Here is a 56323-nt window from a genome sequence, read left to right on the forward strand (position 1 = left end):
ACAACTGTGTCACAAATATGGTGTGGTACCTGAATTGAATTGCACGCCCATGCGTTTGGATATCGACGATGTAGGTGTTCTCACAGCAATCACGCAGTACGATATGCCAATAACTATTGGTACGGATTCTCATGATACTGATGAGCTGGATAATATGGCGTTGGGAATCATTCAAGCTCAACGTGGATGGGCTGATCCAGACCATGTAATAAATACATGGCCTGCAAAAAAAGTGGAGGAATGGCTTAAAGGGAAAAATAAGCAATGAAGTGTTTCACAATTATTTAAAAAGAGCCATTATTAAGCGGTGCTATAAATAAAAAAGAGGTGAGAATGGATGTATAAAGTCGTTATGATAAGACACGGGGAAAGCGATTGGAACAAGCTAAACTTGTTCACCGGCTGGACAGATGTCGATCTTTCCGAACGAGGTGTGCAAGAAGCCATTGATGCTGGCAAGAAGCTAAAAGAAGAAGGTTACACATTCGATGTTGCATTCACATCTGTATTGAAGCGTGCTATCAAGACACTGAACATCGTGTTAGAGCAGATGGATCTTCAGTGGATTCCTGTTTATAAGCACTGGAGGCTCAATGAGCGTCACTATGGAGCTTTGCAGGGCTTGAACAAGGCTGAAACCGCAGAAAAATATGGTGAAGAGCAGGTTACACTATGGAGACGTTCTTATGATGTACCGCCGCCACAGTTAGAGAAGAGTGATCCACGTTGGCCTGGAAACGATCCGAGGTACGCTTTGGTTCCCGAAGATGAACTTCCACTTAGTGAATCTCTTAAAGAAACAGAAGCTCGTGCCATACCTTATTGGGCTGATGCTATAGCACCATCTATAAAAGAAGGCAAAAAGGTTCTGATAGTAGCTCACGGTAATAGCATGCGTGCCATCGTGAAATACTTGGATAAAATGTCCGGTGATGAAATAGCCAAGACAAATATTCCAACAGGTATACCGCTGGTTTATGAGCTGGATGATTCACTTAAACCTATTAAGCATTATTACTTGGCTGATGAGGAAGCAGTAAAAGCCAAGGAACAGGAAGTAGCAAACCAAATTCACAAGAAATAGACACTCTCCCCCTCCCATGTTTTTTGAAGATGGCTCCCTAAAGGGAGCTATCTTCATTTAGAAATTACGTTTATTATTTTTGCTGCGTTGTCCCATGCAATAGTTGCGCTTAAATTATCTACAATAAAACGTAAAGGTAAAAGTGTTCTGCCATTTGCTATAATTGGCACCACGTCTGCTTTGCTCTCATCAATAAGCTTGCGTTTACCGTTTACATAAGCATAGCGTGAACCAATCCATAACTCTATGGTGTTTATACTTTCTCCTTTTTTAAGAGTAATGGTCACTTTCTGCTTTGCACTATCCCAGGTTATGGTCCCACCCAAAGCTTTCACTACATCGCTTATAGGCAGCAGCGTGCGGCCACTTTTTATAATGGGAGGCATGTCCAAAAAGTGCGGTTTTCCGTTTATAAGGAATTTGTCATTCATGACCTGCAGCTCTACATTGGTGGCGGTAGAAAGTCCATTTTCTACAAATGGTCCGTTAAACTGTGTTAGTGCGTGTTTGCTGCCCCAAACACCGGCATCAGGCGGCAACCAAACGGTGTAGTTATTTGTCGACACGACGAAATAATAGTTATGTGTACCCGATTTCAGCGCAGTCTTGTACTGATATGTTCCGCTATAGGGCGTGCCATATGCAAGTATCATTTTATATGGTTTTCCGTCCACATATACAATAACTGTGGGCGTTACTTTTTCTGGAACAACCAATGGAAGTTCATAGGTGTATACGGTATCAGCAGAATAAACGCTGTAAAGTGGCTTTACATAGCTTTGAGTGGCGCTCATTTGAGGAGAATAAGGTACTTTTGCCGTAAAACCGTTATTAGGCCATGTGGGAATAAGCCCTCTGAAAGGCTGAGTAATTTCCAGCTGCTCAAATGTATAAACCATGCGTCCGTTCCATGGGTCGTTTACTAAATACTTGAATACACTTTGTGTGGCATCATAGCCATATATGACCATGTAATGTCCGCCACCTTTGTCGCTGTTTACCATTAGAGGATGCCCTGCGTTTATTTCTTGCATAACACGTTGTTGTACATAACTTTTTGATGGTCGCCAAATGATGGTGCCTAAAACATCGTTTCGAGCCAAAAAGGGCAACACATCACTGCTGGTCTTATCTGTGCCATTACGCCATATGAATCCCCATGCGCCCCAACCTTGAAGTCCGGGTCTTTGTTCTTGGTTCGCAAAGTAATTCCAGGTTACGTCATTGTAAACAGATTTATAGTGATAAGCTCGGCTGATGTACCAGCCGTAATCAGTAGGTGTTCCATCCATGCCCTTTATGGTGTATGGCGCCACGCGTCCGTAGTACCCCAAGACCATGGCGGCTGAGGTTACACCGCATGCTCGAGAGAAACTGAAACCGATAGGGATGTCGTCATATTGACTTAAGTAAGGAACCAGTAGCTCGGCCCTTTTCGGATAATTGGCCGCGCTCAAGGTGTTCAAGGGGAGCGCAGCCAATAACAGCATTAGCAGAGTGAAACATGCAACCAGAAGGACAATGTTTTTTCTTTGTTTCAATTTCTCGCCGTGAGCCTCCGAAGCACCATTTCTTGAGGCATAGCCTCCATGAGGTGGAACAAAGAAGGCCCAACAGATTTTCCACTTATGACTGCTCTAACAAAGGGAAAATAGTCCCGTGGTTTTATGCCTTTATCTTGAGCATACGCCCTTAGAACCTGCTCTATGTGCTCGGCATCCCATGGTTGTGCTTTCAACTCATCGGATAAACCATCAAGAGGCATGTTTTTTTCTAAAATGGTTTGCGCTTTTTCATCGATGGAAAAGTCGTCTGTAAAGATGTAATCAGCCATTTCTACAAAGTCTTTAAGAGTGTGCATGCGGTCTACCAAAAGGGGTATGAGCTTGATGTGGAATGGTTCCACCTTAAAACCTTTAGCTTCAGCGAACGGTTTTATGCGTTCCAACAATTCTTCAGGGGGGAGCATTTTCATATGCTCACGGTTTATGTAATTGAGTTTATCTGGATCAAAAACGGCAGCGTGCAATCCAATTTTTTTGGGATCAAAAAGGTCTATCAATTCTTGCTTTGTATAAACTTCCCTGTCTGGATCGTAAGAGGCGCCTAACAGCGCTAAGAAGTTAAACAATGCTTCAGGTAAATAACCCTCATCACGGTATGCTTCAACGCCTACAGCGCCATGCCTTTTAGAAAGCTTTGTTTTATCTTTACCCAAAATCATGGGCACATGACCGAATACAGGCGTTTCCCAACCAAGTGCTTCGTAAATAAGAATTTGCTTAGGAGTGTTGGGGATGTGATCTTCACCTCTTAATACATGCGTAACACCCATAGTGTAATCGTCTATGACCACGGCGAAGTTATATGTGGGTGTCCCGTCACTCCTTACCAATATGAAGTCATCTAATTCGCTACTGTTTATCTCGATGTGCCCCTTTACCATGTCGTCCCAGGCAATGATACCTCTATCTTGAGGCACTTTTAGCCTTATAGCATAAGGCATGCCTTTGTCCAATTTTTCTTTGATTTCTTCCTGTGTAAGCCGAGAGCAGCGTCCATCATAGCGTGTGGGTAACCCAGCTTTACGCTGCTGTTCACGCATTTCCTCCAGTTCTTCTTGCGTGCAGAAGCACCGATATGCTTTGCCTTCTTTGAGGAGCTGCTCAGTATAAGATTTGTAAATGTCCATGCGCTGGGATTGATGATAAGGTCCTTCGTCCCAATCGAGCCCAAGCCACTTCATGGAGATGAGTATCTGCTCCGAATACTCAGGCTTACTGCGTTCTGGATCGGTGTCTTCTATGCGTAATAGAAATGTTCCACCAAATTTTCTTGCGAATAGGTAATTGAACAGTGCAGTACGAGCTCCGCCCACATGGAGAAAACCTGTGGGGGAGGGCGCAAAACGTGTTTTTATCATGCCAAACCAAGCCTCCTTTTGCTCTCATAGACGGCTTGCTGAATTGCTACAGACAAACGGGATGCATCGCTACCGCCAGCCTGCACCAGTGTGGGCCTGCCGCCTCCTTTGCCGCCTATGTAGGAAGCGGCAATATTTATAACCTCTCTTAGGTTTACTTTAGGTGCAATATCTTGTGAAGCTGCCAATACCAGTATGGGTTTATCGTTTTGCAAAGTGCCCAAGGCCGCCACAAATGGTTTATTAAAACTCCTCATGGCATCTATGGCAGTTATAAGCGCGCCCGGGTCTCTGGGAGGGAATACGGCATTTATAAACTTGATACCGTCTATTTCTTCTGCTTTGTTGAACATTTCTTTGCCCTCGGCAGTATAAACCTGTTCCATAAGATGTTTTATTTGTTTATCTTTTTCCTTCATGTCTTCTGTGAGACGGTCTATTTTTGTTATGATCATATCTTTGGTTGTATCCAAGTGGTTAGCTACGTCCTTGACCAGTTTTTCCAACGTTTGAAGGTGTTCCCATGCACGCATTCCCGTTACCGCTTCTATTCTTCTGATTCCTTGGCTGCTAGCTGATTCACTTAATATGTGAAATAACCCGATATCGCCTGTACGCTTTACATGGGTACCGCCACAAAGTTCCATGGACCAATCTGGAACTTCTACAACTCTGACGCGTTGCCCATATTTTTCCCCAAACAACGCTGTGGCACCCATGGCTTTTGCTTCGTCAAGACTGGTTTCGAAAATGTGTAGTTCTTTATTAGCCATTATTTGTTCATTGACCAAGTGTTCTACTTCTGTAATTTGTTCCGCAGTCATGGCCTCAAAGTGGCTAAAGTCGAAGCGCAAGTAATCTGGGCCCACCTTTGAACCGCTTTGCCTTACATGGTCTCCTAAAACTTGCCTAAGGGCGGCATGAAGCAAATGCGTTGAGGTGTGCGCTCGCTGTATGGCATGGCGCCTCTCCACATCGATTTTCAAATGTGCTTCCTGACCTTGTGTTATGGTACCTGACTCTACCTTGCCGTAGTGCACGTATACATTTCCACCGATGACTTTTTGCACGTCGTCCACGCGGAATGATCCTGTTTCAGTGGTTATGACACCATGGTCTGCCTCTTGTCCACCGCTTTCTGCGTAGAAGGGTGTGCGCTCTACTATGATGGCACCTTCATCGCCCTCATGAAGTTCTGCTCGCTGATTGTCTTTCACTGTGGCAATTATGGTGGAGTGGTCTTGCACGCGTTCATAGCCAGTGAACTCCGTCTTTATTAACAGCTCGGCGTTCGCAGAAACACTGTTTTCCGATGACATGATAACTCTGGCAAATATGGTATCGGTTAGAACGGCTTCGCCGCCTTTCCATGAAGCTCTGGATTGTTCCTTGTATTGTTCTATGATTTGGTTTAGTTTTTCCTTATTCAGCTGGAGGCTATTCTCCTCCAAAACATCTTCAATGATGTCCAAAGGCAACCCGTAGGTGTCGTAAAGTCTGAACACTTCCTCAGCGGGCACCTCTTTTATGTTCTGCTTTTTTGCCTCCTGAACTACTTCGTCCAAGTAATGCTGGCTGCTTTTTAGGGTGCGCAAAAATGCTTCTTCTTCTTGCTGTATGAGTTTTTGCGTCAGGTTTTGCCCATTTACGAGCTCGGGATACCATTTACTGTAATGATCAACAACCACAGGTACAATCTTGTAGAGAAATGGGTCACTTTGGCCGAGTTGAAGACCGTATCTAACCGAACGGCGGGCAATACGTCTTATTACGTAACCTCTGCCTTCATTAGAAGGAACTGCTCCGTCGGTTATAGCAAATGTTAATGCTCTTACGTGGTCTGCTACAACTCTGAACGGTACAAGGTTTTCTTCATACTTCTTACCTGTTATGTCCTCTATGGCTCTTAATATGGGTTCAAAAAGATCTGTTTCAAAATTTGTTGGTTTGCCTTGTAGAATAGCTGCCATGCGCTCCAATCCCATGCCTGTGTCGATGTTTTTTCTGGGCAAATCTGACATGTTGCCATTTTCGTCTTGATAATACTGCGTGAAAACAAGGTTCCAAAACTCTCTGAAACGTTCTCCTTCTGCTGCGGGTCCTTTAGATGGATCATCGCATGGCCATTCTTCGCCCATGTCATAGTAAATTTCACTGCAAGGACCACAAGGGCCTGTTGGCCCAGGAGGGCCCCAGAAGTTGTCTTCTTTACCCATGCGGACAATTCTGTTTTCTGGAATTCCCACTACGTTATGCCATATTTCGAAAGATTCGTCATCATCCTGATAAATAGTTACCCAAAGCCTATCTGGAGGAAGTTGGAAACGCTCTGTGATCAACTCCCATGCCCATGTGATGGCTTCTTTTTTGAAATAATCTCCTACAGAGAAATTGCCGAGCATTTCAAAAAATGTGTGATGACGTGATGTGTGCCCAACGTTTTCCAAGTCACCTGTACGCAAGCATTTTTGTACGGTTGTCAGCCGTTTATTAGGTGGCTCGGCTTGGCCCAAAAAATATGGTTTAAACTGTACCATACCGGCACTGGTAAACATTAACGTTGGATCGTCCGGTAGTAATGATGATGAAGGAACTCTTAGATGACCTCTGTCTTCGAAAAAATTTAGATAAGTTGAGCGTATTTCATCTCCGGTCATATACATAAGGCTGTTACACCATCCTTTCTTAGAACGGAACAGTTATTAATTATTTTAAATCATGGCTTCTGTGACAATCTGCATTAACTTTTATGTTCATTTATGAATGATATGCATTGCGTTATATAATCCTCATGTTTTCTGTTGTTTTGTAGGACCTTTGTTTGCCTATGTCTGAATAACGCCCACTGTTTGTAAAGGCTTATCACTTCATCGTCGTTTTGAACCAACGCTGCTCTGACAGCCTTTTTGCCATGAGAGCACAGTGCCAATGCGGGATTAGAAAGTTCCATGTTGGAGAGTTCTTCGGCCGTTTTTACCAAAGAAGAGGGTAAGCCAAACAAACGCGGATTTAAATATGACTGGCATGCGGCAGTGCGAACCTCTACAATGGGAGGTAAATGCCTCTGTGGAAGTTTGAGCGGCAAAGCAAAAAACTCCGTTAGCACTTCCACTGCTTTTATCCAATTGGGGGATAAAATGAGCTTTAAGTATTCCTGAAATAACCTTCCTTCGCTAACGGTCGCCAATAAAGAGGGGTCAATCTTTTCACCTTCTGGTGCAAAGTTTAGTTCAGCACAAAGCTTTGCGCAGCGAAAAATTCTCACAGGGTCTTCCTGCAATCTTTCTTTTGTAAGGGTTATGCGCTTCATAAAGAGGTCTTCCATGCCCATTCTTGGATCTTTAACATTTCCATTGAAGTCTAAAGCTATGGCATTTATGGGAAAATCGCGCTTATCCAAATTAAGCTCGAAGCTTACATCTAAGGTTACCCCTCGGATTATATAGCGATATGTTTTTATATCTTTTCCTAAAACCGCTTTTGGAGGGAATGGGGGAAGTTCGCTTGTTATGATATCATAATCTTTAGGCAGTTTTGCCAAACATATATCTCGCAAACTGCCTCCGACTATGTAATCCATGCTATTATTTTATATTGGTATGGTCGGATAAAGAGCGTACTACATTTTTGTGTAAATAAAGTTGTAAGCGGAAGGAGGAAACACAGTGGATACGATAATGGCAAAACCAGGTCAGGTGGAAAAGCATTGGTACCTGGTGGATGCTACCGGAAAGCCTCTCGGTAGGCTTGCGGCTGGCATTGCGCGTCTGCTCATGGGAAAACATAAACCCATCTGGACACCTGGCGTGGATTGTGGCGATTTTGTTGTTGTGATTAATGCAGAAAAAGTGGCTTTAACGGGTTCTAAAGAGCTGAAAAAGGTGTACTATGATCACTCTGGATACCAGGGTGGGCAAAGGGTTACGCCGGCATGGTTGATGAGGCAAAGAAAGCCTGAACAGCTCATATATAGGGCTGTGAAGAACATGCTTCCGAAGAACAGTTTAGGGCGTAAACAGATTACGCACCTGAAGGTTTATGTAGGGCCAGAGCACCCTCATCAAGCTCAGCAACCCATAAAGATTGAACTGCCATAAGAACGAATAGAGAAGGAATTAGGAGGGACTTATGCAAGCACAAGCACCGGTAGTAGGTAGAAGAAAACGGGCAGTTGCGCGAGTCAGGATAATGCCTGGGACCGGTCGCATTCTTGTGAATGGGCATGATTACAAGGAGTACTTTCACAGGGTAACCTTGGAGAAAGTGGTTGAAAAAGCGTTTGAAGCCACCGGAACCATGGGACAGTACGATGTAATCGCCCGCGTCGAAGGCGGCGGCAAGAGCGGTCAGGCAGATGCCATAAGGCTTGGCATTGCCAGAGCATTAGTAGCAGTTAATCCTGAATGGCGTAAATCACTGCGCCAAACCAAATTGGTTTTCTCGTTACTTACGAGAGATCCAAGAGAGAAAGAAAGAAAGAAATACGGTTTACACAGGGCTCGTAGGGCTCGTCAGTACAGAAAGCGTTAAAAACGCTGTACAATTATATTGTTACATCTATAAGGTGCGCCTGTAGCTCAACTGGATAGAGTGACGGACTACGGATCCGTAGGCTGGGGGTTCGAATCCCCCTAGGCGCACCATATTGAGAGAAGCTCATCAGGGCTTCTCTTTTTTTTGTGTTATTTACGTACTGTTTCTTTGATATATTTGTCAAGGTTATGTTCTTAGTTTGGTCCTTTTTCGCTTGTAATAGGTTTTAAAACTTCGTATGCGTGGGTATTTGTAAAAATGAAGATACATTTGGCAAAGATTGAGGTTAAATCGTTGGAGGTGAAACAGTGACCTATTTACTTATCGTAATTGTCGGTTTAATTGCAGGCATAGTCACAGGGTTGATTGGCGCCAGTGGTGTTATGGTTATTGTTCCCGGTCTTGTGTTGCTTGGCTATTCTACGTTTGATGCCATAGGGGCAAGCTTATTTGCTGATACCATGGCGTCGCTTGTGGTAAGTTGGACGTATTATCAAGCGGGAAACTTAAACCTAAAACAAGGTTGGTGGATAGCTGTCGGCTCCATTTTGGGGGCACAAATTGGAAGCTTTATATCCCCGCACATATCTGAAGGCGGTTTAGGTGGTTCTTTTGGTATTTTTCTTCTTCTCACTGCAGTAGTTTTCATATTGCGCGGTTATAGAAGGCAACCTGTTCTTGAAGCGGGAGAAGAAGCAGGAGAACCCAATATTTTTGTGCGTATGCTGAGAAAGAATGTCGTAATTTCCAGCTTGCTATTAGGAACACTTGTTGGGATAATCAGCGGGCTAATCGGGGCTGGCGGCGGTGTCATGATTCTGCTGATTTTGGTCTTCTTGCTTCAATACAAGATGCACGAGGGCATAGGAACATCTACCTTTATTATGGCGTTTACCGCAGCATCCGGAGCCATTGGACATGCCATAACAGGCAATTTGCCACTATTGGTAGCCATTTTGAGTGCTTTAGGAACAGTTGTTGGAGGGCGTATAGCGGCTCGTTTCGCCAACAGGGTAAATGAAAAAGTTTTGAGTTATGCGGTAGGGATTGTTTTTGCGGTTTTGGGCATTGTCATGTTATTGAATCCCAAATCTGGAAAGGTAGGCTTTAGGCTGCTCAAGGGAGCTGTCGCTGTAGCATTAAGTGGTTAGTAATGCTTGCTGACAGAGAAAGGTGGTAATTGGACAGTTGTGCATACTCGCAAGAAAGATTGCTATCACAAAGTAGCGCAATGAACTTGTGATGCATAGAAGTCGTTCTCAGTTGAAGTAGTGATAAATTTTAAGAGTTTTTACAGGCGCTTTCTGTCTTTGAGAGAAAGCTGATGAACAAGATTCACAGCGCGAAATCCAAAGTTGACATTTATAATGTTGCAATTTACATGGATAATGCACACGTATACAATTAATCAACTTCTTTAAGGAAAGTGAAGGAGCGCCATAAAAAGTTCTTCTACCGAAGTTCTCATAGACCTACTGATGTTTAAGTTAAGCAGGCTTGACCAATTCTAAAAACCTGCGGTTACATATATGCACAAAAAGTGTTTCGAAACATTCTTGAGTAGACTATCTGCTATTATTGTTAATAGTAATTTAAAATGTTCGCGGAGGTATTTTTATGAAAGGCATTGTTCTGGCTGCTGGTTTGAACACGCGTCTTTACCCTGTTACCGTGGCAGTGAATAAACAGCTGCTGCCCGTCTATGATAAACCTATGATCTATTACCCGTTGTCCATACTTCTCATGGCTGGAATAAGGGACATACTGGTCATCGCAGATCCATACAATGTTAGTGCATTCCAAAGACTTTTGGGCAGTGGTGAGCAGTTAGGTGTCAAGTTCAGCTATGCTGTGCAATGGGTTCCCCGGGGCATCGCAGATGCATTCATAGTTGGAGAGTGGTTTGTAAACGGCAGTAGGTGTGCGCTGGTCCTTGGGGATAATGTGTTTTTTGGGCCCTCCTTGGAAAAGGCTGTGTCTGAAGCGGTAAATTTTGACGATGGTGCCATGGTTTTCGGCTATCCGGTGGAAGATCCGCGTTCTTTCGGTGTGGTGGAATTCGACCCCGAGGGCAACGTACTCTCCTTAGAGGAAAAACCTAAGCAGCCAAAGTCGAATTATGCCGTACCTGGCCTGTATTTCTACGATAATCATGTGGTTGAAATGACAAAGATGCTGAAACCATCTGATCGAGGGGAACTGGAGATAACAGATCTGAACAAAGCATACCTTTCGGAGAATAAACTAAAGGTAAAGCTCTTAGATGACGACCTGCAGTGGTTTGACACCGGTACGCACGATAGCCTTTTGCATGCCAGTAACGAGGTGGCACGATATCAAAGAGATACAGGCACATATGTGGGATGCTTGGAAGAAGTGGCATACAGGATGGGCTTTATCAGTAAAGAGCAGTTAAAAGTGCTGGGTAAAAGATACAAGAATACGGCTTATGGGCAGTATTTGCAGAAAGTCGCAGATGGAGGATAGCATTACATAGTTAGTAATGCTTGCTGAGAGGGGAGGCTGATAACTATGCTTTCGGGACATTTTGTTCGTTTGCGTGCTTATGAACGAGAAGATTTAGAAAAAGCCAGAGCCATATATAATGATCCAGAAGTAAACATGTACCTACGACCTGATATACCATTTCCGCTTAAAGCAGAAGACGAGATAAGGTGGTATGAAAGCCAGAATCCTTATGGTAGCGGTTCTTATTCTTTTGCCATAGAACGATTGGAGGACAGACAGTATTTAGGTTCTTGCGGTATTGATACGGTAGATTGGAAGAACTCTCACGCTTCTGTAGGGTTATTTCTCGACAAGCTTTATTGGAACAAGGGTTATGGAACGGATGCTTTATCTACGTTGGTAGATTTCTGCTTTCAGGAAATGAATTTGCACAAGGTATACCTTTATGTTTTCGCTTATAACCAGCGAGCTATCCATACTTATGAAAAGATCGGCTTTAAGATTGACGGTACTTTACGGGAGAATGTATTTAAGAATGGAAAGTACCAAGACGAACTGGTAATGTCCGTATTGCGTAATGAATGGACATTACCTTCTAATGATTAAATATGAGAGCATGCTAATAAAGTATGGTGCTGTTTCAAAGCCGCATCGTACAGGTGATTTTTCTCGGGGTTCATCTGTTCAAAAAAGTTGTGGAATTATGATCGCTTGCTTTAGCATTATAAATACTGTAAAACCATAGTGAACTGAACAGCTTTTCATCATTAGGAGGGGGAAGAATGAAAAAGTTTTTAACGTTTTTTGTGGCTTTTGTTATCGTCGCCTTTATTCATGAAGGAACTCACGCATTAATCGCTGCAGCTTATGGTGAGTTTGCTGATTTTCTTGTACATCCATACGGTTTTGAGGTTGTCTTCAGGACGCCTACTATTCAAAGGCATGGTATCCAGTGGGGTTTTATTTCAGGTAGCAGTAGTGTTCTAACAGTGCTTTTGGGCTATTTATTGATGTTTTTTGTAAAGCCTATGGCACATATGAGGAACACTTTTCTAAGCGCTGTAGGTTACTGGCTTATCATGATGCTGTTGCTGTTAGACCCACTAAACCTCTCTGTTGGCCCATTCTTGTATGGAGGGGATATAGGCGGCATTGTGGCTCAAGTCTTGCTCCCTGCTTACGGAATAAAAACGGATCATCCTTTATTTAAGCCATGGTTTCATTTTATTGGTTCTGAACAATGAGCAAAGGAGGAGGCAATGAAAAGGCATAACGGGGCTATGAGAAGTTCTATTGCTTTTCTACTTGTTTTCACAGCTCTTTTAACTTTTGGGTGCACTACAAAGAACAGTTCTTCGCAGCGAATAGGATTCACTGGGTCAAGTTATGGCAACCACATGGATTATAAATTTACCACCTTTACGGGAACAGAAAGCAATAGTTTTAAAGCGCAGAAAGGCGATATTGTTACACCAACATACAATATCACGCTTACAAAAGGGAAAATTACAATCCAGCTTATAAGTCCGACAGGCAAGATACTTTGGAAGCGAGATTTTACGAAAAGTGAACAAGGTCTGATCCAGTTTACTTTAGATGAAACAGGTTGGTACAAGTTTCTTGTTTCCGGTAACGCATCGGGCGGGTCGTTTGACCTTTCTTGGACTGTAGAATAAAAGGTAGCAGAACTTTCCTTTTTGGTAAAGTGGGGGGTTTGTTATCATTTTTAATGATGAACAGTCACTTTTTAGGCATGTGATTGTGTAACGCATTTTGTTTAAGGTTAGGCTCTTGAGCGATAACCTGTAGCAGTTTGACAAGAAGAAGAAGGATGGCTTGCAGTCATGTGAGCTGTTTTAGAAACAATTATGGCAGATGCGCTACAAAAATGCGGCTTATGGTTAGCATTTAGAAAGAATTGCTGACTATTTAGCTTAATTATGGTGATAGAAGATGTTAGAAACTGATACGTACTTCATGCACGAAGCACTAAAAGAGGCGTTAAAAGCTTATCGATCCGGCGATGTGCCTGTGGGGGCAGTTGTCGTTGTGGAAAACGCCGTTGTAGGTAGAGGCCACAACTTACGTGAGAGGGACAATGATCCTACCGCTCACGCGGAAATATATGCCCTTCGAGATGCTGGTGCCATTCTCGGTAGATGGAATTTGAGCGGTGCAACACTTTATGTGACGTTGGAACCATGCTTGATGTGTTGTTATGCTGCTGTGTTATCCAGGGTTGACCGGGTTGTTTTTGGTGCATATGACCCTAAAGCGGGTGCTCTGGTTAGTAATATGGATTTTCTATCTTTGCCTTTTCTCAACCATCGTTTTGATGTAGAAGGTGGCGTTATGGCAGAGCGCTGTGGCGCTCTTTTGCATTCGTTCTTCAAGACGTTACGTGATGAGGTATGAGTTCTTTAAAATAATGGTTTGCAGGCAAAAAGGGGTAGAACTGTTATAATCATAATATACGGAGAGGTGCCCGAGTGGCCGAAGGAACCCGACTGGAAATCGGGTAGGCGGTTAATACCCGCCTCGAGGGTTCAAATCCCTCCCTCTCCGCCAACCCGGTACGTGGAGCGAAGTACGGCTGTGAACCCCGCCAGGCCTGAGAGGGAGCAACGGTAAGCAGTTTAGTGCTTGTGCTCCACACCGGGCTTTAAAGAAACATCACCACAAAAAAGGAAAGTATTGGTAAATTATAGATATGGCTCTCTACAGAAAATATAGACCACAAACCTTTGACGAAGTCATAGGACAATCCCACGTTACAGAAATTTTAGTTAAAGCGCTAGATAATCAGAAGGTTTCACATGCATATTTGTTTGCAGGACCAAAAGGTTCTGGCAAGACGTCGTGCGCTCGCATATTTGCAAAAGGCCTGAATTGTGAGCAAGGCATAACGTCGAAACCTGATAACACGTGTGAGAGTTGCAAGCTCATAAATGAAGGGCACAGCCTTGACGTGATAGAAATTGATGCTGCATCTAACAGAGGAGTTGACGAAATTAGGGAACTTCGCGAGCGTGTTAAATACAGACCCGCACAAAGCCGCTATAAAGTTTACATTATCGATGAAGCACACATGCTTACCCGTGAGGCGTTCAACGCGCTTCTTAAGACGTTGGAAGAACCACCTGATTATGTGGTATTTATTTTGGCAACTACTGATCCGCAAAAAATTCCTCCAACGGTACTGAGTAGATGCCAGCGTTTTCGGTTCAAGAAACTTACCAGTGACGAAGTTTATCAAATACTTGTTAATGTGTGTAAAAAGGAAGGCTTTTCTTATGAAGAGGAAGCTCTTCAACTTATTGCAGAGGTGTCTGATGGAGCAGTACGTGACGCATTAAACTTGCTGGAACAGATTTCTGTTGTGGATGAAGGGAACGTGACAGCGAAAACTGCTCGTTTTCTACTCAATGTTGTGGATGACGATGTGGTCATAAATCTCTTTTCTGTGGCTTCCCAAGATATGAACGAGGCGGTTTCTCAAATGGCCAATTTGTTGGAATCTGGCATTGAACCCATGGAATTATTCCGCCCATTAAAGACACTGGTAAGAAGAAGTGTGTTCAAAAACAATCCTTGGCCACGAGAAAAGGCGCTGAAAATGTTCAAGGTACTGGAATCATTTAATTACACTATGGAGCACACAGAATTCCCAGCAGTAGCCCTGGTGGCCATCCTTAATGAATTAGGTCCCATCATTGCTGACCAAGATGAACCTTCTTCAACCGATGTGCCAGCGCCTAAACGTCAAAGAAGACATCAAGAGACGAATATAAACATGGATCCGCAGGAAATACAAGAAACACCTGAAAAACCAGCATTTGTTGAGGAAGTAGTGCCTAAAGAAGATATCGTAGAAAATGCTAAAAGCAGTTTTTCAGACGAGAACGAAACTTCAACATTGGGTTGGTTGAACGATGTAAAAAATGATTATTTGCCTCTATACGTGGTTCTAAAGGAAGGAAAAGCGCGTGTAGATGCAGACAAATTGATTCTATCTTTTCCAGGACTTAGACACATCTATGTGAAATTCATGAATCTGCCTAAAATACGAGCTGTGCTAAAGAAGTACGGAGATTTTAGTGTGGATGTGGAGGCAAAACCTGAACAAAAAGATGTGGGTGTTCTGGATCTATTTACAAAAGTGTTTCCCGGTACTCAGATAGAGGAGGTCAAGTAGTTTGAATTTGGAGGAACTTAGCAAACAGTTCCGAAGACTTCCCGGGGTTGGCCCAAGAACGGCTGAGAAAATGGCCTATTACTGGCTTACACTGGAAGATGAAGAAGCAGAGCAATTTGTACATACCTTGGAGAACTTCCGTCATGAAGTGGGTTTATGTGTGCGCTGCCATAACTTGGCAGTAGGCAGTGACCTATGTGAAATATGCAACGATAACAGAAGAGAAAAAAGCATTGTGATTGTGGAAACACCTCAGGATGTAGAAAACATTGAACAAGCTGGCATTTATCACGGATATTATCATGTGCTCAACGGCTTGATTTCACCTCGCAGAGGAATAACGCCAGATCAGTTATTCATATCTGATCTGAAAGAACGAATTATGAACGAAGGCATTAAGCAGATTATTATAGCAACGTCCTTTACATTAGAAGGGGATATAACAGCAGATTACTTAACCAAACAACTACACGGTTTGGGCGTACCTATTTATCGCCTTGGCGCTGGTTTGCCTGTAGGCGGAGAACTAAATTATGCCGACAAAGCAACGCTAAAGGCGGCATTTATGACGAAACATGAAGTGGGGGAAGAAGAGTAATAATGACGAAAAGAGTTGTTACCGATAATTTGGATGAAGTACTAAATATACTTCCTCCTTGGATTTCGGAAAGGCTCAGACAGAGCCCCATGTTGAGTGATTTGGTGGACATCGTTTTAGATTTGAAACGTCCGCCCGTTATACGGTTTAGCGCATCGCAGAACGTTTGGGACGATGTCTTGGTTAGTGAAGATGACATACAGTATGTAGTACAGCATATAGGTAGTTTTGGCAAAGATAATAGAGCGGGTTTGGAAGGGACACTACATCGTATATCTTGTATGAGGAATAGACAGGGGAAAATTATCGGGTTAACTATTAGAATTGGAAGAGCCATTTATGGCGTAGTAGACCCTTTGGAATCTTATTTTACGCAAGATAAGAGCATCCTTTTGATGGGACGGCCGGGTGTAGGAAAGACAACCCTTCTAAGGGAAGTCGCGCGCCTTTTGTCTGTGGATTACCAGAAGCGTGTGATAGTTGTGGACACATCAAATGAAATCGCTGGCGACGGCGATGTACCTCATCCAGCTATTGGATTAGCTCGCCGAATGCAGGTGCCTGAACCGAACATGCAGCACGATGTGATGATAGAAGCCGTAGAAAACCACATGCCAGAAGTTATCATCATCGACGAAATAGGCAGAAAAGAAGAAGTGGATGCAGCACGGACCATTGCTGAAAGAGGCGTTCAACTTATCGCTACAGCTCATGGAAACACATTAGAAAACATATTAGTAAACCCAACGTTGTCTGATTTAGTTGGTGGTGTTCAAGTGGTTACGCTTTCTGACGAAGAAGCTCATCGCCGAGGAACGCAAAAAACGATTTTGGAACGTAAAACGAGTCCCACATTTGACATACTCATAGAAATACGCTCGCGTGGTGTTTATGCTATTCATGAGGATGTGGCAAAAGCGGTGGATGGGCTTTTAAGAGGCATTCCACCTAACCCGCTGATATTAAAAGTGAATGAGGACGGTTCTGTAGAGCGCAGTTATGAGCAGACACTCCCACCTGTGTCGGTAGTAGAACAGCAGCAGATCGAAGGCAGACGCGAGAAAAAGGCGGAAAGGGGCTCTGAGATAAGGATACTGCCTCTGGGCATTTCTCGAAGTAAATTAGAGAAAGCTATAGCCAACCTAGGTGTACCTGCTGTGGTTGTAGATGACGTGAGCGATGCCGACATGGTCCTTACATTGAGGTCTCAGGTTAATAAGGGATACCAACGTCTTAGAGAAGCAAAGGTAAGAAATGTGCCCATAAAAACGATAAAGAGCAATACCATGAGCCAAATGGAAGACTTTCTTTCTGACTTTTTTGCTGTTTCTCCAAGAGAAATGGAAGCAGAAATAGCAGAAGCACTTCAAGAGGCTGAAGAGGCCGCTATGCTTACAACGCAGGATCAAAAGAGGCGAGAACTCAGGCCAGAGCCACATCGCATAAGACGTTTACAGCATGAGCTTATAGCAAAGTATGGTCTTCTTAGTTTTAGTGTGGGAGAAGAACCACATCGGCATGTTGTTGTCACATTTCCGGGAGCAGAGGAATAAATTGCTATGTTTATTGTCATCGATGGCATAGATGGATGCGGAAAAAGTACTGTGGCTTCACTTTTGTCTAAAGAAATAGCTAAATTCAGACCGGTGTTTCATACGTTTGAGCCGGGGCACGTCCGTGATGGTCTGTACAGAAAACTGATTATGGAAAACGTTGCTAATCCGTATGTAGTAGCAGCGCTGTTTACCGTGGATAGAGCAGAGCATGTGGCAAAAATGATAAGACCAGCATTAGACGAAGGGCAATGGGTAATATGCGAGCGATACGCTGACTCTACACTGGCTTATCAGGGTTATGGTATGGGCTTAGATAAAGACTTAATCAATCGCATGAACGATGAGGCGGTTAAGGGGCTTTGGCCAGACAAGATTTTCTATTTGGATATACAACCACGCTTGGCGTTGGCACGTTTAAGTAGTAAAGATAAAGATGCTCTTGAGCAGCAGGGTATAGAATTCTTAACAAGAGTGCGCGAGGGATATGAGGAAATAGCAAAGGAGAAGAATTACATTCGTATTGATGCGACGAAATCTCCTAATCATATAGTAAAGCAAATTTTGGAGGAGGTGCACATTTCATGAAATTGTTTATAACCATATTGCAAGAAGAAGACTACAGACCTCTTGCGGAGCGGCTTACCGAGAAAGGCATCTATCATACAAGACTTGCAGGAGAAGGTGGCTTTCTTGGAGGTAGAAAAGTAGTGCTTCTAAGTGCTGTGGAAGATGAAGAAGCGGATACCCTCCTTGGACTCATAAAAGAGTCTTGTAGTGAAAGGGAAGAAACCATATTAGCTGAAGCACCATCAGGGTTCATAGGCATGAGTATACCAATACCTATGAAGGTACATACCGGGGGTGCGGTGGTTATGATTCTTCCGTTGGAAAAAATATTGAAAGTATGAGCGAATGGGCCGCACGCCTTGAACAATTAGTGGGCAAAATCTCGGCACCTATCGCAGTTGTTGGCCCAGATTGGTCTGATGCCTACGTATGGGTTAAACAGCGCATAGGTAATGTGTCGCCACAGAATTTGTTGGAACTACAAGAAGAAACATTGGGCATAGATGCTGTACGCGAAGCTGAGGAATTTCTTAGCTTTGTCCCTGGCGCTGAATTGAAGTATTTGTTAGTGCCTGGTGCAGATAACTTAACACCGGAAGCCCAAAACGCTTTCTTAAAAACGTTGGAGGAGCCTCCAATCTATGCGAGGATATTTCTTTTTTGCCAACGTTGGAGCAGTTTGTTGCCTACCGTAAGGTCACGCGTGGTGAGTGTGACACTTGCTCCAAAGAGCAAGGAAGAGTTAGGTGTAACGAATCACTGGGAATACCTTATGTGCGGTGGGAGTAAAAAGCTCTTACAGGTTTTACGAGAAAACATTGACTGGGCAAAAGACGTAAAAGGAAAAAAGGTATTGTTCTGCAAGGATTTAGATAGTTATAAATTAGCTGCCTTCTTTTTACAGCTCATGAATGATAACGGGAAGAAAATAAATCTTTTGAATGATATGTTTGAAATGGAAAATGCGTTGCAATCTAATGTGAACAAAGAAATGGTGTTTGATAGGATGTTGATGACTGGAGTGACAAACAAATGATATATTTGGTTCGAACCATGTTTAGCCAAAAACCGGGTTTTATTGAAACGGACGAGCCATTAGAAAAAGGACATAACATAAGAGTAGTAAAAGAATATGGGCAAGTACCTGCTGTGGTAGTAGGGACGTGGAAATATGGTGCAAATGAACTTTGGGGTTATGGTGGCCCTTTAGGTGATGTGGATTTATCAGTGCTCGAACAAGATGTCAAAGAAGGATTAGGTTTTTTGCGCCATGAAGGTAAGAGCAATCTTGATATTGCCATATTTGCAGCTGAAGAGAGTGTGGACAGGCAAACAGTACAGGCATACTTCGTTGCAGAAGGACGTGTAGATTTTCGAGATTTGGTAAGGAGCTTTCAGCGCCGTTTTAGCAAGCGCCTCAGATTGTGGCAAGTTGGTGTTAGAGACCGCTCTCAAATGGTTGGTGGTATAGGCGTTTGTGGAAGTATGCTTTGTTGCCATGCGTTTTTGAAAGATTTTGAATCAGTGAGTGTAAATATGGCAAAGGAGCAGGGACTTCTTTTGAATCCAGACAAAATAACCGGTACGTGTGGGCGATTACTTTGCTGTTTGCGTTACGAACATGAGTGGTATTGTGAAGCATTTTCAAAAATGCCTGATCAAGGTAGCCGTGTGAAGGTTCATAAAGATGGTCAGCTCAAAGAAGTCCGCTTAGTCACTAGGAATGCTGTTCTTGGGACAGCTTATGTGGCTGATGATGAAGGTAATATGTTCTGGGTTGATTTTGAAGAGATAATCCGCACGTGCGATGTGGTTCAAAGGAGAGAGGAAAACACGTAAAACAAAAAACACGAAATATGTTCTTGGTGCGGAAGGGGGGATTTGAACCCCCAAGGGCGATTAACCCACTGGCTCCTGAGGCCAGCGCGTCTGCCAGTTCCGCCACTTCCGCATTACTTGCTTTAATATTATACTATAACAGTGTTGATCATATTTGGTTTTTGCTTTGAGTTATATAATAGTTTATGGGCTTTTCACCAGTGAACTAAATTGTTGCCCGGGAAGGGGTGTGAGTTCAATGGCCGAGGGCGGCTTTTGGAAAAGAGTTACAAGCTTCTTTACCGCGTCCGATGAGGATGAAGACATTGTAGAAGAGGATTATAGTGATGAAACCTTTGAAACGAATGAACCTACTACACTGTTGCCAGCGATATCTTCGCGTCCGGTAGCAGCGGGTTCTACTATTTGGGTTTATCAGCCAAGTTCATTTTCTTTTGATGTGGATTCAAGTTTCATAGGCGCTCGCATAAAAGATGGTTACATCATCATATTGAATCTTCAGGATCTTGATGATACAGCAGCTCAGCGCCTCATTGACTTTGTCAGTGGTGCGTTGTATTCAGTAGAAGGAAAATTGAAAGCCATATCTAGTAGTGTATTCCTGCTGATTCCAAAGAATGTGAGGGTCGAAACATTTGATGAAGGTTTTAGCGCAGAATAGAAAAGCTCATCATGATTACCAAATACTGGATACCTACGAAGCGGGAATTGCGCTTACGGGAGATGAAGTAAAATCTGCCAAGGCTGGAAATGTCCAGCTTCGTGATTCTTTCGTGCGCATAGAAAACGGTGAGGCTTGGGTTTACAATATGCACATTTCTCCTTATGAAAAAACCGGTGAACCATTCAGACGCGATGCAAAGAGGAAGAGAAAGCTTTTACTTCACAAGAGCGAAATCAATAAAATTATGGGTTTTCTAACACAGAAGGGCTTGACGGCTGTACCGTTGTCTATGTATGTTAATGACAAAGGCATAATAAAGCTGTCCATCGGCGTAGCGAAGGGTAAGAAAACGGTGGATAAGCGCGAAACAATAAAAGAGCGCGACATAGAGCGGGAAATTAGAAGAGAAGGTAAGATTAGTTACTAACAGTTTTGGGTAAAATATTAATGCGGGGGCGAAAAGGTTTCGACGGCGAGTCGGAGCTCGGAGCTGCAGGTGGGGTTGGCTGCCAGACCTTAAAAATGGTAGCAAGGCAAAAAATAAATGCCGAACCAGAATTAGCATTAGCTGCTTAGAATAAGCAGCCGCTCTTCGGACTGAGGCTGCATACGTTCGAAAGAGTGTCAAAGCATGCAGCAGCCCTTAAATAATCGCACCAGTTATTTAAGGGTACAAAGCAGGTGCTGGGCAACGTGATTGGGCTTCCTGGATCACGTTACCGAGACAAATCAGGAAAGCTAAGCCTGTAGTAGCAATGGGTGGCGGCTCGTCGGACGCGGGTTCGATTCCCGCCGCCTCCACCAAAATGTTAAATACATTAATCACTTTTGTGTCCTCTCAGTTGTGTTAGCATAATCCCAATTACATCTATTCAATTAGGCATTTTTCCTTTTTTAAGGAGGTTTTTATGGATACTCATGTAGTTGAGAAAAATGGAATGAGGATTGCTGTGGTAAAAAGCAATAACATGATAATCAGTGATGAGCAGTCGGTGGTGGATTTTATAGCAAAAGTACTTGAGGAAACCGGTTGCGACAGGATAATTGTTAGTAAGGACATTGTTCCTGAAGAATTCTTTGACCTAAGTACGAGGCTGGCGGGCAGTATTTTGCAGAAATTTGTGAATTACAACGTGAAAATAGCCTTTGTAGGCGATTTCTCTTCATACCCGAGCAAGAGTTTAAGAGATTTTATTTATGAAAGCAATAACGGCAACGATGTATTCTTTGTTCAGACTGAGGAGGAAGCATTCAATAAACTTAAAGCAGTTTAGCAACCTTGGAGGTAGGGAATGCGGCGGATTGATAGGGAAGTTACTGATCCAGCAAGGATTGACGAAATTATAAGAATATGTGATTGCTGTAGGCTTGGGATGGTAGACAAAGATAGCGTTTACATCGTCCCGCTGAATTTCGGTTTTAAAAATGAAAATGGGAAAAGAATCTTTTACTTCCACGGAGCAAAAGAAGGCAAAAAGATGGAGCTTGTAAAATTAAACCCTTTAGTCGGTTTTGAAATGGATACAAACCACCGGATAAGTGTGGGTAAAAATGCTTGCGATTATTCTTTTCTATATAGCAGTGTTATCGGAAAAGGCGTGGTAACGTTAGTCGAAGACGTGCAAGAAAAAAGGAATGCGCTAAATCTAATAATGCAACACTATTCAGGTAGAAATAACTGGACGTTTCATCCCGAAGCGTTAGAAAAGATCGCTGTTATGAAGCTTGAGGTAACGGAACTTTCTTGCAAGGAACATGTATGAACTGCTATGCTCTTATAAACAATCCTTAATGTGGAAACCACAAGGCTGATAATCTGGAACATTACTTTAGTTGATGTATCCAAGTTATTTGAGGGCCTTGGTGATCTGGTAGGTTTAATACGCGTGCGGCAAGGAGGAAGAATAAGTCAAGAGAGCAAACTTGTTATCGCCATTTGCCAAATGAAACAGGTTTTTCTAGGGACAGTGTTTTTTTTGCACCGCTTTGTTTGTAGTATGCTAAAAAGCATGAGTCCTCGTAGGAAGAAGTTTATGCTAACGTTTGTTTTGGTTGTTACGATAGGTGCGCTTTTGGTGGTTAGCTTATGGGAAGGACTAACCGTCAGACCCTACACGTTGAGTACCGGGAAGATTAGTACGAAGCTAACGATTGCAATTCTTTCTGATCTCCACAGTACAGTTTACGGGGAAAATCAGTCGGTACTTCTTAAGAAGGTCAAGGAGCAAAAACCGGATCTTGTGCTTTTAGCAGGTGACATCGTGGATGACAGGAGACCTGCAGAAGGCGCTATAGCGTTGCTAAAGTCAATTGCTACGGCGTATCCATGTTTTTACGTGACAGGCAACCACGAGTTCTGGTCTGGGCGAGCAGATGAGATAAAGGAGTCCATCCGTTCTTTAGGTATTACTGTGCTGGAAGGAAGGTGCACAGATATCACGCTGAAGGGCCAGCAATTGCAGATTTGTGGCGTGGATGACCCGGACGGTTTTACACATGAACGGTTCTACGGTGAGGAAATTTCTGCAAGATGGGATGAACAGTTTGAAAGGTGTAAGAAAGAACTGAAGAAAAACGTGTTTTCCATACTTCTATCGCATCGTCCAGAGCGTGTGGCGTATTACAAAGGGAGCGGTTTTGATCTTGTGGTGTCGGGTCATGCCCATGGTGGGCAAATAAGGATTCCTGGGCTAATCGATGGCTTGTATGCTCCAGATCAGGGGCTTTTACCTAAATACACTGGTGGTGTCTACGATTTGAGGGGGACGAGAATGGTTGTGAGTCGTGGACTCAGTAGAAGTTTCATTCCCAGGGTGTTTAACCCTCCTGAATTAGTCATCATGAATATAGAACCTTTACAGTGAACGTTTCTTCAAGAATGCGTTCGGAGCCAATCTTGTTTTTTCCTTTCGCTTAAAATCATCGGAGCTTAAGATGGCTGCGTCGGAAACATAGAGAAGATGAAATGAGAGAGTTGCAGGCTGTTCTGAAATTTGCTCAAAAGCGTATCGATGGTGCCTCAGGGAAAACAAAGGATAAAATTCAGCAGGTTATAGATTTTATCAGCAAACAAGTTGTTGCTATCCTGTTTGTGGGTTAGTGGCTGACAGATACGTTCCTACGATCATCAGCGATAGTGCTACGGGAAACAGCGAATTCGGTGGTGTTCCAAACAAGAAGAAAGAAAGAACAACGCCTATGAATGGTCCCACGGCATAGAAGGTGCTTGTGCGTGCCGCCCCTAAGTAACGCTGTGCAGAAACATAGAAAAAGATGCTGAGTCCATATGCAATAAAGCCGAGGAACAAAGCAGCGAAAACATGTGAAATGCTGGAGCTAATTTGTCCAAACGATGCTGCAATGCAAAGAGAACCAAAACCTGAGCAGAAACCTTTTATGACAACAACTTCCATGGGGTCTCTCATTGAGAGCATCCTGGTGCAGTTGTTTTCCAAACCCCAACAGGTAGTGGCTGCAAGTGCAAGAATAGAACCAATGGATAAAGTGTAGTTAGCATCAGCCTCTGTGGACAGAAGTATGCAGGAAATGGTAATAAAGAATATTGCAGTCCAGAGTCTTGTACTTATATGTTCTTTAAAGAGTATGGATGCGATGAAAGCTGTGGCAACGATTTCAAAGTTGCCCAATAGAGAAACGGTGGCTGCGTTGGACATGCTTAGTCCGTACATGAGCAGTATTGGAGCTGCCACGTCCAAAACGACCATTCCTATGACATATGGGAAATCGCTTCTTAAAATGTGTGTTTCACTTTTCCCCTTACCTAAGATGCTTCTGATTACCATAAGAACAAAAACGCCTATACCTGCACCAATGTAGAGAAGTGCTGCCATTAGAGTTGGGCTAATGTCACCAAGAAGGATTTTAGAAAATGGAGAACTCAAACTATAAAGTGCAGCGGCGAGAACTGCCAGAAAAGTCGCTCTTGTTTCTTGTGCGTTCATAAAATGGAGCCTTTCTTGTATGTTCTAAGCTTCATATGAAAATATTATAAGTGTGACAGTGGTTTCAAACAAAGGTGAATTATAATACACAATAGGGGTACAAGAAAGGTGATTTATCTGTTTTGAATTTAATAACCTCGGGTTTGGGTATAAGTCATGTAACTGAAATAAGGGGTGATTACATTGGCAGAAAAAGACAAATTGGATGAGGTTTTGGAGTACTTCCGTTTAAAATCATCTGAACTTAAGATGGCTGCGTCGGAAACATTGGAAGATGAAATAAAAGAGCTGCAGGATGTTCTGAAATTTGCTCAGAAGCGTATCGATGCTGCCACAGGGGAAACAAAGGATAAAATTCAGCAGGTTATAGATTTTACTCAACAAAAGATTGATGAATTAACGGTTCAGGCTGATTTAGGCACATCCCAAGCAAGGGACGTCGCTGTGTCTTTAGCTGATGAAATGGATGAACTTATAGATGATTTGCAGCGTTCAGATCTGACGAAGAAAGCTGGAGATGTGGCTAAAAGTGTGGGGAATCTGCTGGGCACTATTGGGAAGAGAGTTGGAAAAGGTGCATCAGATCTATCAAAAACAATAAGCATAAGAGCAGAACTTAGCAAATTGAATAATAGAAGAAAAGATTTGATAACACAAATAGGTGAAAGCGTTTACAAAGGGCTGCATGTCTCTGGAAGTTTGGTAGTAACGGATGACTTAGTTAAACTTGCTAAAGAAGTAGAATCTGTAGAAAACGATATAAATAACAAAAAAGCAGAGCTTGCAAAAGTAGGGAAAGAAGAAAACCTGTCTGATGAACAAATAAGCAAGATTATTGAGGACGTGGACAAGGAATAGGCGTTAATATTTTGATGTATTATAATAAAGCCATAAGGAGGGGATAAGGTATGCATGACATGACTAAGAAGTTTTTAGAGGATGCATTTGCTGGTGAATCACAGGCACACATGAGGTACACGATTTTTGCCGAGGATGCGGAACAAAAGGGTCTTAAGAAACTTGCTAATTTGTGGAGAGCTATTGCTTATGCAGAATTTGTACATGCCAAGAATCACTTTAAGGCGCTTGGAAGATTAGGAGACGTTCCGGCTAACTTGCAGATGTCTATTGATGGTGAAACATTCGAAGTTAATGAAATGTATCCTGTTTACAACAATGCTGCTCAGTTCCAGGGAGAAAATGATGCCGTTAGATCAACCCATTTTGCTTTAGAGGCAGAAAAAATTCACGCTGGAATGTATACAAAAGCGTTGGATTTGTCAAAACAGGGCAAAGACTTTGAGGCAGATAAGATATTCATATGCCCTGTGTGCGGCTACACAGTTGAAGGGGAACCACCTGAGAAGTGCCCCGTATGCGGTGCACCTAGGGATAAATTCAGGGAATTTAACGCTGACTAACCTTTTTATCGGAACCAGTGGCTACAGCTATAGCCATTGGAAGGGAGTGTTTTATCCTGAAAGCATAAAAGGGGAGTAAATGCTCCCCTTTTATGCTAAAAGTTTCAACACAGTTGAAATAAATAATACTTTTTATCATGTGCCCATTGAGAATACCGTAAAAAAATGGTTATCCAATTTACCTGTGGGCTTTGTCTTTTCCATAAAAGGTAACAGAAATATTACACATTTTAAGCGACTAACCGATGTAAGCGATTTAGTAAAACAGTTTTATAAATCTTTATCTCCTTTAGGCGAACATCTGGCAGTGGTTTTATGGCAACTTCCGCCTTCACTTAAGAAAGATATGAATGTGCTGAAATCGTTTCTGGATGTTTTGGACCATGAGCCAAAGGGTAAAGCGATAGAATTCAGGCACCAAAGCTGGGTCGATCCAGAGGTTATGGATGTTCTAAAAGTACATAATGTATCTTTTGTAGTCAGCCACGGAGATAATTATCCTTTAGTGATCAACGAGACCACAGCCAATTTTGTTTATGTAAGGTTGCATGGTTACCCTTTACTTTACAGGTCCGGATATTCACAAGAGCAGCTAATATGGTGGCGAGAATATATCCAAGGATGGCTAAGGCAAGGTAAAGACGTTTTTGTTTACTTTAATAACGATGCTGAGGGCTACGCTGTTGAAAACGCGCTTTTGTTAAAGCAAATCTGCGCATAAAGTATATACTTATAGCTCGCTTTAGAGCGTTTTTGTGCAACTTTCCCTGTTTCTCTGGCGTATTACTTATAAACGCCCTAAGGAGGTTCTCATCTCACGATGAACCATACAAAAAACACGTCTGTAGAAAAACTGCTCGTTGTACTAATATTCTTCGTGGCTTTTGCGTTAAGGTTAAAGATGCTATTCTCAATGAATTTGTTCCCCGGTACCGATGGTGCTTATTATCTAATTCAAACCCGAAGTATCTTAGAAACAGGTAGACTTGCGGGTGCTGACACGCCTCTTGTTTTTTATATAATGGCGGCTGCTTCGTGGATAGTAAGGTTGTTTTCCAGTTTGTCTACAGAACAAGCGGTTTTGGTAGGTGTAAAACTAATAACGGCGTTAGCTCCAGCATTGGCAGCTATTCCTGCTTATCTGTTAGTTAGATCTGTACAAAAAGAAAATGGCAGTATCCTGCTACCTGTAGCTGCTGCATGTATTGTTGCTACGCTTTCATCTGGGCCTATTAGTCTTTCCAGTGATTTCATAAAAAACTCTTTAGGCATGGTATTCTTCTTGTTCATGGCCTATTACGTTGTAAGGTCACTGAAAGATGGTAAGCCTAAAAACATTGTGATGGTCATGGTTTTCCTTGGTCTGTGCGGAGCAACACACATAGGTGTTTTTGCTTTGGCTCTGTTATTTGCGGCTGTAACAATGCTGGGTTGGATATTGTTTGTGGAAGGTTTAAGTAAGAGGGCGCTAAAAACGGTTGGTCTGGTAGTAATTCTTGTCACTGCTGTTTTTGCCGCTCTTTCGTTGGTAGGAATCAGCAAATCTGTTTCCGTACTGAATTATGTGAAAAGTGCATTGAGTTCTCTCGGTTCCATGGGAACAATGCAAAACAGGATGATTAGAGGGATGGGGCAGACGGAAGGTTCTGCAAGCTTGTTCATGTTGCTTTTGGGTGGTTTGTTTGTAGCGTTTCTTATACAGAAAGACAAACTTGAAAAATGGGAATTAGCCATTGGTTTAGGTTCTGCTTTAGCTACCTTATTTTGCCTCTATACACCATCCTTTGTTACATACAGTTCAAGATTCTTGAACATGGCGTTTGGTCCCGGCTTAATTGTTCTTGCTATCCTACTTAGGCAGATGGAATTAAAGCCTCAAGCGTTGCTGTCAGGTGCTGTACTTGCATTTGTGTTAGTTGGTATTCCTACCGATTTGCAATCAATGAACAACACGGCCATTAATGAAAACGTCTATGAGGAGCTTTCAATATTTAGGAATTCAATTACCGACAGTAGTCACACTCTTGTTATCGCGCAGCATGGGCTTGAATATTGGGCTGGTTGGATACTTCATACTAATTGTGCACAGACGGCAAATACTGTAGATACAACAAGATATTCTACTGTTCTTTATGTTCAAACGAGTGGTGGCAATGTCTTTGGCGATTTGACCAGAGGCAAGAATAATTCCTCACAGGTTTTTGGTTATGCGCCTTCTCCTACGGATGCTCTTGGCGATAATCCTATTCCTCAAAACATGGGTAGCTTGGGAGCTCCAGATTTTAGCGGCAATGCCCAAATACCAAACGAACCACCAAGCAACATGCAAAGTCCTGGAAATCAAGGGCTATCGACAAACACTGGTACTATTGTCTATCAGGGTGATTATGTCACCATCTATGAATTAAAAGGAAATTTGACGAGTACCACATCTAAAAATGGGGCTGGGAAATAGCCTATAAAAAAAGAGCGCAGAAATCTTACAGCAACGATGCCTGCTATAATCGTAACAATGAACACTTACTTAGTTTATGATTCTGGTACAGGTGGAGCATGGTTTTCTCTGCAACTTCTGGCTCTACGGAAAGCCACGCACGTTATCTTCTATGCTGATACGGCACACTTTCCATTGGGTTTAAAGAATGAAACAGAATTGTACGGTATCTTACGTGATTTTTTCACTTTTTCGAGTCCGTTAAAAGTAGACGGTATTTTCTTGGCATGCAATACCATCAGCAGTGTTTATTTGCGCTATTGGCCATTGTTTAAGAAGAATATGGAAACAAGTATTCCTATTTTTCATACGTACTCTTATCATGAAGGATTACCGAAATTACAAAAACCGCTTATCTTAGCGACACAATCCACTGTGGATGCTCGTATTTACACATACTTTACAGGCGGAAAGGGAGTAGAAGTAAGCGCGACTAAGCTTATAGATGCCGTTCAGCGGAATAACAGTGAGTTAGCCCAGGCTCTGGTCCATAACATATGCGAGTACGCCAAAAAGGAACGTTTTAGTGACATAGTTTTGGGATGCACGCATCTTAGCGAAGTGGCTGGGCTTTTTGCGGAAGAAGGTTTCCGCACTTATGACCCATTAGGTCGCATTTTGGAGAATTTAACAGCAGAATCTCCGTCTGATGGGGGCGATTTGAGTTTGACTTTGCATGCCACAGGTTCTTATGACGATGTGCTAAACTATGTTAGGAGAAAAGCTTCTTTCTTACCTGAGGAGGTCTTGCTAAATGCCGATAAATGACGTCTATGTTTTATATGGATTGTTTGGTTTGGCTGCCATTTTGGTTATTATTAACATCTGGCTGTTGGTTAGGTTAGCAAGAATCAAAGGGTACGAAAAGCTGAATGCTCAGGTTAGTGAAGCTTTGGCAGACCTTGACGAGGTTAAGAATAATTTGTCTTCATTGGAGGCTGATGAAGAGAGCGATTTTTCGTACAGTAAGGTCGTACGTTACGATGCTTTCCAGGATGCCAAGGGACGTCAAAGTGGCTCTATGTTAGTGCTGAATAGAAAAGGAACAGGATTTATAATTACAATCATAAATAGCCGAGACAGATCGGCAACCTTCTTAAAGGAAGTGGTAGAATACAAACCAGTGCAAGCCTTGTCACCAGAAGAGCAGGTGTTGCTGAATGAAGCAAGAAAAGGTTAGAGAAGATAAGGCCGTTTGTATACATCTGACATTTAATCAAAAGAAAATTGAACTTAATTGTGGAAGGCGCACTTATCGGTGGCTATGCCGGTCTGTGATGGTTTTATTCCTCATATTGGGGATAGTTTTTTTCAATATGCAACAAACTAAGGGTTTAACCGCGTTAGCTATGCAAAAGCAGGATGTTCAGCAAACAAAACAGTTGGTTGCACAGTATGAGTCGCAAATGGCACTTCTGGAAAAACAAAATCAGCTTTTGACAGAGTTTAAAGAGAAACAAGTACAGCAATTAGAAGCTAAGTTAAAGACGGTGGTGGACACTGCTGCAAATACACTTAAAAAACCCAGCCTGAAGAACTTAGTTGCTACCACATCTGTCGCAGCGGTTTATCGTGGTACAGATGATATTGACAAGCAAATTCAGAGCCTGCAAAGTCAAATGGATAAAGTAAAAAACACTATCACGAAATACGCAGATGCATTGAACGCATTTCCTGATAAATGGCCAGTATATGGCGATATAACAAGCACCTTTGGATGGCGTCACTGGAGCTCCGGGTGGTCGGATTTTCATACGGGGCTGGATATAGCGAATTCTTGCGGGACACCTGTATACGCTGCTGCAAAGGGTGTAGTAGTGTTTGCAGGGCGTGAGGGTGATTATGGTTTGAACATCATTATCAGCCATGGCAATGGCTATACCACCAGGTATGCTCATTTGAGTTATATTGATGTGAAAGAAGGGCAAACCGTTCTAAAAGGAGATTACATTGGCAATGTAGGTGAAACAGGTTTTGCAACGGGATGCCATCTGCATTTTGAAGTAAGACTAAATGGTACCTTAATAGATCCTTATAAAGTACTGGATTAGGCACACTTGGATACTAAAAGCAAAGAGGCCCATCTACACAGATGAGCCTCTTTGCTTTTATGCCTGCTGGCTATATGCCTAACAATGTTTTAGCCGTATTTTCTACGCTCAACGATAAGTTGTTAAACTCTTCAAATAGAGAAGATGCTTCTTCATACAATGGTGCTGTTTCTTTTTTTGTACTGTTTATTTTCACATTAGCAAAAGCTGAAAACATAGCAGCTTGAGCTAACTTTACACCGCTATATAAATCAGATGCTACCGCTGGAAGTATTTCTTGCGCAACAGGTTCGATGGTTTCTAAGGATTCCTTAATAACCTTCATGGTGTTGAGTGGAACTTGAGTGGCTGTCAGCAATGCACTTTTTATGGTTGCTGACCTAACTTGTTTCTCTTCTTCATTACTTTTTGGAAGATGCAGAGCGTCCATATAAGAATCAAAAGCCCTTTTGTCTTCATCAGAAAGAATAAGAAGCTGATGACGAAGTGTATCCAAATGCTGCGCTGCTGGCTCAAAGTTAGAGTCTTGAACTTTTTTCTGGCTAACCCTTATGGACATGGCCATTAGGCTGCAAGCCATGGCTGCGACAACGGCAGCGGCGGCTCCACCACCGGGTGTGGGTGCATCTGATGACAAAGCGTCTAAAAAGGCTCCTACAGTTTCTTTATCTATCATATGAAAGCCTCCATTCATCAATGTTCTTTCATGCCTGCTATAATCATAGCATGTACAAAGTTCTAACAGCTGTACTCATTGTCTTGGTCGTTCTTGTTGGTTGGTGGGCATGGGATCAGCTTCATGGTGCGTTGAGTGTGAGTACGACTACAGGAAACTTTAAATTTATTTCGAAAGGACAAGACGTATCAGTACCTTGTACCAGAGGCAATAGCATAACCTCAGAAAATGTGACTCTTTACACATCTAATCCTGACACATTGATGAAATATCTCGCATTGCAGCAGGTAAAGACGTGCAGTGCGCCCATTACTTGCATGGCCAAGGGTTTTGATGGGGACAAGCTTTATCTTGATCCGAATTGCTATTTCGATTTGGGAACAGGTGGCGCTTACGCTGATGTATTCGAAGCATTAGATACGTATCTTGGCGTGGGCAAAGTAGTCATAGGGTCTCGTCAGCTTGAATCAGACCCCGTTTCCAAACTTATTACTTTATCGCCGTATTATTTCATAACAGGTGAACAAGGAGTAGAACTGGTCAGGATAAAAGACGCGTCGTTGGATAAGTTTTGGCAAACTCTCGGCGTTACGCCTCAAGTAAGTGTAGACGGGAATACCGCTAATGTGAGTTTAAATCTGCCATCGTATGATGACCACTTATTGTACGCGATCTCATTGAATATAGAACATTTTATGAAAGTGAGCAATGTTGTCATTAACATAAACGGCTTAGAGGCTTTCCGGCACAGCGTGCCATATGGCTTAAAGCTGGCGCAAGGTGCTGATGGCTACTTAGTTACAGGAGAATTGCAGGATAGTAGTGAACTTAGGAGTTTCTTGATTGATGCATCCATTACTGATTCTGGAAATACACTATCCGTTAAACTGGATGAAGGAATTAGCTCTGAAAATTACAGCCTTGTTTTAGCTGTTTTGGACACCGTTCGTGGAAGAACCGTAAAAATTACTGCCGGTCCTTATACGGATCTGGGCTCTTTTCCCTCGCAATTTTGATCCCTTAGCAACCATTTTTTCGGCAAAGCCAACACAACATTTTCATTTTTCTTAAGCAATGGCAGAGGTGTGAGAAACACTTTTTCATACGGTAAATCTATACTGCTATGTTTTTGAAAGGTCACGGCTGAGGACAGCATGAGAAGACGTTTTGGAAGAGTTGCTGTTTGCTCGCCTATGGATACTTCCATTACGTTACCTACAGAAAGTTTTTTAAAAGGACCCTCTATGGTTGATACAGATGTTTTCAGGAGAAAAGCACTTTGGACTAATGTGTCTGGAATGTTTCGGTGTGTTCCATAGATACCTAATAAGTCTGCGGCCACAGAATAAAGAGATTTTGGTTTTTCTTGCTGATAAAAATTGTGAAAAAACGTGAACATCTGGTCATTGGAGTAAACCTTTTTGGGCCCGATGGTTTTTAAGAGTGATCGCTCTTCTTCTATGTATGAAAGTCTTGTAATGCACTGCTGTGAATGTACATTTTGACAGTGTTTTTCTATTTTCTTTTCATAGTGAAGAAGAAAATCTTCGTATATATAACAAAGGCTTGCAAAAAAGTCAGTAAATTCCATTGCCAGGCGGTTGAAGGTTAATCCGCTGCTGGTAAGCAATGTCCTCCATGTCTGCATTACAGCGGGTTGCAAAGGAGGGACTATTTCAGAGAAGTATGCCTCTATGTTTGCCACATGCTCCGCATAGGATATGCTGAGTTCTCTGGTGTCAGCTGGTAAGCACTCAAGGATGCGCAAAATGCTATCCATGTCGAAGTACATTCTCCGTGCTTCTTCTTGTGAGGAGATGTCGTAAAAAGATGGCAGTCTGTTCATTATTACGTACCTGACGTGCTCCAATTGTTCACCCGTTAAGAGCGCATTGTTGAAGCTAATAACTGTGTCTAACTGTTTTCTACCATAAGGTATGGCATTTGCACTGATGGATGTGCTGTAAACTTCTGATTTTTGGAATTGTCGAAGAAAAACATCTTCAGTTCTGTCGTGATGTTTCATCGCTAAGTACCATAATGGAGCGGCAGAAGGAAGACCCAACCTAAAGAATGGGATGTTCCCAGTGGAAGTCCAAAACTCTGCGAAAGGGCTCATGATTTCTCTTATCTGTTCTGCATGTCTGTCCTTTTTGGGATGGTTTACGCTTTTTGCTGCAAGAAAATCAGATGAGAGTTTATTAATATCGTGCACTACTGCCAACAACTTTATACCCAATTTTTGTTCCCAATTGAGACGCGTATTCGTTGCCTCCTGTACATAATTCTTCATGAAGTATAATATGCTAAGATGGGCATGAAGACCTACGACTTTAGAGAAGATGAGTGGTTACAATATAGTCCTATTCTGACGGGGTCAGAAGAACAGCTTAAGCTCTTGGAAAATTTCTTTCATGTGAAAATCGTAAATAGTCCTGAAGGAACGGCTATCACTGCGGAAGACGAGGATGATATAAGAGCTTTCATGGACTTCATTGAATCGCTTTCGAAGACACTTAGAGGGGGAGAAACGGTTAAGACAGAGGACTTAGAAAGGTTTTTGTCTTCTTTCAGGCAGTACGGTAAGCTGGTTTTGGGCAACGTTATTACGCTTAACGCACAAGGAAAGCCCATAAGGCCAAAAACAAAGGGTCAAGAGCTATTTGTTGATGCTATGGGCAAAAAGGATTTGGTTTTTGCTGTAGGCCCAGCAGGTACTGGGAAAACCTTTCTTGCTGTTACTTATGGTGTCGCTTTATTAAAGGAAAAAGCTGTTCAGCGTCTGGTTATTTCACGTCCCATATTGGAGGCAGGAGAAAAGATAGGTTTTCTACCTGGCGATATTTATCAGAAAGTTGATCCGTTTTTCAGACCTCTTTATGATGCTTTATTTGAGTTGATGGGTCCTGAGAAAACCCAGCGGTACATTGAAAGAGGTATTATCGAAGTTGCTCCATTAGCTTACATGCGTGGGCGGACTTTTGATAATGCATTTATCATTCTGGATGAAGCGCAAAATACAGGAAACGAACAGATGAAAATGTTTCTAACGCGCATGGGATTGGGTTCAAAGATGGTTGTTACGGGAGACATTACACAGATTGATCTACCAAAGCCAAAAGAATCTGGGCTCATAAGAGCTTTAGACATACTTAAAGGGTTTCCAGAAATATCCATTGTCAGACTTAGCGAAAGTGATATCGTGCGTCATCGGCTGGTGCAAAAAATTGTAAGGGCATACGAGGACTATGAAGAACAGAATCCGTTATAACGCCGTTGTTTTGCTTTGGATCTTGGGGATAGGCATACTGCTCCTTGGGCTGTTTCCTTTGAGAGCACCAGTGGAAAATGGTAAATTCACGCGTTCTGTACTGACAGATAGGAATTTGTCCATTAAGTATGGTGAAAGTGTTGAAAGTTCTGTTATGGTTAGTGATGAACTCACCGTAAAGTCATACGTGAGCTCACTAAGTAAATTGAGTGAACAGACAACAGATAACCAGCTTAGGCAGGCTATAGCATCGCTGAGCAAATACATTCAAGAGAAAGGCATTTATGAGACGGAAATACCCATAAAAAAAGAGTGGCTGAAGAGTACTTTCAACCTTAGCACAGATTTGTCGCAGAAACTTGAAAATGTGGTTAAAGATATAATCACGAAGCCTACATGGGTCGCTCGCCCTTTGGATGTTATAACAGCCATATCTTCTGCTGAAAATGTAGTTATCCCAGCTGGCACATTGGTGGCTCAAAAGGGTGATGTGGCACAAAGCGAACAATTGAAGGCACTAAACCTCATGGGACTTTGGGTTCCCGGAAAGCTCATATTGCCATTGAAGTATTGGATTTTTGTTATCGCTATGCCGATTATGTGGCTCATAATAGCTAATCGCAGTGACGTTTATAAGTCATATTCAGGCATCTTCTACTATATCTACGGCATTTTAGGTTCGGTTATGTTCCTGTATGCTTATCGTTTTTCCAGCTTGCTTATAGCTTTCCCACTTTTTGTCTTTGCATTCATGCTGTTTGCAGCGAAATTCTCTAAAGATGGCTTTTGGTCGCTTGTGATACCAACGACTGTCCTTGCTACGTTATCTGTTCCTTTGGATACATACAGTTGGATTGCTTTATTGTTGGTCGCTTTACTTATTTATAGTGTTAAGGCTAAGGTTTTCCAATATGAAACGATACTGAAATACGTTGGCTATTCGTTTTTTGGGTTAGCATTGCTGGAGATTTTGTGGTGCTTCGGCAACATGGTAAGGTCTCTAACGGGTGTTTGGTATGCGCTTACCTTGACGGTTATGGGTTTTCTAATCATAAGTGTTCTTATGGCTTTAACATTTTTGTGGGAAGAAAGAAAAGGCTTTTTAACGCCACTTACCATACTTAAGTTGAGCAACCTCAGGCATCCATTGCTTCAGCGATTAGCCATTGAGGCTCCGGGGACATACCATCATTCTATGGTTCTTGCTCAGATGTGTGAAGAGGGTGCTTCTGCCATAGGAGCAAACCGTATCTTAGCGCGTTTGGGAGCCATGTACCATGACATTGGAAAGACAAAGCAACCGCAATACTTCATTGAAAATAACCCAGGTGCCAACGATTTACACGAAAAGATGAGCCCAAGTTTGAGCATGCTTATACTGTTGTCTCATGTAAAAGAAGGTTTGGCTTTGGCCGAAAAATATAAATTGCCTACGAGTATAAGGGAGTTCATAGCAACGCACCATGGAACAAGCATTGCAAGTTTCTTCTACCATAAGGCAAAAACGAGTGGCGTAGAGGTGTCTGAAGAAGAATTCCGTTATCCAGGGCCGCTACCAAAGGGGAAGGAAGCTTCTATTCTCATGCTGGCTGATGGATGTGAGGCTGCAGTTAGGTCTTTGGATGAAAAAAATGAAAGTACTATCAGATCTACTGTAGATTCCATAGTGAAGTCACGACTGGATGATGGTCAGCTAAACAATTCTGAACTTACTTTTAAGGATATGAGCATTGTAGAAAATGTGTTCGTACGTGTTTTAACGGGGCTTTATCACCCGAGAGTCCAATATCCAGGAGGTGCCGAAACGTGATCGACGTAGGAAAGGAAGTCGCTGTGCCCAGAGGCGCCATAAAACTTACAAAGAACACTCTAAAGGCTTTAATGCAGCGTTTTGGGTTACAAAAAAAGGATGTTTCTGTTTATTTTTGTGATGAGCGCACCATTATGGATCTTAACAGCCAATACAGATTCAACGATGCACCCACAGATGTTCTTTCTTTTGCAGGTGAAGATGACTTTTTAGGTGAAATCATCATATGCGTTCCTGTGGCTTTAAGGCAAGCCCAGGAGAGCAACGTAGGTTGGCAAGTAGAGTTTGCCATGTTACTGATACACAGTTTCTTGCACCTATTGGGCTATGATGATGAAACAGAAGAGGGCTACAACGAAATGGTTTCCATACAAAACCAGATACTAAAGGAATTTGGGTATGAAGAATCAGCGATTAACAGACTCCTTCCGGACAGCCGCTAAAGGTTTTTACCAAGCGTTCCGCCGGGAGTATCATATAAAAGTAGCTTTCCTGCTCACATTCATTGCTGTAGTTTACAGCTGTGTACTGGGCTTAACGTTGGCAGAATGGACGACTGTGGTTGTGTTATCTGCCATGGTTGTTTCACTGGAAATGATGAACACAGCATTAGAGAAGCTGGCTGACGCTGTACATCCTGAATGGAGCGAGGAAGTTGGGCTATCCAAGGATTTGGCAGCAGGCGCTGTCTTGGTATCGGTGGGCGCTGCTGCTGCAGTTGGGTTTCCCATGTTCGTCAGCGCCTTTTGTAGGCGTTTCGCTGTTTCTTTAACATATGGTGTCCTGGTGAATTTAACACTGTTTATCATTGGAATAGGGTTGTTGCTCATTTGGGACATGTTTAGGAGGTAGGAAATATATGGCAGATGTGAACGACGTCGTTGAGAAATATGCGTCCTTAATAGACGCTGCTAAGCGCGCTCGAGAAAATGCTGTGGCGCCTTTTTCTCATTTTAGGGTTGGAGCTGCCTTACTTGGTAAGAGCGGCAAGGTTTACATAGGTGCAAATATGGAACCTGATGTGATGAACTTGGGCCTATGTGCTGAACGTACTGCCCTTTTTAGCGCATTGGCACAAGGCGAGCGCCAGTTTGAGGCAATAGCTGTTTATAGCGGAACAGATGAGCCTGGGTATCCTTGTGGGGCGTGCCGTCAAGTGTATTCAGATTTGGCTCCAGATGTCCTTTGGATACTTGTAGGCGATAAGCAGGTTAAAATAGAAAAGCTTGATGATATATTACCTAATCGTTTTGTTTTGGAGGACCTTAGGAGGTGAGTACCTTGTCAAAATCGGGCATCGTTTCTCTTGTAGGACGTCCTGGTGTTGGGAAATCTACGCTTTTGAATAGCTTGGTGAAGCAAAAAGTTTCCATTGTGACACCACGTGCTCAGACGACCAGAAGGCCTGTTAGGGCTGTCCTCAATACTGAAGGTGGTTCTCAAATAGTATTTGTGGACCTTCCGGGTGCTAAAAAACCGACAGATGCCTTAGGAGAATACATGTTCGACACTGTTTGGACGAATGTGGAAGAATCTGATTTGGCTCTGTTTGTAGTAGATGGTTCTTCTGTGCCACCTGGACCGGGTGATATTTATGTTGCCAGAGATCTGATGAAAACAGGCATCCCATCGATTTTGGTGATAAACAAGATGGATTTAGTACCACCTGATGCCATGGAAGAACGTGTGCGCATGTTCGAGTCTTTGGGAGATTTTGTAAGCACTGTTGCGGTCTCAGCACTTAGTGGTAACAATGTATCACAATTGGTAAGTGCTATTGAAGATCGTCTGGAAGAGGGGCCAACATTCTATCCAGAAGGAATGACCACAGATCAATCTATGGAAGCATTCATAGGCGAGATAATAAGAGAGAAAGTTATGCTGCTAACAGCAGATGAACTACCTTATGCTGTGGAATCACAGGTAGACTTCTTGGATGAGAGCACCGATATAGTGCGTATAAATGCAACCATTTATGTAGAGAGGGAATCACAGAAGCCCATAATCATAGGTGCTAATGGGCAAATGATCAAACAAATAGGTACCTTAGCACGTAAGGAATTGGAAAAGGTTCTGGGCAAGCATGTGTTTCTCGGACTATGGGTAAAGGTAAAAGAAAACTGGAGAAACAATAAAGAAGCTCTATATTACTTTGGCTACCATGTGGAATAAAGAAGGTTTTAAGAAAGCGCAGCTTGTTCTCGCAAACAAAGAAGAAACATTTACTCTTGACGAAGTACACACGGTTGCTGCATTTGATGTATCTTTTCAAGGGCACTTAGGTATAGGCGTAGCCGCCGTATTCGACTATTTTTCCTTAGACCTATTGGAATGCCAGACATTTGTATGTGAACCCTATGTACCTTATGTTCCAACATTTCTATCATTCAGGGAAATGCCTTATGTACTTGCTTTGTACTCACGTTTACAAAACAAACCTGATTTGCTACTGATAGATGGACACGGAAAAAGCCATCCAAGAAGAATGGGTATAGCTGTTCAAGCTGGCTTAGCGTTGAGAAAGCCTTCTATTGGTGTGGCTAAGCACTTGCTATATGGCGATATAGTAGACAGAGAAAGAGGAACATATGTAGTGGACCCTGTATCGCAAGATGTTCTGGCTTACGCATATAGAGAAAAGCCGAGATTCAATCCAGTTTTTATTTCAGTAGGTGCAGGCATACCCACTGTTGAAGACGCGGTAAATCTGGTTATGCCGTTGTTCAAAGGCCATCGAGAGCCAGAGCCTTTGAGGTATGTACACAATGTTTCTTTAAATGAAGGGAGGACACTTGTCCATGGATTACAACAGACTTATTGACCACACGTTATTGAAGGCAGAGGCAACAGCGGATCAAATAGAACAGTTATGCCACGAGGCAGTGCAGTATAACTTTTTCTCTGTTTGTGTAAATTCGGCTTATGTCCCGTTGGCAAGAAGTTTTTTGGATAACTCCGGTGTAAAAGTAGCCACCACTATAGGATTTCCTTTAGGAGCTTCAGCAACACGTGTAAAAGCTTTTGAGGTAGAAGAAGCATTAAAAAATGGCGCAGAAGAGTTTGACGTGGTCATCAACGTAGGGTGGCTCAAAAGCAAACTCTATAAACTTGTGCAGCAGGATATCGCAGACGTAGTGCAAGCGGCTTGTGGCCACACTGTAAAAGTGATAATTGAGACTTGTTATCTGACTGAAGATGAAAAGAAAATAGCATGTTCGCTGGCAGTTTCCGCAGGGGCACATTTTGTTAAGACGTCTACGGGGTTTGGGACTGGTGGAGCTACTGTTGAAGATGTAAAACTCATGCGTTCCATTGTAGGTCCAAACATAGGTGTTAAAGCTTCTGGCGGTATTAGAGATGCCGCTACATTGAAAGCTATGGTTGATGCAGGAGCTAATAGAATCGGTGCCAGTGCCAGCGTAAGAATTATGGAGGAACTGCGTATTGAATGAATTTGAAGAACAGTTCGCCATTCTGCAGAGGATTCCATATAAAGAAACTGATCTGCTTTTGTCTGTTTTAGGCAAGCACATCGGTAAAGACTTACTCACTGTTCGTTCTGGCAGAAAAATACCCAATAGGTGGAAGAGTTCTTTTTCTGAAGGGAGTATTTTGCTTGGCCGTATTATGAAAATAAAAAACTACAGCATACTTACAGGTGTTATCAACGAGCAGTATGTACCGGATAAATATCCTGTGTGGACTGTTTTGGCGCTTGAAATAATGGCTAAGATGCCTTCTTTAGACAGCTCGCTTTTTGAACTGCTAAGGCGCTTTTTGCAGTCAGAAGGAACGCGAAAAGATTTTGATCAGTTCCTGGTTTCTTTCATGGTTAAAGAAAGTTTACAGCCCAGCTTAAACAGCTGTGTTGTGTGCGGAGAACGAAGGGAATCATTTCCGATAAAAGCGAGTCCATACTTAGGCGGCTATGTATGTGAAAAATGCGGAACAGCAGAAACAGAAATTACCGTTGTGGATTACGAATCGTTGCTTCAGGCATATAAGAAAAAAGGCGAACTTACAGATAATATGCGTGCATTTTGGCTCGATTGTTTGGAATCTGAGCTTAATGCAAAACTTGTTTCCAGGGAGGGGTTATAGTGACTTTTCAAGAGCTTATTATGAAACTGACAGACTTTTGGATAAACCAAGGTTGTATCATGGCTCAGCCGTTCGATATTGAGGTGGGAGCAGGTACAATGAACCCCAACACATTTTTGAGAGTATTAGGGCCTGAACCATGGCGTGTGGTTTATGTAGAGCCTTCCAGACGTCCTGCCGATGGACGTTATGGGGAAAACCCGAATCGTCTTTACATGCATCATCAGATGCAGGTCATACTTAAACCCGCCCCAAGCAATGTTCAAGACCTTTATTTAAGATCGCTGGAGGCTATTGGCGTATCGCTAAAGGACCATGATATCCGGTTTGTTGAAGATAACTGGGAATCGCCAACTTTAGGTGCTTGGGGTATAGGATGGGAAGTTTGGTTAGATGGAATGGAAATCACCCAGTTCACATACTTTCAGCAGGCTGGCGGTTACGATTTAGATGTGGTTCCTGCTGAACTTACCTATGGTTTAGAGAGAATTTCAATGTACTTACAGGGTGTGGAAAATGTGTTTGACTTAAAATGGTCAGACAAAGTGACCTATGGAGAAATGCGGAAGCATGAAGAATATGAGCATTGCGTTTATGCTTTCGAAGAATCAGATCCTAAACAGCTTCGCGAATGGTTCGATTCCTATGAACGCGAGGCGTTGCATCTCATTGAGAAAGGGCTTGCATTGCCAGCTTATGATTATGTTCTGAAATGCTCTCACACGTTTAATTTGTTAGATGCGCGTGGCGGTTTTTCTGCCGCGGAACGAAGTTCTTATGTTTTGAGAATAAGAAAGCTGAGTAGCAAGATTGCAGGCCAATGGCTCAAACAAAGGGAAGAGGCTAACTTTCCATTAATGGGGAGGTGGAACTAATGGAGCTGCTTTTCGAACTTGGCTTTGAGGAAATGCCGCCTTCTCATTTAAAGGCGTTACGTGAACAAGTATTAAAGCGTTTGCCAGAGGTTTTCAGTGATTATGGTATAGCTTATAGTGATGTCCATACGTATCTGACACCCAGGCGTTTTGCGTTGATTGTTGATGGACTTCCAGAGAAGCAGGATGTGGTGGAAAAAACCATAAAAGGTCCACCCAGTTCTGCATGCTACATGCCTGATGGGAGCATAAAGCCCGCTTTGCAGAAATTCATGGATGCAAATGGTGTCACATCTGAAGATATACGCATCGTAGAAGAAAACGGCAAGAGTTATGTCTACGCATTTAAAAAAGAGGGTGGTAAGGACGTAAAAGCTATCCTCCCAGATGCTTTAAGGGAAATATTCACGGACTTATGGTTCCCTAAAACAATGCGCTGGGGAGACGGTTTTACCTTCGGAAGGCCTGTGAGGTGGATTGTATCTCTATTGGATGATCAAGTACTGGATATAGAGCTATTTGGAGTTCAAGCTGGCCGTTTGTCACGAGGTTTGCGTGTGTTTGGTCAGGATGTGGAAATCAATCGCATAGCGGAATATCTTCAAGAAGAGGAACAAAAAGGCATGGTCATCGTAGATGAAAACAAGAGGAAAGAGTCCATTAAGATGCAGGCACAAGAACTTGCTGCACGCTTTGGTGGAAAGCCTCATTTACCAGACACGTTGTTAGAAGAGCTCACCTACATTAACGAATTCCCTACAGGGTTCGTAGGCCATTTTGAAGAAGAATTCTTGAAGTTGCCTAAAGTTGTCTTGGAGACGGTCATGATACACCATCAACGGTACGTTGCTGTAGAAGGTGAAGATGGCGACCTCATGCCTTACTTTATCGGTTTCAGAAACGGCCCAGCAGAGAATGTACAGCAAGTCATAGTAGGAAACGAAAGGGTAATTAGAGCTCGTTTTTACGATGCACTCTTCTTCGTGGACGAGGACATAAAAAGGCCTTTGGCTGACAGGGTAAATGATTTAAATAGAATCAGCTTCTTGGGAAATTATGGAACATTGTTCGATAAGGTGAAAAGAGTCAAATCACTCTTGCGAGTTTTTAATAGGCAGGATGATGTGACGGCACAAAGACTTTGTGAACTTTACAACGCTGATTTAACGACGATGATGGTTCAGGAACTTCCAGAACTACATGGTTATATGGGTGCATTTTACGCAGAGCGTACAGGCATAGCACCGGAATTATCCCGTCTCATTGCTGAAGTAGTGGATAAACCTACGCAAGAGACGAGTGCATTGATAAAGGTATTGGATGCTTTGGACACGATTTTTGCGGGTTTTGATATGGGTTTTGTTCCTTCCGGTTCGTCAGATCCGCTGGGTCTAAAAGGGTTAGCTTTTGACGTGCTCAATGTTGTGTCAGCGTTTTTCCCCACATACTCCGTTAATGATTTAATCGCAGCGAGTGCTGATGTACTTGGCAAAGAACAACTTAAAGAAAAAGTTGAAGCCTTTTTCTTAGACAGGCTAAGCAGTTGGGTTCAATGCCAAGAAGTGCGTGTTAAGAATGCGATTATGGATAGAGCCTTATATAAACCATTGGGTCTTTTCCCTGTTTTAGTCGATGTACTTCAACCGTTTTGGACAGGGAATTTGGTTCAAACCATCGCTTTGGCTCATAGAAGAATTAGAAACATTTTAAGGAATCAGGATGGCGGCGTTTTTGATTCTGCGTTGGCTTCTGAGAATGATTTAAACTTGTATAACAGTATGCTTAACAACGGCTTAAGAATAGACTCTTTAAACGAACCGAGCAAAGATGCTTTAATGAAGGTGCTGGAATATTTAGCTGCGATCAGTGAAAACGTACACGAATATTTTGATAAGGAATTGGTCATGGCAGAGGACATAGATGTACGTAAAAACAGAATAGCTTTGCTTTCTGCAGTGGACAACTTGTTTAGCAGATTTGCCTATTTCGGCGATTTAGTAATGTAGGAGGGTGGATTATGGCAAAAAGCATTTACTTCTTTGATGATCCCGAACCAGTTGGACGCGAACTTCTGGGAGGGAAAGGTGCGGGCTTGGCGGAAATGACAAAGATTGGGCTGCCAGTGCCTTATGGTTTTACTATTACTACGGAAGTTTGTAGGGAGTACTACAGACTCGGTGGGAAGCTTCCTGAAGGACTTAGGGAAGATGTTATCCAGAGCATGCATAAACTGGAAGAGCGAACAGGCAGGAAATTTGGCGATACCAATAACCCGCTTCTTGTTAGTGTGCGTTCTGGTGCACGTGTGTCCATGCCTGGTATGATGGACACAATTTTGAACCTGGGGCTAAACGATGAGAGTGTATTGGGGTTGGCAAAACTAACAAATAATGAACGTTTTGCATGGGATAGTTACAGAAGATTCATCACCATGTTTGCAGACGTTGTCCTGGGCATATCCAAGGATGAATTCGAAAAAGTGCTGGACGAAGTCAAAGAAAAAGAGCACGTGAAATATGATGCTGAAGTTTCCGCGGAGGGTTTAAAAGACGTTGCGGCAAAGAGTAAAGAACTCGTTAAGCAAGTAACGGGGAAGCCATTCCCCATGGACGTGTGGGAACAATTGTTTATGGCCATAGAGGCTGTTTTCAAATCATGGAATAACCAGCGCGCCATTCTTTACAGGCAGCTAAATAACATTCCTGACGAATGGGGCACTGCGGTGAACATTGTCCAAATGGTGTTTGGCAACATGGGAGACGATAGTGGCACTGGCGTTGCGTTCACTCGTAACCCTGCTACCGGAGAAAAAGAACTTTACGGAGAGTATTTGACTAATGCTCAGGGCGAAGATGTGGTTGCGGGTATAAGGACACCGAAAGCGATAAAGGAAATGGCAAATGAATGGCCCAATACCTATGCTGAGCTCACACGTGTCGCTTCTTTGCTGGAAAAGAACTACAAAGATATGCAGGATATGGAGTTTACCGTTGAGAAGGGTAAACTTTATATGCTACAGACCAGAAGTGGTAAGAGGACTGCTCAGGCTGCCGTTCGAGTCGCCGTGGACATGGTCCATGAGGGTTTAATCGACAAGGAAACAGCTTTATTAAGAGTTAGTCCCGAGGATGTAAATCATCTACTGCATAAACGTATCGACCCCAACTCAAAAGGACAGCCTATCGCGGTCGGTTTAGCAGCATCGCCCGGTGCAGCAGTGGGGACTTTGGTTTTCAGCGCCGATGAAGCTGTAGCTGAAGCAGCAGCGGGAAAAAATGTTATTCTGTGCAGGCCTGAAACGACACCTGATGATTTACACGGTATGGTTGCCGCGCAGGGCATATTGACTACAAGGGGCGGTATGACGAGTCACGCAGCTGTTATAGCCAGAGGCATGGGAAAACCTGCTGTTACTGGAACAGAAGCTTTAAAACTCGATTCTGAAAATGGTGTTGTTCAGACACCTGGTGGCACGATTATTCGGCGTGGCGAAGTGGTTACCATTGATGGCAGTACCGGAGAGGTTTTCTTGGGCGCTTTACCTTTGGTTGAGCCTGAAGTGGGTGCCCATTTTGAAGAACTCTTAAGCTGGGCGGACGAGTTTAGAAAACTTGGGGTAAAGGCGAATGCTGACACTCCAGAGGATGCAGCTCTGTCGCGCAAATTTGGGGCAGAAGGTATCGGTCTTACAAGGACAGAACATATGTTCCTTGGCCCTGAGCGTACACAGATCGTCCAAGACATGATCATGGCTGAAACGACGGAAGAGCGGCAGGAACCTCTGCAGCGCCTACTGGAATTGCAGCGTAGTGATTTTATAGGCATATTAAAAGCCATGGATGGTTTACCAGTTACCATAAGACTTTTAGACCCACCTTTACACGAATTCTTGCCTCAACCTGAAGACCTTGCAAAGGAGCTTGACGAAGCAAAGAAGAAAGGCGCATCTGACACAGAAATCGCCAAATTAGAGCGTCTTTTAAGACGAGCTATCCAGCTTCAGGAACACAACCCCATGATGGGTTTTAGAGGTTGTCGCTTGGGTATTGTTTATCCTGAAATTTACGAAATGCAGGTAAGAGCAGTAGCTGAGGCTGCAGCACAGCTTAAGAAAGACGGATATAACCCGCGCTTCCAAATCATGCATCCCTTAGTTGGGACAGAAGCAGAAATGAAGTTCTTAGCGGACATGACTCACAGAGTCGTCAACGAGGTGCTTTCGGCCAATGGAGTGCAGCTCGATTATAAAGTGGGCACCATGGTAGAAGTGCCCAGAGCAGCTTTAGTTGCTGGCGATTTGGCTAAATACGCTGAGTTTTTCTCTTTCGGTACTAATGATCTTACCCAGCTTACCTTTGGTTATTCCAGAGATGATGCTGAAGGGAAATTCTTGGGTACTTATGTCCAGAAGGGCATTCTTCCAGAGGATCCATTTGTGAGCCTGGATAAGAGCGGTGTAGGTAGATTGATAAAATTAGGTGTTACGGAAGGTAGAGCTACCAGACCCGAACTTGAGGTCGGTATATGTGGCGAACATGGCGGAGATCCAAAATCTATAGAATTCTGCCATGAAGTTGGGTTAAACTATGTTTCTGCCTCGCCTTACCGTGTACCGTTAGCGCGTTTAGCGGCCGCTCAGATAGCCATAAAAGAGAAACGGGGAGAGATATTTAAAGACAAATAAGGATAAGCATCGCTTTAGAGAAGAAAGGAGCCTCTATAGAGGCTCCTTTCTTCTCTATTAAGGCTGTACCGTGTAAACGCTATTGCTGGCTGAGTCAACAGCTAAGTAATAAGTGAGCTTGACATCACCGTAAGCTCTGTTCAAAGGTATGAATAGGGTCTCGTTTATGATAAAGGGGGCACCCGTTGTCATTCCCATTGCTTGATACTGTTTTAAATAAGTGTTGACTTGTGTTGTTACCTGCGTATTATGTTCTATGAAGAGTTCGTTTATCCCTGTCTTGGGCACTTTATAGAAAACTACATGCTGTTGATTTAAGCTTCCCATGTAGATAACATTTCCTGGCAAAGTTAAACTGTCTATGACACCACGTTTCAAAGGCGTCATATCCAGCGTAACAACATTTCCTTTTTCTACACCATAGGAAAGCAACAGTTCTCCATTATCCTCGGTGAAGAAAAGTGTTTGGGGAGGTTTCGTGTATTGACTGGCAGATACCAGGTGATCATTACCTAAAACAAAGAAACGCTGCAAATCCGTCGTTTGTACCAGTCCTGTGTCTTCCATCTCTGTTATAAGTTTGCCTTCACTAACAAAATAGTGTTTTGGTGTTTCAGCCTTTGCGTTGGTTGCTTGAAAGTTGCGCGATGTCATGTCTAAGAAAAAACTTAGTGACCAGTCACACTGGGACGCTTGGCCAATTATGTGTTCGGTCACATTCATGGTTACAGACCAAAGTTTTTCAGTAACCGGCTCCGTTTGAAAATCAACATCCCTGGTTATGAAACGTTGTGAAGGAAAACTCTGCGCCGTACAGACTGACGACACGCCGCCGCGTACTAAGTTACTCACCAAATTATCATCGTTCTCATGGATTGCTAAGCTTAAGGCCTTTATCCAAGGAATAGGCTGGGCGTCTCTCTGAAATTCCAAACGTTTTACTGAAGCAGATGTGTTTTCCCATAAAGAAATATAAAGCCCATCATCCAGCGTAGACCACCAAACATCGCGTATATTCGCTTCGTACTTATCAGTTTCATAAATATCTTTTGTTGATCTGGTTTTCTCATCATAAATACTTACTTTCATTGTGGTGTTATTCGTTGAGACGAAGGCTACTACTGGAGAAGTTTTTGAACAAGACAGCATATCTACATTTTGTTTAGCAATATTGCTGACATTACGATTTACTAAATCGTAACTACTCATTATGTTGCCGTTGGCATAATATATTCTGGTCCCATCTGCGTTTATGCATGCTCGAGCTTGATCTGGAAGTATTCTTTCCAAGCGCCCGCTGAATATTGAGTATAGGTAAATCCCAGATGAATCGTTTTGTTCTCTTAACGTTGGGAAGGGCGAAAGACTGATGAGTATTACTCCGTTGTCAGTGCTCAAATCCAAGCTAATTATGGCTGCCTTTTCTTTGAAACTGACTAACGGTTTTGGAGAGAACCCTTGGCCCTGGTCCAAGTAGAAAACTTCTCCAGAGCGTGAAGCAACAGCGAGTGCGGTATCGTTGCCGAAATGATTAGCTGAGAACATCGACACGTTGTCCATAAGTATGGTAGGGTTTTTCTTGTTTGCCGAATAATAAAGTAGTTTACCGTCGGCACTAAGGCTGAAGACATTGTTTCCTGACCACCGTACTTCGCTGGTACTCAGATTCATAGATGCCACAGAACGGTAATCCACCAGCGACAAGCGTTTACCTTTTGTGCTATCGGATTTGATCTCGACAAAAAGAATGATAATTACGACAATAATGATGGGTACAAAAAGCCAAGATTTCTTGATGCTTTTCATCAATATTATATGTTAACCCATTTATTGGTTAAAAATAGTTCCAACGCTTATTTGTGGCTGGGCCTTATTGTGATAATCTTATAGATGTAAATATGCCTTCTATGAGTTTGTGAATGAATGGTATGTAAAACGACGTAAGGAGTTGGATGAAAAATGACTAAAGCGGTTTATCCTGGCACCTTTGATCCCATTACCCGCGGTCACCTGGATATTTTGATGCGCGCTGCAGATGTATTTGATCAGGTTACACTTCTGGTCCTCAGTAATACACAGAAAAAATCTATGTTTTGTTTAGAAGAAAGAGCTCGGCTGGCAAAGGCGGCCATAGACGAGTGTGGGCTTTTAGGTGGACGTAATATTATCGTGGATTCGTACGACGGTGTTACGGTTAGATACCTTGAAGAGCATGATATACGCGTTATTATTAGAGGTCTAAGAGCGGTAAGTGATTATGAATATGAAATACAGTTATTTCTGGCTAATAAGTATCTGGATCCGAAGGTAGAAACATTGCTCATGCCTACAAGTTTGAGATATCAATTCGTTTCATCGAGTTTAATGAAGGAGATGGTAAGTTTCGGATTGGATGTTTCAGAATTCGTTACACCCACGGTAGAACAAGCTCTTAGAGAAAAATTGGAGGTGAAACAATGAAGATTTTGGTGCTCAATGCGGGCAGCAGCTCGCTAAAATTCCAGCTTTTCGACATGGAAGATGAATCCGTTATGGCTAAAGGTATCGTTGAAAGGATTGGTCTTCAGAAACCGTCTATGACATACACCGCAAAGGAAAAAACGAAATTTGAAAAAGATGAACCTATAAGCCATAAGGAAGCACTTCAATGGGTATTGGATACGTTGACATCCACTGATCACGGTGTCATTTCATCACTTGATGAAATAGGTGCCGTGGGACACAGGGTTGTTCATGGTGGAGAAGACTTCACGGGTTCGGTGCTTATCGATGACAAGGTTATTGAATCACTGGAACGAAACAAGAATTTAGCACCATTGCACAACCCACCAAATCTAACAGGTATTTACGCTACTCAAACTGTTTTACCAAATGTTCCCATGGTCGGCGTATTTGATACGGCTTTTCACTCTACTATGCCTGAAAAAGCTTACCTTTATGGTTTGCCCATAGAGCTTTATGAGAAATATAAAGTGAGACGTTATGGCTTTCACGGGACCAGCCATCATTATGTAGCTCAGGAGGCTGCACGACGTTTGGGCAAAGATATAAAAGACTTGAAAATAATAACCGCGCATTTGGGAAATGGTGCGTCAGTTTGTGCTATAAAGGGTGGGCAGTCCATAGATACGTCCATGGGATTTACGCCTCTGGAAGGATTAGTTATGGGCACACGTTCTGGAGACATAGACCCGGCCATTGTCATTTGGATGATGCGAGAGCTTGGTATGAGCTATGACGAAGTGGATAACGTGCTTAATAAGAAAAGCGGCATTCTTGGTTTAGTTCGTGGAAGAAGCTATGATATGCGGGACATTGAAGACTGGATGGCAGCAGGAGACGAGGAAGCTCGCCGCGCCATGGATGTATACTGCTACAGGCTTAAAAAGTATATTGGCTCTTATGCTGCTGTCTTAGGTGGCTTAGACGTTTTGGTGTTTACAGCAGGGGTGGGCGAAAACTCTCCCATTTTAAGAGAAATCGTTTGCGACGGTCTGGAATTCTTGGGGATCAAGATTGATAAAGAGAAGAACAATGTTAAAGGCGATGCTATAATAAGCGCCGCAGATTCAAAGGTAACTGTGATGTCCATAAGAACTGATGAGGAACTCATGATTGCCAGAGACACTTATAGGATTGTGAGGGGATTGAAATAAGCGAAATGATTCTTGACTTGAATACGGTCAGGCGGCAAAAAGGCTATGCAAAGATTGATTTACCTGATTTGCAAGGCCACTTAAGCTTGCCTTATGAAATTAAAAACTTGATCGGTTCAATAGAAGTTAACCAATGGGAATTTGAAAAGTTTGATTTATTGATTGATGGATCAGTGGATGTGCTGGTTCCATGTGACCGTTGTGGACAGATGTATTGGCAACATGTAACGCTTGATGATAAAGAGCTTTTTGTTATCGGTCATGAACCTAACCGAGAGGGTGAAGAGAAGCATCTCTCTGAGGACGATATTTCAACATTCTACACGCCCAATGGACGCGTGGATGTGATAGAATTGTTGAGCGAGTATATTCTTAACAGTTTACCCAGCAAGCTCGTTTGTAGTGACGAATGCGCTGGGCCTGAAGAATTATTGCAAAAGTTAGAGTTTATTGATCTCATATTAGAAGACCAAGGAGGTAAATAAATAATGGGTGCACCAAAGAAGAAACCAACACAGATGAAACGAGATCAAAGAAGGGCTCATATCAAAGCAAGTGTTCCGAATTTGATTGAGTGCCCTCACTGCCATGAGCTTATCCCTTCTCACACTGTTTGCCCAAATTGTGGTTGGTATGCAGGTGAGGAAAAGATAAAAGTAGAAAAAGAAAAGGATTAGCGAGAGCACAAAATCATGAAAATAGCCCTTGATCTCATGGGGGCTGATCAGCCAGCTGGTGTACTGCTGGAAGGTGTTTACCGTTATGCGCGTGACCATCGAGAGGATGAGCTGTTAGCGCTAATTACAAAGGATGAAGTGCTTCGCGATACAGACCTGATAAAGCCTGTCTATTGTGAAGAAGTAATTAAGCAAGAAGATCCTCCTACGGTGGTGCTCAAGAAACGTAGAAGCAGTATGTGCATAGGCTTAGAAATGGTTGCTGACGGCAGTGCTGACGGTGTGATCAGCTTTGGTAATACGGGGGCTCTGGTCATTGGCGGAGTAGCTTATGTGAAACGCTTAGAAAATCACATGAGACCTGCCATATGTATTGCTATGCCCTCTGTTTCAAGTGAAACATGGGTTTTAGTAGATGCCGGGGCGAATGCTGAGGCTGACCCAGAAGATTTAGTAGATTTTGCAGCTTACGGGTCTGCTTACTTTAGGTCACTACAGGGGCATTCGCCTCGTAAAGTCGCAATTCTAAATGTGGGGAAAGAAGATCACAAGGGTTCTAAGCTTATCCAGGATGCTTCTAAGCTCATGAAACGTATGCCAGAGTACGCGGGTTTTGTGGAACCTGATGAAATACTTTTGCCTACCGTAGATGTTGTAGTAACTTGGGGATTACTTGGTAACGTGTTTCTAAAAACCGCAGAAGGTGTACTGGATATTGTAAAAACTGTTGTGAAAAACATAAGTGAGCAAGGAATAAGGCAAAAACTAGGTTTAGGTCTTATTAAGAACGATTTAACAGGGGCATTTAAAAAGTTCGATTACAGAAGCTATGGTGTTAGTCCCATACTTGGTTTAACGGGAAATGTGTTAAAAGGGCATGGGAAAAGTGATCCTGAAGCGGTATATAATGCTCTACGAACTGGTAAATTGCTCATGGAACGAGATACTATCGGTTCGGTAAAGGAGGAACTTATAAGGTGGAGAGAGAAAAGATCTTCCAGGAGTTAAAGAACATTCTACGCGATACAGTGGCAGTGGATGATGAAAACGTTACCATGGATTCTGACTTAGTAGCCGATCTAAATTTGGACAGCCTGGATTTAGTTGATCTTGCTCTCAGTGTAGAGCAAGTATTTGGCTTTGAATTCAACGACGAACAGTTGAAGGATATAAAAACTGTCAAAGACGTGGTTGATATCATAGAATCATATCTTTATGCTCGATGAGAATCTACCCTGTTTTTCTTTCTCACGCTGGTTGCCCTCAGCGGTGTGTATTTTGTAATCAACATGCTGCTGAAAAAGTAAAACCCTGGCAGCAAAGCGTAGAGGAATCAATTGCTTACATAGAGAAAAGCAATCTGGTTTATGATGAGGTGGCTTTTTATGGCGGTACGCCCACCTCATCGTTATCTTTTATATCAGATTTATTAGAGCCTTTTCAACCATTTATTGAGGCAAATAAAGTAAGAGGCATAAGATTGTCTACACGTCCAGATGAGCTGGACAAAACAGTGGTAGCAGCATTAGTTGATTACCATGTGACCACGGTGGAACTGGGCGTTGAGAGTTTTTCTGATGAAGTGCTGGATGCTTGTGGACGAGGTTATCATCGTTCTGACGTTTTGAGTGCTTACGAACTTGTAAAACCGCATTTCAATGTGGTTTTACAAATCATGGTTGGTTTACCTAAAGAAACAGAAGAAGACAGACGCTTCGCCATTGAGTATACCGTGGATTTACATCCCTGGGGCGTAAGGTATTTCCCAACATTGGTTCTGCGAAATACGGTCTTGGAAAAGATGTATAAGGATGGATACTACAAGCCACTTTCTATGGATGAAGCTATTCATTGGTCGAAGACGGCTTACAATAGTTTTAAGAATGCTGGTATAAGGGTTCTCCAAGTGGGGCTTCACAGTTCAGAATTCTTAACTGATGAACTTGTGGCGGGCCCTTACGTTGGCAATTTTGGCGAGCTGGTTAGGAGTGATTTTTAGTGGGACTTTTTGACAGTTTTAAATCTCTTTTTCATCAGACTGTCCTCAAAATGCAAGGCAAAGCGCTTACGCCTCAGCAAGAGGAAGAGCTGCTTTCTACTCTTATTTCCTCTGATTTTAGTTTAAAAAAGGCTCAAACGCTTTTAGAAACTATAAGAGAAAAAGGCAACAGTACGGATGTGGTGAGGGAAGTGCTTTTAAACTCAGCACCCCCGTTTGAGCCCTTGAATGATACTTCTGTACCATCTGTGTTTTTCTTGATCGGCGTCAATGGTGTCGGGAAAACTACCACAGTTGCTAAGCTTTCTCACATGTATGCAAGTAAAGGGAAAGATGTCGTTGTTGTAGGCGCTGATACATTTAGGGCAGCAGCTCAGGATCAGCTTAGCACATTAGTTCAGAATATGCCTGTTACATATGTGGGCGGGGACAGGGGTTCCGACAGTGCATCTGTTCTTTACAAAGCATTGTCAGAACATTCTCATGCGTCGCTGTTCTTAGTTGACACTGCTGGTCGAATACATACATCAAAAGCACTTATTGATGAACTGACTAAGCTTATCAAAGTAAGCAAGAAATTTTCTTCAGATTATCCACAAGAAATCCTATTAGTACTTGATGGTACTCAAGGTATGCAAGGTTACAGGCAAGCTATATCTTTTGTGAAAGGTGCTCCCATAACAGGATTGGTACTAACAAAGATGGATAGTACGGCTAAGGGTGGCATGATTTTTTCCATTTGGGATGAACTAAAGATACCTGTTAAATTACTTTGTTTTGGACAGCAATTGACGGATATTGACTTTTATACTCCTGAAAAGATAGTAGATGCCATATTAGGAGATGACTACAATGCATGACGAGATATGGGCACTTCAAACAACTATGGTGCATGCTGTGGAGCTTGCCTTACAAGAGATATGGAAATACTGGTATACCCCTGTAACCTGGGAAGAGAAAGGAACTGATGATCGAGTAACCTTCTTAGACAAACAGATTGAGAACAAAGTCGAGCGTTTTCTGCGAGAACGTACAGGATATGGCTTTATGGGTGAAGAGTATGGATTACGTAGTGAAGGAAAACGTAGGTGGGTTTTAGACCCCATTGACGGTACAGTAAACTTTACCGTAAGGTTACCGCTTGTGGCAGTGTCTTTGGCACTCATGGAAGATGACGAAGCCATTATGGGTGCCATAGGCGAGGTTGCAAGCAAGCGCGTTTATTGGTCTGATGGAAACCAGCTCTATCGCGGAAACGTTGCAATACAGAATAGCCGTTATGTGAAGAGTTTAGATGAGGCGTTTGTTGGTTTGGGAACGCCGAGAAAAGACGACCCTTATGGAGCAAAGTACGGTGTTTTTCTTTCTGATCTACAGACAAGAGCAATGCGCCTTAGAATACTCGGTTCAGCGGCTCTCGGTTTGACTTATGTGGCTACAGGTGCGCTGGATGCATGTTTGATTCCGCGCTTCGAGCTCTGGGATGTGGCCGCAGGCAGATTATTGGTAGAAGCAGGTAAAAGTGTGCTTTATCAGTATGAACCCAACGCTGTTTTGATGGCCGCACGTACTCCTGAACTGTTATATGAACTAAAACAGCTTTGGGAAAGTATATATTTTGGCAAATAGTGGTAATCCTCTAATAGAGAGGTAAATATTCGTAACTATCGGAGAGTACTTATCTCAATGGTTAATATGCTGGTAATATCGAGCCAGCATGTTCGAAACGGAGGATAAAAACATGGTGGATAGAAAAATGGAAAGAGCAAGAAGGATCGGGGGCATTGGAACCGTTTTTTCTCTGATGTTCTTCATACCCGTGGTGGGTTGGATTATCGGGCTAATCGGCTTAGTGCTACTGTTTTTTAGCTGTACAGGAAATTGTTAAGGACTCCAAACAAGAAGGCGCCGAGAAACGCTTACTGGCAGCGGTAATCCTTGATGTTTTGTCGGGTATTTCCCTGGTATTGATAGCCATTATATTCATGGTAACTATACATCAGGAAGCGAGCTTTGGATGGCGTGGTTCTTATAACAACATATTCCAACTAGGTTTTGCTTCTCTTGCATTGATCATACCTTATTTGTTAGGAGTTATTTCTGGTTTGCTTTATAGGGACGCTTTCCAGCGAGTTGAAGAAACAACAGATGTTGCTAACTTTAAACTGGCAGGCAACCTAATTATGTGGGGCAAAATATTGAATATTGTCCTTGTAGGACCTTTTGTGGAGCTAATCGGTAGAGCACTTTTAGTAGCCGCTTTTTTGCAGCTCCCTGATACACTGCAACCTAAAGAGTAAAATCCCTGCATATTTTTTAGAAGAGGGAACCTTTTGATTCCCTCTTTTTTGTTATCTTCCTTTAATGGCCTTGTGCGTGGTAAAATATTTCTTGCCAAGTGTTTTTTTGCTTGGGGGATCGTCTAATGGGCAGGACACAGGACTTTGGATCCTGGAGTGGTGGTTCGAGTCCACCTCCCCCAGCCAATTAGGCAATGGGGGGTGAAACGTGTGCAAAACAAAGAGGTTTTCCTCTCACGGTTATTAGGTGAAATTGGCGCCATTATCTACGTCATATCACTGGCCACATTGAATGTTAATCTTCTTATCGTAAGCTTGGTTCTTTTGCTTATCGCCTTGGAAGGAATTCAGAAAATCAGCAGGCAAAAAAACATGACAGCAACTTTCGTCATAGCCATGATTTTAGACATTGTGGGAGCAATGGCACTTTCGTTTGGTTATGTTATCGTCTTATCAACATTTGGAATGGAATCGTATGCAGGCAATTTCAATTGCACAGGTCCTTGGTGCAACTTGTTGCTTTCCAATCCATTTGGTTATATCCGTCACCCATTTGTATGGTTTAAAACCGTTGGTACCATTGCTACCTTGCTTGGCTACGTTTTGAGCATCATAAGTGGTTCCCTTTACAAGAATTTCTACACTAAACTGGGCAATGCGTTTAGCATCGACAGCTTCAAAAGAGCGGCAGGATGGATTTACTGGGGTAGAATACTAAGCATTGTTTTTGTGGGCATCTTTGCAGATTTCGTTGGAAGATTTTTCTTAGCTATCGCTTTTTCCAATTTGCCTGATTCACTACCAACACATTACGAAGAAGCTGTATAGCTTTTGCCGCTGACACTGGGTAAGCTGTATGAAGTATTAACGCTCAGGTTTTTCTTTTTGTACGGGAATTTGAATTTCCGTTAGAAATTCTTCAGAAAGCCTTGTTTCGTGGATGTCAATGCGGTAAAACTCCAAAGCAGGCCCTTGGATAGTGTAATTGTTCTGATGAATGAATTCGAAAAGCTGCCCTAAATACAACCTGCTTTGTGAATAAGGACCTCTGTACAATATGGAAGCATATTCTCCATCATTCAAGGTAATATCTCCATTTTCTTGATCAGGTATGATGGTAAAAACGGCTTCGTACTCGTTATAGATGCCATTCTTTATACTGTCCATATCGTAGATAGCGCCTATTTTAGGATTTCCCAATATATAAAATTCACCATGGTCTTTCTGCATACGTTTTACGAGAAAGTCTACTTCTTCGTCTCTGGTGATTTTTCCGTGAAGTATCAAAGCGTGCCTTTTTTCAATCCTAACTATGCGCGGAATAAAAAGTTCTTTAATAGAAATCGTGTTCTTGATATTTTCCAAACGTTTGTTGAGTTCGCTTTTGATCAGCTCAAGTTGTTGAATTCTTTCATCGATTAATGTTATTTCCTGTTCAAGAGTAGCAGTGGTCGTCTGAATCGATCTTCCATCTATGTACTGCTTTATCATTTCCATAGAAAAACCCAGAGAACGCAGTTCTTTTATGATGTTCAGTTTCCATATGTCGCTCAATTGATAAATGCGATAATTGTTTTCGCCACGGGTGGGGCTAAGAAGCCCAAGTTTTTCATAGTACATGAGAGAATCTCTTCCGATACCATATAATTTGGATATTTCCCCAATGGTGTAATAACTTTCCATAGAAACCTTCTTTCGCGCTTGACATTAGTATTGTACCAAGGTTTAAAGTAAGAATTGCCATGGAAAGAAAAGGAATAATACATAACCAGTTTTTAAGATTTGTTGTCCCTTCCATCTTGTCGATGTGGGTATATTCGCTTTATACCATGGTGGATGGCATGTTTGTGGGACACGGTGTGTGCCCAGATGCTTTGGCTGGTGTTAACATTGTTGCGCCCTTTGTGAATTTGATATT

At 42.7% G+C, this 56323-nt stretch carries 65 protein-coding genes, 4 tRNA genes and 2 other RNA genes (2 of these 71 only partly in view); 61 read left to right on the top strand and 10 right to left on the bottom strand.

Going from position 1 to position 56323, the window contains the following annotated elements:
• Together polX and gpmA are read left to right on the top strand one after the other, a co-directional pair.
• On the top strand, positions 1 to 268 hold the 3' portion of the coding sequence (gene polX, locus D890_RS0101570) for a DNA polymerase/3'-5' exonuclease PolX (RefSeq protein WP_018962782.1). 1448 nt of this gene lie to the left of the window's left edge; only the last 268 of its 1716 coding nucleotides appear in the window; its start codon lies off the left edge, out of view; the stop codon is at positions 266 to 268.
• A 69-nt stretch (positions 269 to 337) separates the two neighbouring features.
• Positions 338 to 1084 carry a 2,3-diphosphoglycerate-dependent phosphoglycerate mutase gene (gene gpmA / locus D890_RS0101575; protein WP_018962783.1) on the top strand — a complete coding sequence of 249 codons (747 nt, stop codon included), beginning with the start codon at positions 338 to 340 and terminating at the stop codon, positions 1082 to 1084.
• A 53-nt stretch (positions 1085 to 1137) separates the two neighbouring features.
• On the opposite strand, the gene D890_RS0101580 is transcribed toward gpmA, so the two are convergent.
• The 4 genes from D890_RS0101580 to D890_RS0101595 all read right to left on the bottom strand — a co-directional run bounded on the left by D890_RS0101580 (position 1138) and on the right by D890_RS0101595 (position 7587).
• The gene (locus tag D890_RS0101580) at positions 1138 to 2625 is read right to left on the bottom strand and encodes a stalk domain-containing protein (protein WP_018962784.1); all 1488 of its coding nucleotides are present in this window, start codon (positions 2623 to 2625) and stop codon (positions 1138 to 1140) included.
• Entirely contained in the window at positions 2622 to 4007 is a 1386-nt protein-coding gene (gltX, locus tag D890_RS0101585; protein WP_018962785.1) for a glutamate--tRNA ligase, read from the bottom strand. Before gltX ends, D890_RS0101580 begins: the two co-directional genes overlap by 4 nt.
• Positions 4004 to 6670, bottom strand: coding sequence for an alanine--tRNA ligase (alaS, locus tag D890_RS0101590; RefSeq protein ID WP_018962786.1), 2667 nt, complete (start codon positions 6668 to 6670; stop codon positions 4004 to 4006). Before alaS ends, gltX begins: the two co-directional genes overlap by 4 nt.
• A gap of 77 nt (positions 6671 to 6747) precedes the next feature.
• The gene (locus D890_RS0101595; protein ID WP_156802647.1) at positions 6748 to 7587 is read right to left on the bottom strand and encodes a tRNA nucleotidyltransferase/poly(A) polymerase family protein; all 840 of its coding nucleotides are present in this window, start codon (positions 7585 to 7587) and stop codon (positions 6748 to 6750) included.
• Between the two features lie 97 nt (positions 7588 to 7684).
• Here D890_RS0101595 and rplM point away from each other — a divergent pair, with 97 nt between their 5' ends.
• From rplM to ricT, 18 genes are all read left to right on the top strand, one after another.
• Positions 7685 to 8104 carry a 50S ribosomal protein L13 gene (gene rplM, locus D890_RS0101600; RefSeq protein WP_040363523.1) on the top strand — a complete coding sequence of 140 codons (420 nt, stop codon included), beginning with the start codon at positions 7685 to 7687 and terminating at the stop codon, positions 8102 to 8104.
• Positions 8105 to 8135: 31 nt separating this feature from the next.
• Positions 8136 to 8537, top strand: coding sequence for a 30S ribosomal protein S9 (gene rpsI, locus D890_RS0101605; protein WP_018962789.1), 402 nt, complete (start codon positions 8136 to 8138; stop codon positions 8535 to 8537).
• 36 nt (positions 8538 to 8573) lie between these two features.
• Positions 8574 to 8650, top strand: a tRNA-Arg gene (locus D890_RS0101610).
• A 198-nt stretch (positions 8651 to 8848) separates the two neighbouring features.
• The gene (locus D890_RS0101615) at positions 8849 to 9691 is read left to right on the top strand and encodes a sulfite exporter TauE/SafE family protein (RefSeq protein ID WP_018962790.1); all 843 of its coding nucleotides are present in this window, start codon (positions 8849 to 8851) and stop codon (positions 9689 to 9691) included.
• A gap of 466 nt (positions 9692 to 10157) precedes the next feature.
• Positions 10158 to 11027, top strand: a complete 870-nt coding sequence (gene rfbA / locus D890_RS0101620; protein ID WP_018962791.1) for a glucose-1-phosphate thymidylyltransferase RfbA — start codon at positions 10158 to 10160, stop codon at positions 11025 to 11027.
• 45 nt (positions 11028 to 11072) lie between these two features.
• The gene (locus tag D890_RS0101625) at positions 11073 to 11615 is read left to right on the top strand and encodes a GNAT family N-acetyltransferase (RefSeq protein WP_018962792.1); all 543 of its coding nucleotides are present in this window, start codon (positions 11073 to 11075) and stop codon (positions 11613 to 11615) included.
• Between the two features lie 176 nt (positions 11616 to 11791).
• A complete protein-coding gene (locus tag D890_RS0101630; RefSeq protein ID WP_018962793.1) occupies positions 11792 to 12253 on the top strand; it encodes a hypothetical protein in 462 nt (153 codons plus the stop codon).
• A gap of 15 nt (positions 12254 to 12268) precedes the next feature.
• Positions 12269 to 12685 carry a hypothetical protein gene (locus D890_RS0101635; protein ID WP_018962794.1) on the top strand — a complete coding sequence of 139 codons (417 nt, stop codon included), beginning with the start codon at positions 12269 to 12271 and terminating at the stop codon, positions 12683 to 12685.
• A 277-nt stretch (positions 12686 to 12962) separates the two neighbouring features.
• Positions 12963 to 13424 carry a tRNA adenosine(34) deaminase TadA gene (gene tadA / locus D890_RS0101640; RefSeq protein ID WP_018962795.1) on the top strand — a complete coding sequence of 154 codons (462 nt, stop codon included), beginning with the start codon at positions 12963 to 12965 and terminating at the stop codon, positions 13422 to 13424.
• Between the two features lie 60 nt (positions 13425 to 13484).
• Positions 13485 to 13577, top strand: a tRNA-Ser gene (locus D890_RS0101645).
• Positions 13578 to 13673: signal recognition particle sRNA small type (gene ffs, locus D890_RS07820), an RNA gene on the top strand.
• 46 nt (positions 13674 to 13719) lie between these two features.
• Complete coding sequence (gene dnaX / locus D890_RS07495; protein ID WP_018962796.1) at positions 13720 to 15204, top strand: DNA polymerase III subunit gamma/tau; 1485 nt, start codon at positions 13720 to 13722, stop codon at positions 15202 to 15204.
• A gap of 1 nt (position 15205) precedes the next feature.
• Positions 15206 to 15802, top strand: coding sequence for a recombination mediator RecR (gene recR, locus D890_RS0101655; RefSeq protein ID WP_018962797.1), 597 nt, complete (start codon positions 15206 to 15208; stop codon positions 15800 to 15802).
• A gap of 2 nt (positions 15803 to 15804) precedes the next feature.
• On the top strand, positions 15805 to 17355 hold the full coding sequence (locus tag D890_RS0101660; RefSeq protein ID WP_018962798.1) for a R3H domain-containing nucleic acid-binding protein: 1551 nt from the start codon (positions 15805 to 15807) through the stop codon (positions 17353 to 17355).
• A 6-nt stretch (positions 17356 to 17361) separates the two neighbouring features.
• Positions 17362 to 17943: a dTMP kinase gene (tmk, locus tag D890_RS0101665; protein WP_018962799.1), complete on the top strand. Its 582-nt coding sequence runs from the start codon at positions 17362 to 17364 to the stop codon at positions 17941 to 17943.
• Entirely contained in the window at positions 17940 to 18266 is a 327-nt protein-coding gene (locus D890_RS0101670) for a cyclic-di-AMP receptor (RefSeq protein WP_018962800.1), read from the top strand. Before tmk ends, D890_RS0101670 begins: the two co-directional genes overlap by 4 nt.
• Positions 18263 to 18961 carry a hypothetical protein gene (locus D890_RS0101675; RefSeq protein WP_018962801.1) on the top strand — a complete coding sequence of 233 codons (699 nt, stop codon included), beginning with the start codon at positions 18263 to 18265 and terminating at the stop codon, positions 18959 to 18961. The genes D890_RS0101670 and D890_RS0101675 overlap by 4 nt, the downstream gene beginning before the upstream one ends.
• On the top strand, positions 18958 to 19764 hold the full coding sequence (ricT, locus tag D890_RS0101680) for a regulatory iron-sulfur-containing complex subunit RicT (protein WP_018962802.1): 807 nt from the start codon (positions 18958 to 18960) through the stop codon (positions 19762 to 19764). The genes D890_RS0101675 and ricT overlap by 4 nt, the downstream gene beginning before the upstream one ends.
• Positions 19765 to 19788: 24 nt before the next feature.
• Here ricT and D890_RS0101685 read toward each other — a convergent pair.
• Positions 19789 to 19876: transfer RNA gene (locus D890_RS0101685), tRNA-Leu, on the bottom strand.
• A 126-nt stretch (positions 19877 to 20002) separates the two neighbouring features.
• On the opposite strand from D890_RS0101685, the gene D890_RS0101690 reads away from it, so the two are divergent.
• The 7 genes from D890_RS0101690 (at position 20003) to D890_RS08080 (ending at position 23528) form a co-directional block, all read left to right on the top strand.
• Positions 20003 to 20425, top strand: a complete 423-nt coding sequence (locus D890_RS0101690; protein ID WP_018962803.1) for a cell division protein SepF — start codon at positions 20003 to 20005, stop codon at positions 20423 to 20425.
• Positions 20403 to 20855: an SsrA-binding protein SmpB gene (smpB, locus tag D890_RS0101695; protein ID WP_018962804.1), complete on the top strand. Its 453-nt coding sequence runs from the start codon at positions 20403 to 20405 to the stop codon at positions 20853 to 20855. Before D890_RS0101690 ends, smpB begins: the two co-directional genes overlap by 23 nt.
• 24 nt (positions 20856 to 20879) lie before the next feature.
• Positions 20880 to 21232, top strand: a transfer-messenger RNA (tmRNA) gene (gene ssrA, locus D890_RS07825).
• Positions 21233 to 21336: 104 nt separating this feature from the next.
• On the top strand, positions 21337 to 21702 hold the full coding sequence (locus tag D890_RS0101710) for a DUF4180 domain-containing protein (protein WP_018962807.1): 366 nt from the start codon (positions 21337 to 21339) through the stop codon (positions 21700 to 21702).
• Positions 21703 to 21720: 18 nt separating this feature from the next.
• A complete protein-coding gene (locus D890_RS0101715) occupies positions 21721 to 22191 on the top strand; it encodes a pyridoxamine 5'-phosphate oxidase family protein (RefSeq protein ID WP_018962808.1) in 471 nt (156 codons plus the stop codon).
• Positions 22192 to 22461: 270 nt separating this feature from the next.
• A complete protein-coding gene (locus D890_RS0101720; protein WP_245533118.1) occupies positions 22462 to 23292 on the top strand; it encodes a metallophosphoesterase in 831 nt (276 codons plus the stop codon).
• A 101-nt stretch (positions 23293 to 23393) separates the two neighbouring features.
• Complete coding sequence (locus D890_RS08080) at positions 23394 to 23528, top strand: hypothetical protein (RefSeq protein ID WP_018962810.1); 135 nt, start codon at positions 23394 to 23396, stop codon at positions 23526 to 23528.
• On the opposite strand, the gene D890_RS0101730 is transcribed toward D890_RS08080, so the two are convergent.
• Positions 23509 to 24390: a DMT family transporter gene (locus D890_RS0101730; RefSeq protein ID WP_018962811.1), complete on the bottom strand. Its 882-nt coding sequence runs from the start codon at positions 24388 to 24390 to the stop codon at positions 23509 to 23511. The genes D890_RS08080 and D890_RS0101730 overlap by 20 nt on opposite strands.
• 174 nt (positions 24391 to 24564) lie before the next feature.
• Between D890_RS0101730 and D890_RS0101735 the strand changes: the two genes are divergently transcribed.
• The 7 genes from D890_RS0101735 to D890_RS0101765 all read left to right on the top strand — a co-directional run bounded on the left by D890_RS0101735 (position 24565) and on the right by D890_RS0101765 (position 30356).
• Positions 24565 to 25248 carry a hypothetical protein gene (locus D890_RS0101735; RefSeq protein ID WP_245533119.1) on the top strand — a complete coding sequence of 228 codons (684 nt, stop codon included), beginning with the start codon at positions 24565 to 24567 and terminating at the stop codon, positions 25246 to 25248.
• A 50-nt stretch (positions 25249 to 25298) separates the two neighbouring features.
• The gene (locus tag D890_RS08085; protein ID WP_018962813.1) at positions 25299 to 25811 is read left to right on the top strand and encodes a rubrerythrin family protein; all 513 of its coding nucleotides are present in this window, start codon (positions 25299 to 25301) and stop codon (positions 25809 to 25811) included.
• Positions 25812 to 25890: 79 nt separating this feature from the next.
• The gene (locus D890_RS07500; protein WP_018962814.1) at positions 25891 to 26532 is read left to right on the top strand and encodes a DUF72 domain-containing protein; all 642 of its coding nucleotides are present in this window, start codon (positions 25891 to 25893) and stop codon (positions 26530 to 26532) included.
• Positions 26533 to 26631: 99 nt separating this feature from the next.
• Entirely contained in the window at positions 26632 to 28266 is a 1635-nt protein-coding gene (locus tag D890_RS0101750) for a glycosyltransferase family 39 protein (RefSeq protein WP_018962815.1), read from the top strand.
• 57 nt (positions 28267 to 28323) lie between these two features.
• Positions 28324 to 29073 (top strand): glutamate racemase, encoded by a 750-nt coding sequence (locus tag D890_RS0101755; RefSeq protein ID WP_245533121.1) that lies wholly within the window; start codon positions 28324 to 28326, stop codon positions 29071 to 29073.
• Positions 29060 to 29485: a DUF4446 family protein gene (locus tag D890_RS0101760; protein WP_018962817.1), complete on the top strand. Its 426-nt coding sequence runs from the start codon at positions 29060 to 29062 to the stop codon at positions 29483 to 29485. Before D890_RS0101755 ends, D890_RS0101760 begins: the two co-directional genes overlap by 14 nt.
• A complete protein-coding gene (locus tag D890_RS0101765) occupies positions 29466 to 30356 on the top strand; it encodes a M23 family metallopeptidase (protein ID WP_018962818.1) in 891 nt (296 codons plus the stop codon). The genes D890_RS0101760 and D890_RS0101765 overlap by 20 nt, the downstream gene beginning before the upstream one ends.
• Before the next feature lie 70 nt (positions 30357 to 30426).
• Here the strand turns inward: D890_RS0101765 and D890_RS0101770 are convergent, their stop codons facing one another.
• Positions 30427 to 31032, bottom strand: coding sequence for a cyclodeaminase/cyclohydrolase family protein (locus D890_RS0101770; RefSeq protein WP_018962819.1), 606 nt, complete (start codon positions 31030 to 31032; stop codon positions 30427 to 30429).
• Positions 31033 to 31082: 50 nt separating this feature from the next.
• Here D890_RS0101770 and D890_RS0101775 point away from each other — a divergent pair, with 50 nt between their 5' ends.
• The gene (locus D890_RS0101775) at positions 31083 to 32048 is read left to right on the top strand and encodes a hypothetical protein (RefSeq protein WP_245533122.1); all 966 of its coding nucleotides are present in this window, start codon (positions 31083 to 31085) and stop codon (positions 32046 to 32048) included.
• Here the strand turns inward: D890_RS0101775 and D890_RS0101780 are convergent.
• Positions 32012 to 33325, bottom strand: a complete 1314-nt coding sequence (locus D890_RS0101780) for a hypothetical protein (RefSeq protein ID WP_156802650.1) — start codon at positions 33323 to 33325, stop codon at positions 32012 to 32014. The two genes, D890_RS0101775 and D890_RS0101780, sit on opposite strands and share 37 nt — an antisense overlap.
• Positions 33326 to 33343: 18 nt before the next feature.
• On the opposite strand from D890_RS0101780, the gene D890_RS0101785 reads away from it, so the two are divergent.
• From D890_RS0101785 to ppdK, 12 genes are read left to right on the top strand one after another with little or no spacing between them, the layout of a single operon-like run.
• Positions 33344 to 34303 carry a PhoH family protein gene (locus D890_RS0101785; RefSeq protein WP_018962822.1) on the top strand — a complete coding sequence of 320 codons (960 nt, stop codon included), beginning with the start codon at positions 33344 to 33346 and terminating at the stop codon, positions 34301 to 34303.
• Positions 34281 to 36113 (top strand): HDIG domain-containing metalloprotein, encoded by a 1833-nt coding sequence (locus D890_RS0101790; protein ID WP_018962823.1) that lies wholly within the window; start codon positions 34281 to 34283, stop codon positions 36111 to 36113. Before D890_RS0101785 ends, D890_RS0101790 begins: the two co-directional genes overlap by 23 nt.
• Complete coding sequence (gene ybeY, locus D890_RS07505) at positions 36110 to 36556, top strand: rRNA maturation RNase YbeY (RefSeq protein ID WP_018962824.1); 447 nt, start codon at positions 36110 to 36112, stop codon at positions 36554 to 36556. Before D890_RS0101790 ends, ybeY begins: the two co-directional genes overlap by 4 nt.
• Entirely contained in the window at positions 36513 to 36965 is a 453-nt protein-coding gene (locus tag D890_RS0101800) for a diacylglycerol kinase (protein WP_018962825.1), read from the top strand. Before ybeY ends, D890_RS0101800 begins: the two co-directional genes overlap by 44 nt.
• 7 nt (positions 36966 to 36972) lie before the next feature.
• Positions 36973 to 37389 carry a cytidine deaminase gene (locus tag D890_RS0101805; protein ID WP_018962826.1) on the top strand — a complete coding sequence of 139 codons (417 nt, stop codon included), beginning with the start codon at positions 36973 to 36975 and terminating at the stop codon, positions 37387 to 37389.
• Complete coding sequence (era, locus tag D890_RS0101810; protein WP_026291278.1) at positions 37386 to 38285, top strand: GTPase Era; 900 nt, start codon at positions 37386 to 37388, stop codon at positions 38283 to 38285. The genes D890_RS0101805 and era overlap by 4 nt, the downstream gene beginning before the upstream one ends.
• Positions 38275 to 38934, top strand: a complete 660-nt coding sequence (locus tag D890_RS0101815) for an endonuclease V (RefSeq protein WP_040363476.1) — start codon at positions 38275 to 38277, stop codon at positions 38932 to 38934. Before era ends, D890_RS0101815 begins: the two co-directional genes overlap by 11 nt.
• Positions 38912 to 39565 (top strand): deoxyribose-phosphate aldolase, encoded by a 654-nt coding sequence (deoC, locus tag D890_RS0101820; RefSeq protein WP_018962829.1) that lies wholly within the window; start codon positions 38912 to 38914, stop codon positions 39563 to 39565. The genes D890_RS0101815 and deoC overlap by 23 nt, the downstream gene beginning before the upstream one ends.
• A complete protein-coding gene (locus tag D890_RS0101825; RefSeq protein ID WP_018962830.1) occupies positions 39558 to 40214 on the top strand; it encodes a recombination protein O N-terminal domain-containing protein in 657 nt (218 codons plus the stop codon). The genes deoC and D890_RS0101825 overlap by 8 nt, the downstream gene beginning before the upstream one ends.
• The gene (gene glyQ, locus D890_RS0101830; RefSeq protein ID WP_018962831.1) at positions 40214 to 41089 is read left to right on the top strand and encodes a glycine--tRNA ligase subunit alpha; all 876 of its coding nucleotides are present in this window, start codon (positions 40214 to 40216) and stop codon (positions 41087 to 41089) included. The genes D890_RS0101825 and glyQ overlap by 1 nt, the downstream gene beginning before the upstream one ends.
• The gene (glyS, locus tag D890_RS0101835) at positions 41089 to 43095 is read left to right on the top strand and encodes a glycine--tRNA ligase subunit beta (protein ID WP_018962832.1); all 2007 of its coding nucleotides are present in this window, start codon (positions 41089 to 41091) and stop codon (positions 43093 to 43095) included. The genes glyQ and glyS overlap by 1 nt, the downstream gene beginning before the upstream one ends.
• Positions 43096 to 43106: 11 nt before the next feature.
• Entirely contained in the window at positions 43107 to 45773 is a 2667-nt protein-coding gene (gene ppdK, locus D890_RS0101840; RefSeq protein ID WP_018962833.1) for a pyruvate, phosphate dikinase, read from the top strand.
• A 57-nt stretch (positions 45774 to 45830) separates the two neighbouring features.
• Here the strand turns inward: ppdK and D890_RS0101845 are convergent, their stop codons facing one another.
• Positions 45831 to 47579, bottom strand: a complete 1749-nt coding sequence (locus tag D890_RS0101845; protein WP_018962834.1) for a hypothetical protein — start codon at positions 47577 to 47579, stop codon at positions 45831 to 45833.
• 153 nt (positions 47580 to 47732) lie between these two features.
• Between D890_RS0101845 and coaD the strand changes: the two genes are divergently transcribed.
• The 13 genes from coaD to D890_RS0101910 all read left to right on the top strand — a co-directional run bounded on the left by coaD (position 47733) and on the right by D890_RS0101910 (position 55233).
• Positions 47733 to 48233, top strand: coding sequence for a pantetheine-phosphate adenylyltransferase (coaD, locus tag D890_RS0101850; RefSeq protein WP_018962835.1), 501 nt, complete (start codon positions 47733 to 47735; stop codon positions 48231 to 48233).
• Positions 48230 to 49429, top strand: a complete 1200-nt coding sequence (locus tag D890_RS0101855; protein ID WP_018962836.1) for an acetate/propionate family kinase — start codon at positions 48230 to 48232, stop codon at positions 49427 to 49429. Before coaD ends, D890_RS0101855 begins: the two co-directional genes overlap by 4 nt.
• A 5-nt stretch (positions 49430 to 49434) precedes the next feature.
• On the top strand, positions 49435 to 49914 hold the full coding sequence (locus D890_RS0101860) for a DUF177 domain-containing protein (RefSeq protein ID WP_018962837.1): 480 nt from the start codon (positions 49435 to 49437) through the stop codon (positions 49912 to 49914).
• A gap of 3 nt (positions 49915 to 49917) precedes the next feature.
• Positions 49918 to 50106 carry a 50S ribosomal protein L32 gene (gene rpmF / locus D890_RS0101865; protein WP_018962838.1) on the top strand — a complete coding sequence of 63 codons (189 nt, stop codon included), beginning with the start codon at positions 49918 to 49920 and terminating at the stop codon, positions 50104 to 50106.
• A gap of 15 nt (positions 50107 to 50121) precedes the next feature.
• A complete protein-coding gene (gene plsX, locus D890_RS0101870; protein WP_018962839.1) occupies positions 50122 to 51114 on the top strand; it encodes a phosphate acyltransferase PlsX in 993 nt (330 codons plus the stop codon).
• Complete coding sequence (locus D890_RS0101875; protein WP_018962840.1) at positions 51084 to 51332, top strand: acyl carrier protein; 249 nt, start codon at positions 51084 to 51086, stop codon at positions 51330 to 51332. Before plsX ends, D890_RS0101875 begins: the two co-directional genes overlap by 31 nt.
• Entirely contained in the window at positions 51329 to 52105 is a 777-nt protein-coding gene (locus D890_RS0101880) for a radical SAM protein (RefSeq protein WP_018962841.1), read from the top strand. The genes D890_RS0101875 and D890_RS0101880 overlap by 4 nt, the downstream gene beginning before the upstream one ends.
• A complete protein-coding gene (locus D890_RS0101885) occupies positions 52105 to 52965 on the top strand; it encodes a nucleotide-binding protein (protein WP_018962842.1) in 861 nt (286 codons plus the stop codon). Before D890_RS0101880 ends, D890_RS0101885 begins: the two co-directional genes overlap by 1 nt.
• Complete coding sequence (locus D890_RS0101890) at positions 52958 to 53734, top strand: inositol monophosphatase family protein (RefSeq protein WP_018962843.1); 777 nt, start codon at positions 52958 to 52960, stop codon at positions 53732 to 53734. The genes D890_RS0101885 and D890_RS0101890 overlap by 8 nt, the downstream gene beginning before the upstream one ends.
• A gap of 112 nt (positions 53735 to 53846) precedes the next feature.
• Positions 53847 to 53993, top strand: a complete 147-nt coding sequence (locus D890_RS07940; protein WP_018962844.1) for a hypothetical protein — start codon at positions 53847 to 53849, stop codon at positions 53991 to 53993.
• A 34-nt stretch (positions 53994 to 54027) separates the two neighbouring features.
• Positions 54028 to 54405 carry a DUF996 domain-containing protein gene (locus D890_RS0101900; protein ID WP_245533167.1) on the top strand — a complete coding sequence of 126 codons (378 nt, stop codon included), beginning with the start codon at positions 54028 to 54030 and terminating at the stop codon, positions 54403 to 54405.
• A gap of 111 nt (positions 54406 to 54516) precedes the next feature.
• Positions 54517 to 54591, top strand: a tRNA-Gln gene (locus tag D890_RS0101905).
• A 24-nt stretch (positions 54592 to 54615) separates the two neighbouring features.
• On the top strand, positions 54616 to 55233 hold the full coding sequence (locus D890_RS0101910; RefSeq protein ID WP_018962846.1) for a DUF996 domain-containing protein: 618 nt from the start codon (positions 54616 to 54618) through the stop codon (positions 55231 to 55233).
• A gap of 36 nt (positions 55234 to 55269) precedes the next feature.
• Here the strand turns inward: D890_RS0101910 and D890_RS0101915 are convergent, their stop codons facing one another.
• Complete coding sequence (locus D890_RS0101915) at positions 55270 to 56088, bottom strand: MerR family transcriptional regulator (protein WP_018962847.1); 819 nt, start codon at positions 56086 to 56088, stop codon at positions 55270 to 55272.
• Between the two features lie 59 nt (positions 56089 to 56147).
• Here D890_RS0101915 and D890_RS07510 point away from each other — a divergent pair, with 59 nt between their 5' ends.
• Positions 56148 to 56323, top strand: the start of a protein-coding gene (locus tag D890_RS07510) for an MATE family efflux transporter (RefSeq protein ID WP_051073660.1). The gene runs 1180 nt beyond the window's last position; 176 of the gene's 1356 nt are visible here — the first part of the coding sequence; its start codon is at positions 56148 to 56150; its stop codon lies off the right edge, out of view.

Source organism: Coprothermobacter platensis DSM 11748, assembly GCF_000378005.1.
Classification (GTDB): domain Bacteria; phylum Coprothermobacterota; class Coprothermobacteria; order Coprothermobacterales; family Coprothermobacteraceae; genus Coprothermobacter; species Coprothermobacter platensis.

Coding starts and splice junctions, on each gene's coding strand:
- rfbA (WP_018962791.1), top strand. CDS start 10,158: ATGAAAGGCATTGTTCTGGCTGCTGGTTTGAACACGCGTCTTTACCCT.
- D890_RS0101630 (WP_018962793.1), top strand. CDS start 11,792: ATGAAAAAGTTTTTAACGTTTTTTGTGGCTTTTGTTATCGTCGCCTTT.
- D890_RS0101790 (WP_018962823.1), top strand. CDS start 34,281: ATGAAGAACAGAATCCGTTATAACGCCGTTGTTTTGCTTTGGATCTTG.
- D890_RS0101860 (WP_018962837.1), top strand. CDS start 49,435: ATGATTCTTGACTTGAATACGGTCAGGCGGCAAAAAGGCTATGCAAAG.
- D890_RS0101755 (WP_245533121.1), top strand. CDS start 28,324: ATGAACACTTACTTAGTTTATGATTCTGGTACAGGTGGAGCATGGTTT.
- D890_RS0101775 (WP_245533122.1), top strand. CDS start 31,083: ATGTACAAAGTTCTAACAGCTGTACTCATTGTCTTGGTCGTTCTTGTT.
- glyS (WP_018962832.1), top strand. CDS start 41,089: ATGGAGCTGCTTTTCGAACTTGGCTTTGAGGAAATGCCGCCTTCTCAT.
- D890_RS08085 (WP_018962813.1), top strand. CDS start 25,299: ATGCATGACATGACTAAGAAGTTTTTAGAGGATGCATTTGCTGGTGAA.
- D890_RS0101890 (WP_018962843.1), top strand. CDS start 52,958: ATGCATGACGAGATATGGGCACTTCAAACAACTATGGTGCATGCTGTG.
- D890_RS0101710 (WP_018962807.1), top strand. CDS start 21,337: ATGGATACTCATGTAGTTGAGAAAAATGGAATGAGGATTGCTGTGGTA.
- D890_RS0101765 (WP_018962818.1), top strand. CDS start 29,466: ATGAAGCAAGAAAAGGTTAGAGAAGATAAGGCCGTTTGTATACATCTG.
- D890_RS0101595 (WP_156802647.1), bottom strand. CDS start 7,587: ATGGATTACATAGTCGGAGGCAGTTTGCGAGATATATGTTTGGCAAAA.
- D890_RS0101670 (WP_018962800.1), top strand. CDS start 17,940: ATGAAATTGTTTATAACCATATTGCAAGAAGAAGACTACAGACCTCTT.
- D890_RS0101815 (WP_040363476.1), top strand. CDS start 38,275: ATGTGGAATAAAGAAGGTTTTAAGAAAGCGCAGCTTGTTCTCGCAAAC.
- D890_RS0101730 (WP_018962811.1), bottom strand. CDS start 24,390: ATGAACGCACAAGAAACAAGAGCGACTTTTCTGGCAGTTCTCGCCGCT.
- rpmF (WP_018962838.1), top strand. CDS start 49,918: ATGGGTGCACCAAAGAAGAAACCAACACAGATGAAACGAGATCAAAGA.
- tmk (WP_018962799.1), top strand. CDS start 17,362: ATGTTTATTGTCATCGATGGCATAGATGGATGCGGAAAAAGTACTGTG.
- D890_RS0101785 (WP_018962822.1), top strand. CDS start 33,344: ATGGGCATGAAGACCTACGACTTTAGAGAAGATGAGTGGTTACAATAT.
- smpB (WP_018962804.1), top strand. CDS start 20,403: ATGAAGGTTTTAGCGCAGAATAGAAAAGCTCATCATGATTACCAAATA.
- D890_RS0101690 (WP_018962803.1), top strand. CDS start 20,003: ATGGCCGAGGGCGGCTTTTGGAAAAGAGTTACAAGCTTCTTTACCGCG.
- D890_RS0101760 (WP_018962817.1), top strand. CDS start 29,060: ATGCCGATAAATGACGTCTATGTTTTATATGGATTGTTTGGTTTGGCT.
- D890_RS0101715 (WP_018962808.1), top strand. CDS start 21,721: ATGCGGCGGATTGATAGGGAAGTTACTGATCCAGCAAGGATTGACGAA.
- D890_RS08080 (WP_018962810.1), top strand. CDS start 23,394: ATGAGAGAGTTGCAGGCTGTTCTGAAATTTGCTCAAAAGCGTATCGAT.
- rplM (WP_040363523.1), top strand. CDS start 7,685: ATGGCAAAACCAGGTCAGGTGGAAAAGCATTGGTACCTGGTGGATGCT.
- alaS (WP_018962786.1), bottom strand. CDS start 6,670: ATGTATATGACCGGAGATGAAATACGCTCAACTTATCTAAATTTTTTC.
- dnaX (WP_018962796.1), top strand. CDS start 13,720: ATGGCTCTCTACAGAAAATATAGACCACAAACCTTTGACGAAGTCATA.
- ricT (WP_018962802.1), top strand. CDS start 18,958: ATGATATATTTGGTTCGAACCATGTTTAGCCAAAAACCGGGTTTTATT.
- D890_RS0101660 (WP_018962798.1), top strand. CDS start 15,805: ATGACGAAAAGAGTTGTTACCGATAATTTGGATGAAGTACTAAATATA.
- D890_RS0101915 (WP_018962847.1), bottom strand. CDS start 56,088: ATGGAAAGTTATTACACCATTGGGGAAATATCCAAATTATATGGTATC.
- D890_RS07500 (WP_018962814.1), top strand. CDS start 25,891: ATGCTCCCCTTTTATGCTAAAAGTTTCAACACAGTTGAAATAAATAAT.
- gltX (WP_018962785.1), bottom strand. CDS start 4,007: ATGATAAAAACACGTTTTGCGCCCTCCCCCACAGGTTTTCTCCATGTG.
- tadA (WP_018962795.1), top strand. CDS start 12,963: ATGTTAGAAACTGATACGTACTTCATGCACGAAGCACTAAAAGAGGCG.
- gpmA (WP_018962783.1), top strand. CDS start 338: ATGTATAAAGTCGTTATGATAAGACACGGGGAAAGCGATTGGAACAAG.
- D890_RS0101675 (WP_018962801.1), top strand. CDS start 18,263: ATGAGCGAATGGGCCGCACGCCTTGAACAATTAGTGGGCAAAATCTCG.
- D890_RS0101805 (WP_018962826.1), top strand. CDS start 36,973: ATGGCAGATGTGAACGACGTCGTTGAGAAATATGCGTCCTTAATAGAC.
- deoC (WP_018962829.1), top strand. CDS start 38,912: ATGGATTACAACAGACTTATTGACCACACGTTATTGAAGGCAGAGGCA.
- D890_RS07940 (WP_018962844.1), top strand. CDS start 53,847: ATGGTGGATAGAAAAATGGAAAGAGCAAGAAGGATCGGGGGCATTGGA.
- D890_RS0101750 (WP_018962815.1), top strand. CDS start 26,632: ATGAACCATACAAAAAACACGTCTGTAGAAAAACTGCTCGTTGTACTA.
- rpsI (WP_018962789.1), top strand. CDS start 8,136: ATGCAAGCACAAGCACCGGTAGTAGGTAGAAGAAAACGGGCAGTTGCG.
- D890_RS0101780 (WP_156802650.1), bottom strand. CDS start 33,325: ATGAAGAATTATGTACAGGAGGCAACGAATACGCGTCTCAATTGGGAA.
- D890_RS0101770 (WP_018962819.1), bottom strand. CDS start 31,032: ATGATAGATAAAGAAACTGTAGGAGCCTTTTTAGACGCTTTGTCATCA.
- ppdK (WP_018962833.1), top strand. CDS start 43,107: ATGGCAAAAAGCATTTACTTCTTTGATGATCCCGAACCAGTTGGACGC.
- D890_RS0101855 (WP_018962836.1), top strand. CDS start 48,230: ATGAAGATTTTGGTGCTCAATGCGGGCAGCAGCTCGCTAAAATTCCAG.
- D890_RS0101880 (WP_018962841.1), top strand. CDS start 51,329: ATGAGAATCTACCCTGTTTTTCTTTCTCACGCTGGTTGCCCTCAGCGG.
- D890_RS0101720 (WP_245533118.1), top strand. CDS start 22,462: ATGCTAACGTTTGTTTTGGTTGTTACGATAGGTGCGCTTTTGGTGGTT.
- plsX (WP_018962839.1), top strand. CDS start 50,122: ATGAAAATAGCCCTTGATCTCATGGGGGCTGATCAGCCAGCTGGTGTA.
- coaD (WP_018962835.1), top strand. CDS start 47,733: ATGACTAAAGCGGTTTATCCTGGCACCTTTGATCCCATTACCCGCGGT.
- D890_RS0101635 (WP_018962794.1), top strand. CDS start 12,269: ATGAAAAGGCATAACGGGGCTATGAGAAGTTCTATTGCTTTTCTACTT.
- D890_RS0101800 (WP_018962825.1), top strand. CDS start 36,513: ATGAAGAATCAGCGATTAACAGACTCCTTCCGGACAGCCGCTAAAGGT.
- D890_RS0101845 (WP_018962834.1), bottom strand. CDS start 47,579: ATGAAAAGCATCAAGAAATCTTGGCTTTTTGTACCCATCATTATTGTC.
- D890_RS0101625 (WP_018962792.1), top strand. CDS start 11,073: ATGCTTTCGGGACATTTTGTTCGTTTGCGTGCTTATGAACGAGAAGAT.